This window comes from Mesorhizobium sp. M0058 (assembly GCF_040323095.1).
In the GTDB taxonomy this organism is placed as follows: Bacteria; Pseudomonadota; Alphaproteobacteria; order Rhizobiales; family Rhizobiaceae; genus Mesorhizobium.
In genome coordinates this window covers 1-57,671 of sequence record NZ_JAMYUQ010000004.1, presented here as the reverse complement: position 1 = coordinate 57,671, position 57,671 = coordinate 1, and the positions used below count along the sequence as shown (strand labels likewise).

Sequence of the window (57,671 nt, the reverse complement as noted above, 5' to 3'; positions counted from 1 at the left end):
GGTCGCGCCATTGTCGGCGCGCTTCACGCCCTTGAGCGGCAGCATGTTGATCTCGCCCAGGAACTCGGCGACGAAGCGGTTGGCCGGCCGGTCATACACCTCGTCCGGCGCTCCGACCTGCAGCAATTTGCCATGGTTGAAGATGGCGACGCGCGACGACAGCGCCAGCGCCTCGCTCTGGTCGTGGGTGACGAAGACGAAGGTGGTGCCGGTCTCCTGATGCAGCCGCTTCATCTCGGCCTGCATCTGGCCGCGCAGGCTCTTGTCGAGCGCCGAGAACGGCTCGTCGAGGAGCAGCACGCCGGGTTCGAACACCAGCGCGCGCGCCAGTGCCACGCGCTGCTGCTGGCCGCCGGAAAGCTGCGCCGGCAGTTTCGTCTCATGGCCCTTGAGGCCGACGCGCTCGATCATCTCGGCAACGCGGCGCTTGATCTCGGAAGCCGATTTCTTGCGTACCTTGAGCGGGAAGGCGATGTTGGCCTCGACCGACATGTGCGGGAACAGCGCATAGCCCTGGAAGACCATGCCGGCGGCACGCTGTTCGGCCGGCCGCTCGGTGATGTCGATGCCGTCGCTGAAAAGCTTGCCGGCGGTCGGTTGCACGAAGCCGGCGAGGATCATCAGGAATGTGGTCTTGCCCGAGCCGGAGGGACCGAGCAGCGTCAAAAACTCGCCGCGGCCGATATTGAGCGTCAGATCGTCCAGCGCCTGGAACGAGCCGAAGCTCTTGCCGATCCCGATTGCCTTGATCTCTGCGGCCCGGCCGGGTTGCTGCATCCTGCCTCTTCCTTGATCGTGGCTTGAGCGTAGGGCAGTGCGCCGGCTCACCGCAACCGAATAGTTTTCGCCAGACCGGCAAATTTGATTCACGGATGGGAGGCTAGTACGGGCTGATCCGGTTCTCCGACAGCTTCGACCTCAACCACCCATTGAATGCTTCCAGCACCGGGTGGCTGGCCTTGGCATGTTCCGACACCAGGAAATACGAGCGCGGCGAGGGGATCGCGATGTCGAAGGGGCGCACCAGACGGCCTTCGCTCAGCGCCCGGCGGCTGGTCAGCTCGTCGCCCATGGCGATGCCCTGGCCGGCGATCGCCGCGGAAAAAACGAGGTTCATGTCCGAGAAGAAGATGCCGCCGTCGGTGTCGGGGTTTTCCACCTTGGACAGCGCCAGCCAGCGCGCCCAGTCCTCGGTGTCGCCGAGATGCAGGAGATTGGCGCGCAGCACGTCGGCCGGTTTTGAAAAGCCGCCGACCTTGTTGAGCAGTGTCGGGCTGCAAAGTGGCGTGAACGAGATTTCGCACAGCAACTCCACCGAGCGGTTCGGCCAGTTGCCGACGCCAAAGGCAATGAAGGCATCGGCGTCCGGATTGCTGACATCGTCCAGCCGTCTGGGCGTCAGGATCGACAGCGCCACGTCCGGATACATCTGCCGGAACTCGCCGATGTGGGTGCATAAAAACAGAGAGGCGAAGCCCGGCGTGCAGGAAACGGCGAACGAACCGCCGACGCCGGTGCCGGCCTGGCGCGTTACCGCATCGCCAAGCACGGTCAGCGCCTTCCTCACATCGGCGGCATAGCGCTGGCCGCGCGGTGTCAGCGCCACGCCCTTGCCGATGCGCTCCAGCAGGTCGAAGCCGAGGTCGCGTTCGAGGAGCCGCAACTGATGGCTGACGGCGCTGCGGGTGAGGTGCAGTTCGTCGGCGGCGCGCCAGACGCTGCCGTGACGGGCAAAACTGTCGAGGGCGCGCAGCGCCTGTGTGGAAGGTATTCGCAAGAGGCCTCAGGTGAACCGAATTTGCATGAACCGGAAAAACATATCACTTTTTGCAATGCCGCTTCACTGCTTTCTTGGGCCGCATGGAGAAACCGGTGACGACCTCGGCGCAAGCCACCGCGCTTGCCTGTCTCGATGGCATCCAGCCCTCGCTGTCGGCGTGGACGCGCACCATTTTCGATTTCGGCGAAACAGCCTGGCGCGAATACCAGTCGGCGGCCTGGTATGTCGCGCGGCTGAAGCATGAGGGCTTTTCGGTCGAGGAAGGGTCGGCCGGCATGCCGACCGCCTTCTGTGCCCACTGGACGAATGGCCCAGGTCCGACCATCGGCATGTACAGCGAATATGACGCTGTGCCCGGTAATTGCCAGGATGCGGCAACGGTGAAGAGGCCCCGCCCGGGCCTCGGCGTCGAGGCCGGCGGCCACACCGATCCGCATTCCGGACTAGGCATTGCCAGCCTCGGCGGACTTCTGGTCACCAAGGCGGCAATGCAACGCCACGGCATCAAGGGGACGCTGCGCTTCACCGGCGAGCCGGCCGAGAAGGTCAGGGGCTCGAAGCCGATCCATGCAGCCAAAGGCTATTATGACGGCCTTGCCGGCATGATCTCGTTCCATCCCTTCTATATGCTGCCGCTCTGCAACACGGCGCGTTGGGACACGCATTGCGGCGCGGCCTACGCGATGATCTACCGATTTGTCTGCGACGAACCCGAAAACTGGGTTCGCGCAAGCGATGGCGCGCCGATCCCGCAGGCGCATTCGGCGGTGCGGGCGCCCGGCGCCAATGACGCGCTGATGACGATGTACATGACCTCCAAGGCGCTGCGCGATTCCATGCTGCCTCACCAGGGCGGCTGGTCGATCAGCGAGGCGATCCTCACCGCCGGGCAGGCGACCGCCGACAATCTGCCGGCGGGGCTGGCCGAGATCCAGTACATGATCCGCGTGCCGACCATTGCCATGGCAGAGCAGGTCACCGCGGTGCTCGACCGTAATGCGGCCGCGGCCGCGGCGGTCAGCGGTTGTCGCTATGAGCGCCATTGGGTGTCGAAGTCGAGGCCGGGCCTCGCCAATCACGCCATGGCGGGGATTGCCTATGAGGCGCTGTCCACCGTTGGCGCTCCGAGCTGGGACGAGGCGGCGAAAGCGATCGGTCGCGAGGTCCAGGTCAATGCCGGCGGCACCGCGACCGACAACCCTTTCATCGACGAGATGGAGCGGCTGGTTGCGCCGCAAGAGGCCGAGGCAATCCTGCGCCGCGATTTGCCTCCGTCGCAGATCAACTCGACCTCCGACGACTACACCGACATGTCGTGGCACACGCCGACCGCACGCTTCTATGTCGCTCGCCCGGCGCTGCGCTCGGCGAATGGCCATGCCTATCCATCCTGGGCGATGAACGCGCTGGGCGGTATCTCGGCCACCATCGACCCGATGGTCATTTGCGCCGCCAAGACGGTTGCGCTTGCAGCCCTCCGCCTGCTCGAGGACAAGGCCGCGCGCGATGCGGCCATGGACGAATTCGTCACCCGCAGCGGCGGCGGCATTGGTGGCTCCAACTGGATCGCGCCGCTTTGCGACTATGACCCGCCGATCAATTTCCGCTGGCCGGAATATGTCACCACCGCGCGGGGGCGCGATTGGTGGATTCCGAGCAGCCAATCCAATCAAGCTGCATAGTCAAATCGAGGAGAACCTTATGACCGTCCATGATCGCATCATCGCCGAACCGTTCTCGCTGCAGCGCCGCAATCCCGCCGGCGGCACCAAGCCGCTGACGTCATGGGGCTTTGCCAACGAGACCGACGTGCTGACAGACGTGTTGCTCGGCTCGCCAAACTTCCTGCGCCACCTCTCGACCAGCTCGCTGTCGCGCAAGCATTTGCGCGAAGCGCCCTGCAACGTCCAGATCGCGCAGGCGCAGCACAAGGACCTCGTCGCCGCCTACGAGCATTTCGGCGTCAACATCCACTGGCACGAGCCGACGCCGGAACTGCCGATGCAGGTCTATTCCAGAGACTCCAGCGTCATGACGCCCTACGGCGCCTTCATCACCGCCATGGCCAATTGGTGGCGGCGCGGCGAGAACTATGCCGCCATCCGCACCTATGAAAAGCTCGGCATCCCCATCTACGACATGGTCACGGCTGGCACCTTCGAAGGCGGCGACTTCAACGTCATCGAGGAGGGCGTGGTGCTGATCGGCTGCGGCGGCGCCCGCACGCAGGAAGAGGGCGCCCGCCAGGTGCAGGACTGGTTCGAAAAGGAAGGCTGGGAAACGCGCCTCGCCTTCATCGACGAATATTACGTCCATATCGACCTGATGGTGGTGCCGATCGCCGAGAAGCTCACCGCGGTGTGCCTCGCCTGCACCGAGCCCGGCATCGTCGACTGGCTGAAGGGCAAGGGCCACGAGATCATCGACGTGCCCTTCCAGGACACGATGGCGCTCGGCTGCAACTTCATGTCGCTCGGCAAGGACAGGGTGATCGCGCCGACGTCGAGCCAGTCGCTGATCGGCCAACTCAAAGCGCGCGGCTTCGAGGTTGCTGCCGTCGACATGAGCGAGATTTCCAAGACCGGCGGCGGCATTCACTGCATGGCGCAGGCGCTGAAGCGCGAGCCGGCGTAACGGCACGAATTGCCGCCGGGACCTGTGACGGACTGCTGCCAGATTTGACAAAACGGGCCCGGCAGACGAAATTGATGCTATTAAGGAGGGATTCTGTGAAAAAAACCTACGAAAGGCCGAGTCTGGCCAAAGCCGGCAAACTGGGATCGCTGGTCGCTTCGAACCCGTCGAAGCCCGCCCCCTGAGCGCAACCAGCCGCTGAAGGCCGAAATTCGGTCGTCCTGGTTATCGGCGACCGGATCGCGCTGTATGATTGAAGGGAGCCCGCCGGCTTTGAACGGCGGGCTTTTTGCTTTGCGCCAGAGCGCTGCCGCGTCTGCCGGCTAGTCCAATCTGCCCGAACCTGAATTGAACTTGCGCCGGGCGTTTTCCAGATGCGCCCGCATCGCTTGGCCGGCCGCTTCCGGGTCGCGGCGCTCGATCGCCTCGAACACCGCCTGGTGGCCGGCAAAACTCGTGCGGTTTTCGATCTCCGTATTGGCTACGTGGATGCGCTGATTGATCAGCCATTCGACCTAGCCGTTGATTTTGAAACCAAGCCAGCTTCCCCAAAAGATCATGCCCAAACAAAGCCATAGCGCGAAGACCACATGCGCGCCGTTCCCGCCCGCCCGGCGATCAGGGAGTGGCTGGCGTGAGATGGCCGCGCTGACGACGGAACGAGATCGCCTCGTCTGGCCGGCCGGACTCGCGACGGCGTGGTCCGGCCGGAATTCCATCTGCTATGCGGGTATCAATACGGCGATGCGATGCACGCCGACCTCCTTGCTTGTATTCGTCGCTTCATCGGTCTTGCCCTTGGAGCAGGTGTACATATCACCCGTCTTGAGCTTGAATTCCTTGTCCGCTTTCTTGATCGTGAATGCACCTGAGGTAATGGTGCACACCATGTCGTTGTCCATCACGGTTTGAGGAGCATGTGCTCCGGGCTGAAACACAACGTCGATAATTGCGATGCTCTTGTAGGCGGGAATGTCTGCATTGCCGGTGCCGACCTCCACCACCCTGACACCGGGCGCAATCTCCTTGCCCTCTTTCGGGCCGTATTTCTTGATTTTTGCCGATGCCGCCAAGGTGAACAAAGGCGCTACCGCGGCGGTCGTCAGACCGAGGGCAATTGCAGACCTGCGATTCATGGTTTTCATTGCATCCTCCCGATGCTCGTCATGCATGGATATGCACGACCGGCGATATATTAGCACAAACGAATTTACTTGTATGCAAAGTGACTGTGGCGCAGGCCAGCAAGAAAATGCTCCGCCGGATAATGTCGCTTCACTGTACCTTTTGCCGGAATTTCGAATGACAGGTCGAGCAATCCTGCAGGATGAGATGCAGGATATGCTCCGCCGGCAGTTTGGTCGGATCGGCTTCCTCTGGAATCGAGCGCTTGCCGAGCAGGCTGCCGCCGCCCATCGCCAGGCCGGTGCCCATGCGCATGTCATCGGTGATGACGGCCGGCGCGCTTTCGGCCTTGGCGGCCAGAGCGTCGGCCAGCGTTCCGATCTGATTTGCCAGGGCCTCGAATTCCGCCCGTGACTGATCGATCTCCAGCCTGGCCTGCGAAGGCGGTCCAAGCGAGCCGCTCGGAAATTCGGCAATCAGGGCAGGGCCGGTGCGCGCGCGCAGCGTGTCCGCTGCCGCCTTGAAGGCTGCCGCGTCATAGGCTTGCCTGCGGTCGAACATGCCGGCAATGGTTTTCGCAGCCGCCGCCATCTCCTTCATCGACGCCTGGCGGGCCGCGACGATCGGTCCGCTGCCGACGGAGGCGCCCATCGTAAGGGCACAGACCAGCCACAGCGGCGCCGCTTTCACAGTCCATCTCACGGCGCCATGTCCTTGCCCCATCCATCCGTGCTCAGCCAGCCGCAGCAGGGGTTCGACCTGCAGTCGGATTCTTCAGTCGTGATGCCGGTTCTCATCGGTAAATTTCCGTCGCCGGAGGTCTCCGTCTCTGAGCAGATAGACCTTCCAGCCACCGGAAGGTCAACTGATTGAGAAGGCCGATCAGCGGGCAATCAGCACAGGCTTGCAGCAAGCTGACGCAGCGTTTCCTTGACTTGGATCGCAAAAACGGGCAGCAAGGCGGGGGTGAGGGAGAGCATTCTACCGTGGCGCAGACCATGGAGTGCTCTTTTTTTCGTATCAGGCGCCGCATAATCGGTGGCTGATGGAGGGATTGGTTAACCAACTTTGTCCATCTTTTGATTCAATCGGCAACAGACGCGAAAGGTGCAGGGGGCACCAGCGAACTGTGGATGTCACGGATGCGAGGGTCGCAAGCCTGCATGCCGATTGAGAGTGGTTGTATGGCGTTTTTGCGTTTGAAAGACCGGGGCGATACTCCTGAACGGGGTTTGACTTCGAAGAGATCCGGCCAGCGCTGGGTGGTGGTGCCGGTTGTCGGCGCGGCCTTGGCGCTGTGGTCGGTGGCAACCATGGCCGGCCTCTATTCGCTCGGTACCTCGCTCACCGCAGCCTCCAACAGCCTTCCGCACAGTCTGCTTCTGCCGAACGCAGCACTTGCCGATTCGCGCCGCAGCCTCGCCAATTCGTGGGCGCCTCGGCTTTCGGCGCAAAAATCACAGGCCTCGCTGCTCAGCCAATGCGACGCCGGCTGCGCGCATGCCGCCGCGAACTTCGCGCATGACGGCAAGATGGCGCGGCTGAAGCCGGCCACGCACGCTGTGGCCCCGAGCAGTGTCGCCTCAAACATTGCACCAAACACCAGCGTCGCTCTCGCCACTTCGCGCGGCATGCGCTTCGACGGCGTGGTGGCCAAGGCAGAGCTGTCGCCGCAAAAGCTGGCTGCCGCCTTCGCCAAGGCCTCGAATGCGCCCTTCATGCTTGCCAGCCTTCCGGTCGCTGCCCGTTTCGCCGAAGTCCGGCTGCCCGATCAGCATGGCCCGGCCTCGGAACGCTTTGGGCCGGAAGTGGCTGAGATCGAACGCTCATCGCGCCTGGCGCTGGCGCTGGCCAACAGCTTGCCGGAAGACGCTGACATGCTGGCCCCGCCGCCGGCCGTTGAAGCAATCGCCGGAGGGCAGGATCCTGAGCAGGCCGAGGTTCAGGTCGCTTCGCTGCCGCCGCAGGACGATCTGCCCGACAACATTGCGTTGCCCGGTTGGCGTCCACGCGCCGAAACCGCTCAGCCTGCCGAGGCTCGGCAAGCCAGCAAGCCCAGGGCAGCCAAGCCACAGACCGACAGGACGCCCGAGAGCCCCGCACCCCAGTCGCCGGGCAATTCGTCGCCGCGCTCGCCACGCAGTACTTCGGAGGTCGCCGCACTGCCTGGCGTGCCAGACAGCCAGAGCATCCAATCAAGCCGGATCAAGCCTGGCAAACGGTCGAAGACACAGGCCGGCGAGATGCTGGCCTATGCCAAGCCGGACGTCCCGGCGGGCGGTGTCGGTCGCGCCTTCAAGGATCTGTTCGCCACGCCCGGAATGGGCGGCGGCGTCGCCGTGTACGATATCTCGGCCAAGACCGTCTATATGCCGGACGGCTCGCGGCTGGAGGCCCATTCGGGGCTGGGTTCGATGGTCGACCAGCCGCGCTTCGTGCACAAGAAGAATGTCGGCCCGACGCCGCCCAACACCTATGATCTGCGACTGCGCGAATCCCGCTTCCATGGCGTCGAGGCGCTCCGTCTCACTCCCGTCAGCGGCGGCAATAAATACGGCCGCGACGGCCTGCTCGCCCACACCTACATGCTGCGCGGCGGCCGTGCGGAATCCAATGGCTGCGTCGTCTTCAAGGACTACGCCCGCTTCCTTGCCGCCTACAAGAAGGGCAAGATCAAGCGCCTCGTCGTCGTGCCGCGCCTGACCAAGCCGCTGACGCGGGTCGCTCAGGAAGGCCGGGGAGCGTAAGGCAGTAGGCAGTAGGCAGTAGGCAGTAGGCAGTAGGCAGTAGGCAGTAGGCAGTAGGCAGTAGGCAGTAGGCAGTAGGCAGTAGGGCCCAGGAGCGTCCATCGTCTGTTCCTTGTTTTTCTGCCCCTATTGCCTATTTCCCACTGCCTATTCCCTTTTCACCCCCAGGCAGACTATGAGTGACCCCTGCGGGTCGGCTTCACCACGAGGACATCCATGACAATACGCGCTGTCGTTTGGGGCGAGAACATCCATGAGCGGACCAATGAGGTGGTCGCAGCCCTCTATCCCGAGGGCATGCACACGACCATCGCCAAGGCGCTGAATGCCGACAAGGCGATCTCCGCCTCGACCGCCACGCTCGAGCAGCCGGAGCACGGCCTGCCGGCCGACCGTCTGGCCGAGACCGACGTGCTGGTCTGGTGGGGCCACAAGGATCATGGCGCGGTGGCCGACGAGATCGTCGAGCGCGTCGCCCGCCGCGTTTGGGAGGGGATGGGGCTGATCGTTCTCCATTCCGGCCATTTCTCGAAAATCTTCAAGCGGCTGATGGGCACGCCCTGCACGCTGAAATGGCGCGAGGCGGGCGAGCGCGAGCGGCTTTGGGTGACCAGTCCCAGCCATCCGATCGCCGAAGGCGTCGGCGAATATTTCGAGCTCGAGAATGAAGAAATGTATGGCGAGCAGTTCGCCGTGCCCGAACCGCTGGAGACCGTCTTCATCTCCTGGTTCCAGGGCGGCGAGGTGTTCCGTTCTGGGCTGACCTATCGCCGCGGCGCCGGCAATGTCTTCTACTTCCGCCCGGGCCACGAGACCTATCCGACCTATCACGACGCCAATGTGCACAAGGTGCTGCGCAATGCGGTGAAGTGGGCGCACAATCCGCAGGGCACCAAGTCGGCGATCCTTGAGGCGCCGAACGTACCGGTCGAGAAGGCGCTGGAGCCGATCGTCGAGCGCGGCGGCAAGCTGCACGCTTCGGGCGAGGCCGGCTTCCGCTAAAGCAAAATCCAGGAAAAAAGGCGTAGCGGCTTTCCGCATGGGTTTCCTAAACCGTATCTGCGCCATATGATTGAATCGAACCAATTCGCTCGGAGTGCAGAGAATGCGGCTTTTGATACTGGGTACCGGCTGGATGGCGCAGGAGCATGCCCGCCGCTTCGGCGGTATCGACGGCGTCGAGATCGTCGGTGCTGTCGACGTCGATGAACAGCGCGTTGGCGAATTTGCCGACGGGTTCAAGATACCGAAGCGATTCACATCGCTGGAAGACGCGCTGGCGTGGGGCGAGTTCGATGCGGTCGCCAACGTCACGCCCGACCGCATTCACCACCCGACCACCATGGCGCTGATCGCGGCCGGCAAGCCGGTGCTGTGCGAAAAGCCGCTGGCCGAAGACTTCGGCAAGGCAAGCGAGATGGCCAAAGCGGCTGAGGCCGCCGGCATCGTCAACATGGTCAATCTCACCTATCGCAATGTCGCTGCCTTGCAGAAGGCGCGGCAGATGGTGCTGGCCGGCGAGATCGGCACCGTCCGCCACGTCGAGTCCTCCTATCTGCAGAGCTGGCTGGTGTCGAAATTCTGGGGCGACTGGCGCACCGACCCGAAATGGCTGTGGCGGCTGTCGCGTGACCACGGCTCCAACGGCGTGCTCGGCGATGTCGGCATCCACATCCTCGATTTCGCCAGCTATGGCGCCGCACTCGACATCGACCACGTGTTTTGCCGGCTGCGCACCTTCGACAAGGCGCCAGGCAACCGCATCGGCGAATACGACCTCGACGCCAATGACAGCTTCGCCATGACGCTGGATTTCTCCAACAGCGCCTTTGGCGTCGTTCACGGCAGCCGCTGGGCGACCGGCCACATCAACGAATTGCGCCTGCGCATCTATGGCGACAAGGGCGGCATCGAAGTCGTGCACAATCTCGAGGGTTCGGAACTGAAGGCGTGTGTCGGCGAGGATATCGAGAACGGCAAATGGCAGGTGCTCGACGCCGGCACGGTGCCGACCAATTACCAGCGCTTCGTCGATGCGGTTCGCAGCGGCGTGCAGGCCGAGCCTTCATTCCACCATGCCGCCGAACTGCAGAAGGTGCTGGATCTGGCCATGGTTTCGGAACAGAAGCGGACGGAACTGAGGGCCAGCGCCGATACGCAGTGATGTGAAGGGGAGGAAGAAACTATGGTCTCGCGCCGCGCGCAATGTCTCTGCGGCCAGCTTTCAGCCGTCTGTTCGGGCGAGCCGGTGCGCATCTCGGTCTGCCACTGCCTCGACTGCAAGCGCCGCACCGGCAGCGCCTTCAGCTACAATGTCCGGTTTGCGCAAGCTGATGTATCGATCGAGGGGCGGGCGAAGCAGTTCACGCGCACCGGCGACGAGGGCGGCCGCGTCATCTACAATTTCTGTCCGGAGTGCGGCGCCGCCGTCCACTATCGCATCGACACGCAACCCGGCGTGATCGCCATTCCCGTCGGCGCCTTCGCCGACCCGTCGTTCCCGCCGCCATTTCAGTCTTTTTACCACGAAAGCCGGCGCTGTGAGTGGGTCGAGATCAATGCCGAGCCGCTGGCGACGTTCGACTGAAGGCCGCTTTTTGGATACCCGGAACCGTCCGCACGCTCCGCGCCTTCAAGAGGGCATCGCCCCTGATTGCCATTGCCGGGCCGTTAGGCATCGCGCTCGGCTGCCCCATGAATAGGCATAAGTCAAGACGAATCCGGCTTGCGGCCCGATTGCTGACATGCTTACCTGACGGCATGTGTTCAATGGGGGTATATGGATGGCTAAGGAATCTTCGAATTCCGCTTCTTCAGAAAAGAAGGCGGACGTAAATCTGATAGGTAACACAGAAGGAAACGGGCTGAACTTCATGGGAGTTCAGGCTCGCGAAAACGGAACCGCCGGCGACGCCGTCGGTGTCGACAAGATCCGTGACCTGCTGTTCGGCAACCAGATGCAGGACTATGACCGCCGTTTTTCCAAGCTTGAAGAACGGGTGTTGCAGCGCTTCAAGGATGTCGAGTCCGAGGCCAAGCGCAATCTCGAAATGTACGAGTCGAATGCAAAGAAGCAGATCGATTCGCTTGCAGGGCAATTACGGAGCGAAAAAGATTCACGAGCCGATGCCGACAAAGAGATCGACCGGAATCTTCGCGAGCAAAACCAGGCTCTTGAAAAGCAGGTGCGCACGTTGTCGGATCAGTTGAGCGCGCTCGAGCGCGACGTTTCGGACCGGATAAATCGAAACGATCATTTGCTGCGTGAGGAAATCAAGCAGAAGAATGAAGGCGTTCAGATGCTGATCGAGAAGATGTTTGCCGACCTCAGCAACGTCAAGACCGACCGAAATCTTTTGGCTGGCCTGTTTGTCGAGGTTGCAAAGTGTCTCAATCAGGATCCCGTCGGGAGCAAGAGCAACTCGGACCGTAGCTGGAAAGTGAGTTGATGGGACCTTGACGTCCACCGTCGACCCATTCAACCTTCCGCAAAGAACAGCCTCGAACGATACAGAGATTGATCGCGAGGCTCTGGCTCGTCTTTTGATCGAAATTGCCCGGAACGTTGATCCGGACTACCGTGCGCAGTTCGAGGCGGTTCCAACCGCCGATCCGCGCATGGAAACGCTGCGGCAGTTGCTGGTCAGCCGCGAAATCTCCGAGCTTTCACGCGTCACGCATCTGCTCGACGAACCCGAGCAGCTTGCGGCGGCCGTGGGCGACGTTCTTCCCAGTGCTGCCGGACGAGCGCCTTACGCGCAACTCGGCGAGGCGCTTGCGCCAGCTGTCGAACGGGCTGTGCAACGGTCGATCCAGAAGAGCCCGCGCACGCTGACGGACATATTGTACCCGGTGTTTCTGCCGGCAATTCGCAAGTCGATCGGCGAAAAGATCGACCAGACCTTTCAGTCGCTGAATGAAACTCTAAGGCACATATTCACCTGGCACGGGCTCAAGTGGAGACTTGAAGCCTGGAGAACAGGGGCAAGCTTCTCCGCAGTTGTTCTGAAGCATTCCCTTGTCTACCGTGTGGAACATGCCTTTCTCATTCATCGGAATTCCGGCCTTTTGATAGCGCATGTAACTGCCGACAATGCGACGAGCGAAGATCCTCAGCTCATTTCTTCGATGCTCAGTGCGATTCAGGATTTTGTAAAAGACTCATTTAACGAGAAAGAGCAGAGCGGCCTGGACACAATCCGTTTCGGCGAGCTTCGTCTCTGGTCGGAAGTTGGACCGTTTGCGACACTGGTTTCGGTGATCCGGGGAAATCCGCCGGAGGAATTGCATGAAATCGTTCGCGATGTGTTGCTTCGCATCCATGAGCAATCCTCAGAGGCTTTAGAGCAGTTCGACGGCGACGGTTCGCAGCTGGCCTCCGTAGAGGCGCAGTTGCAGACCTGCGTCGAGCTCAAGCAAGAGGAATCAAACGACGGATTTCCGTGGCTGGTGGCGGCCGTTGCCCTGTTGCTCTTGAGTCTGGCAGGCGTTTGGTACTTTCTTTCCTGGCAATCAGCGCAGCGCTGGCAGGCTTACGTGTCGCGCTGGCAGGCTTACGTGTCGCGAGTGGAGGCCCAGCCGGGCATCATCGTTGCCGAACAGCAGGTACGCGATGGCCAGTTCTATATTGCCGGCCTGAGGGACCCGCTTGCCGTCGACCCGCAGTCGCTGTTGTCAGGCACGGGAGTCGATCCGGCCGGGGTTCATTCGCAATGGCAATTTTATCAGAGCCTTGAGCCGGAGTTCGTGCTGAAGCGGCTGACGGCGTCGCTGGCTCCGCCGGATTCAGTGCGACTTTCGATTGTCGATGGCCGCATCGTCGCCGAGGGTGAGGCTCCCGACACCTGGATCAGCCGGGCGCGCGCGGCGGCCCAGCAGCTTTCGGCAGGCGGGCCGGTCTTCGATATCTCGGGGGTTCGTGACGTAAGTCCCCAAGTGCGCGAGGCGGAGCGCTGGCACGCCTATGTGTCGCGACTGGAGACCCAGCCGGGCATCATCGTTGCAGACCAAAAGATAAGCGACGGCCAATTCTATATTGCCGGCCTGCGAGACCCGCTTGGCGCCGATCCGCAGTCGCTGTTGTCGGGAACAGAGGTCGATCCCGCCCGGGTTCATGCGCAGTGGCAGTTCTATCAGAGCCTTGAGCCGGAGTTCGTGCTGAAGCGGCTGACGGCGTCACTGTATCCGCCGGAAACAGTACGACTTTCGATCGTCGATGATCGCATCGTTGCCGAGGGTGAGGCTCCCGACACCTGGATCGATCGCGCTCGCGCGGCGGCCCGGCAGCTTTCGGCAGGCGGACCCGAATTCGACATCTCCAAGGTTCGTGACGTGAGCCCCGAAGCACGCGCGGCGGAGCACTGGCAGTATTATGTGTCGCGACTTGAGGCCCAACCGGGAATCATCGTCGCCCAACAAACGGCGAGGGGCGGACATTTCTATATTTCCGGCTTGAGAGACCCGCTTGCCGCCGACCCGCAAGCCCTGCTGTCCGGAACGGACGTTGATCCTGCCCGCGTTCATGCACAGTGGCAATTCTATCAGAGCCTTGATCCGAAGTTTGTGGTGAAGCGGCTGACGGCGGCGCTGTCCCCGCCGAAAACCGTTCAGCTCTCGATCATCCAGGGTCGCATTGTGGCCGTGGGTGAGGCTCCTGCCGGCTGGATCAACCGCGCGCGGGCCGCCGCTGAACAACTTTCGGCGGACGGAGTGGTTCTGGATGTCTCGCAGCTGCGTGAGCTGAACCTCGCAGAACTTAATCATTTGAGGCAGGCGATCCAGACGACCGATATTTTCTTCTCTTCCGGCAAGGTTGTGCCGGGACCGGAGCAGACGCCGGTTCTCGACAGGTTGGCGGATCAAATAAAGGAATTCGCCCAGAGTGCCCGCAATTCCGGCGTAACGGCGCGGTTTATGTTGACCGGGCATTCGGACACCACGGGCCGTGAGACGGCCAACGCGTCGATCAGCGCCGCCCGCGCCGAGACAGTTCGTGCGCTTCTCAACAAGCGCGGCGTTGCTCCCGAACTGCTGCTGGTTCGGGGCGCGGGCACTTTTGAGCCGGCTGTACCTGAAAACAGTCTAACCGGTAGCTCCACCAATCGCCGGGTTTCGATTACGGTAAACCTGGACTAGCGGAGCCCAACATGTTGCAAAAAAAGATCTGCATGCTGGGCGGCTTCGCTGTCGGAAAGACGAGTCTGGTCCGCAGGTTTGTGCAGAGCATCTTCTCAGAAACCTATTTGACCACCGTTGGAGTGAAAATCGACAAGAAGAGCGTCGCGCTCCCGGACAAAACCGTGGATCTGATTTTGTGGGATTTGGCCGGCGAAGACGATATCGGCTCATTCCGCGTCAGCTATGTTCGCGGTGCAACCGGGCTCGTGCTTGTCGTCGATGGAACCCGCGCGGCTACTCTTGCCGTGGCACTCACGCTGCGCGAACGGGTCGAGGCCGAATTCGGCGCCATGCCGTTCGTATTGCTGTTCAACAAGTCCGATCTGGCCGATCGGTGGGCGATATCGGATGGTGAGATCAACGAGTTGAGGCAACGTGGATGGCAAATCTATCTAACAAGTGCGCTTTCGGGCGAGCAGGTCGATGACGCCTTTCGTCAACTTGCCTTGATGGTCACCAAATAGACCATGCATGAATTGCCAAAAGAAGTCAGAAATTGGTTTTTCAATTTCTTCTTCGACGGGCACGCTGTCGCTTATCTGAAAATCGACGCCCAGCTTTGCATAGCTGCCAAGGGCGGCAATTTTGAACATTACGGGCTGTCATCGCTTCGCATCGGCAAGCCCGTTGCCGAGCAGCTTGAATTCATGGAAGGTTTGCTGCCTTGCCCGGAGCTTCCGTTTCGCATGGACATGGTCGAACTGCCCGGCGGGCGTGTCGCCGACCTTCATTTTTTTGCTGACAATGCGTGCGTGTGGCTGCTTTTTCTGGACGCCACTGCCGAACGAGACAACAGGCAGCGGCTTCAACAGAAGGCCTATGAAATGACGCTCCTGCAAGAGAGGGAGCGTCAACTCAACGAAAAATTGCAATCGACGAACGAGGCACTGAGGAAGAGCCAGGAGGGATTGGCGCGTGAATACCAGCGCGCCGAAACCCTGCTCCTCAACATTCTTCCGGCGTCGATCGCGGAGCGGTTGAAAGCGCAAAAGAAAATTGCCGACAACCACGCGGAGGTGAGTGTGCTTTTTGCCGACATCGTCGGTTTTACCGAAAGAGCGCGAAGCGTCGGAGCCGTGACGACGCTCGCTATCTTGAATTACTTCTTCAGGGCGGCGGATCGGCTTTCGGAACGATACGGCTGCGAAAAAATCAAGACAATAGGCGATTGTGTGATGGTGGTCTCTGGACTGCCCACGGCGCGATCCGATCATGCAAAAGCCCTCGCGCGCTATGCAGTTGAACTGCGCAAGGCGGTAAGGCGGGAACGCTTCGCAGGAGAGCCGATAAGGCTGAGAATTGGAATTCACTCAGGACCGATCGTCGCCGGCGTCATAGGCAAGAGGCGGTTCGCCTACGACCTGTGGGGTGAGACCGTTAATCTCGCCTCACGTATTCAAACGTCCGCGGAGCCCGATGAAATCCGTATTTCCGATGCAACTTGCCAACTGCTTGGACCGAAATTTGCTTGCGACCCACTCGAGGAAACGGAATTGCGCGGTGCGGGTCGCGTGCGAATGTGGCGGCTCCCGAACTGATCCGCGCCTGCGGTGCGACCGTGGAGCGCCGATAGCGGCGCCCGAAAGCCATTGGCGTGACCTGATCTTGCGATCGCAAAGCACCCTTTGCGCTTGCCCGGAAGGCCTCTATTCTGGAGCACAGTGGCCGCTGGTGGGATAGAATGTCGGTACTGCCTTTTCTGAGAATCTACGCACCGCTAAATGCGGTGCTCGCTGCGCCTGGGCTTCTGGCGGTGGCTGCGCTCACGATGCCGAACATGTCCGGACGAAGCAGACTGGCTCTGGCTGCCGTGCTCGCTGTCATTTGGGCCGCCTATCTTCTGCAGATGGCCGAGACCCTGCTCAAGCGCTGGGCGGGAGACCTCAGGGACAGGACGCCGGCAATCGCGATCGATGTGCTCGCGGTTTTCGTTCCAGTCGCCGCATTTCTGCTCGACGGCACGCCCGACCGGAGCCTCTACTGTGCTGTCTGGCTGCTGAAGCCGCTGCGCGACTCGACCTTCTTCCCGCTGCTTGGCAGGGTTCTGGCCAACGAAGCGCGCAACCTGGTCGGCGTCACCACGGTCTTCGGCCTGGTTCTGTTCGGTGTCGCACTCGCGGCCTATGTCATCGAGCGCGACGTCCAACCGGAAAAGTTCGGCAGCATCCCCGAGACAATGTGGTGGGCGGTGGTCACGCTGTCCACTACCGGCTATGGCGACGACATTCCGCAAAGCTTCGCCGGCCGCGTCCTTGCCGGGGCTGTCATGATGTGTGGCATCGGCATCTTCGGGCTCTGGGCCGGCATTCTTGCCTCCGGCTTTTATCAAGAAGTCCGTCGCGAGGATTTCGTCCGCAATTGGCAATTGATTGCCGGCGTTCCGTTGTTTCAGAAGCTTGGCCCGGCCACGCTGGTCGAGATCGTGCGCGCGTTAAGACCCCGCACGGTGCCGGCGGGCGCCGTGATCTGCCGCAGCGGCGAGACCGGCGATCGGATGTTCTTCGTCGTGGAGGGCCGCGTCAGCGTCGCGACGCCGAACCCGGTGGAGCTTGGCCCTGGCGCCTTCTTCGGCGAGATGGCGCTGATCAGCGGCGAACCGCGTATGGCGACCGTCACTGCCGCAACTTCTGTCTCACTCCTGTCGCTGCACGCGGCGGATTTCCAGATGCTGTGCAGCAGCAGCCCGGAAATCGCGGAAATCATCCGCAGGACCGCGCTCGAGCGGCGCGGCGCGGCGCCGGTGGCTTGACCGTACAGCCGATGGTGGCCCGGCTGGAACTGGATGGTACGGCTCTATCGACCACGCGCGGAGGTTATGGACGGCACGTGGAAGTTCCCAGAGGCGTAGCCGGAGACCTAAACGTAGCCGATCCACTCTACCGGCGGCTCGTTGTTTGGCGCCGTGCGTCGACAGTTCCTGCCCCGCGGCCTTTCGGACGACCGGCTTTGGCTAAACTCTAATGCCTTAGAATCTTGCTTAGAAAAGCCCGGCTGCGGTCGGTCTTCGGGTCGGAGAAAAACGCCTCCGGCGTGCCGCTTTCGACGATGGCGCCGGCGTCCATGAACACCACGCGCTGCGCCACCTTGCGGGCAAAGCCCATTTCGTGCGTCACCACCATCATGGTCATGCCTTCCTCGGCCACCGCGACCATGACGTCGAGCACTTCGGAGATCATCTCGGGATCGAGCGCGGAGGTCGGCTCGTCGAACAGCATGATCTTGGGCCGCATGCCGAGGCAGCGCGCGATGGCCACACGCTGCTGCTGGCCGCCGGACAACTGTGACGGGTATGCATTGACCTTGTCAGCGAGGCCGACCTTGGCCAGCAAGTCGCGCCCGGCCTGCTCGGCCTCGGCGCGGGGGATCTTGCGCACATGGATCGGCGCCAGCGTGACGTTTTCCAGCGCCGTCTTGTGCGGGTAGAGGTTGAACGACTGGAAGACGAAGCCGATCTCGGTGCGCAACTGCGTCATGTTGGTGGCGGGGTCGCCGAGGCGCTGGCCGTCGACGACGAGGTCGCCATCCTTGATCGCTTCCAGGCCGTTGATGCAGCGGATCAGCGTCGACTTGCCCGAACCACTTGGGCCGCAGACGACGACCACTTCGCGCGGCTCGACGCTGAGCGTGATGTCCTTCAGCACATTGAGCGAGCCGAACCATTTGTTGACGCCGCGAAAGTCGATCATGCCCGTTTTGGTCAGGTTTGGTTTGGTCGGGCTCGGATTGGTCATGGCGGTCAGCCCTTTGGGGTTCGATGTCACAGCTGCACCTCGCCATGCGCCGCGCCCATGCGTCGCTCCAACCGGCGGGCGAGCATGATCAGCGGATAGCAGACGACGAAATAGCCGACGCCGACCAGGAAGAAGACCAGCAGGCCGTTGGGCACACGCTGCACCACAAGCCAGCCGACGCGGGTGAGGTCGGTCAGCCCGATCGCCGAGACGACGGAGGAATCCTTGATCAAGAGTACATATTGCCCGACCAGCGGCGGCAGCACGATGCGCATCGCCTGCGGCAGCACCACCTGGCGCATGCGTTGCCAGCGCGACAGGCCAGACGCCAGAGCTGCCTCAACCTGGCCGGTCGGCACCGAGCGGATGCCGGCGGCGACGATCTCGCAGATGAAGCACGCGGCGAGGTTGGTGAGCGCGATGATGCCGGCGGTGAAGGCATCGAGCTCGATGCCGAATTCCGGCAGGATGAAGAAGATCAGGAAGATCTGCACCAGGAACGGCGTGCCGCGGATCAGGTCGACCCAGGCCCCGATCACGCTCGAGATCAGCCGGTTGCCGCCGGTGCGCAATATGCCGAGGCCGAAGCCAAGCAGCGTGCCCAGCACCAGGCTGATCGCCGACAGCATCACGGTCATGCCAAGGCCGCGCAAGGCGAGGGGGTAGCTGCCGGCCAGGCTTTGCAGCTGTTGCCAGATCATGTGCTGCTCCTTGCCGGCTGCAGACCGAGCCACCGACTGGACAGCCCCGCCAGTCCTTTGAGGCAGTAATAGAGCAGCAGATAGAAAGCGGCGATGGTGAGAAAGCCTTCCGCCGGCATGAAGCGGTCGGACGCCAGCAACTGGCCGGCGCGCGTCAGTTCGGAAACCGAGATCAGCGACAAAAGCGCGGAATCCTTGACCAGCACGATCGCCTGGCCGAGCAGCGGCGGGATCGTCACCTTGAAGGCTTGCGGCAGGATGACCAGGCGCATGCGCTGGACATAGGTCATTCCCGAGGCAACCCCGGCCTCGACCTGGCCGCGCGGGATCGACAGGATGCCGGCGCGGATGATTTCCGCGACATAGGCGCCGCTGTTCAGCGACAAAGCGATGATGCCGACGACGAGCTCGGGCAGGACGAAGCCGAGACGCGGCAGGCCGAAATAGAGGAAGTAGAGCTGCGCCAGCAACGGCGTGGCGCGCACGGCATCGATATAGCCCTTGGCCAGCACGCGAAACAGCTGGCCGCGCTGCAGGTTCATGGCGGCGAGCACGATGCCGACGGCCAGCGCGCCCGCAAAAGACAGCGCCGACAGCCACACGGTCGTGATCAGACCCTGCCCGAACAGCGGCAGATATTCGACGATGGTGCGGAAGCTGAAATTTTCGAGCATGGCGGTGAATTGTGAATGGTGAATGGGCAGTAGTGAGTAGTGAGTGGTGAGCAGTGAAGGGCGTCCGGAATGGCCATTCACCATTCACCATTCACTACTTCCTACTCACTACTCCCTGCTTACCTCTGCTTAGTGATCCTTCTTCCAGGCGTCGGAATTGACCCAGTAGTCGAGGTTCTTCTGCAAGCGGCCGTCGATGCTGACCTGATTGAGGAACAGGTTCATCCAGATCAACAGGTCCGGCTCGTCGTAGCGGGTGGCGAAGGCAAGCGGCTCCTTCGACAACAGGTCCGGCATGATGGTGAAGGTGCCGGCGGGATAGGCTGTCGACTGACCCTTGACCGCCGAGACGTCGTTGACGCCGCAATCGGCTTGGCCGTTGTTGACCGCGTCGAGCAGCAGCGGGCCGCCGCCCTTGTAGCTCTTGATGTCGGCATCCGGGAAGGCGTTCTTGGCTTCCTTTTCGCCGGTGGCGCCCAACAGCACGGCGATCTTGGTGCCCTTGGCCTTGCAGTCCTCGGTTGTCTTGAACTTGCTGTCGGCCTTGGTGAAGACGGTGCTGCCCGTATACATGTAAGGTGTGGTGAAGGCGACCTTCATGCCGCGCGCCAGCGTCGGCGTCATGTCGGCGACGAGCAGGTCGGCCTTGCCCGAAAGCAGCGCCGGGATCAGCCCGTCCCAGTCATAGTCGAGGAAGGTGATCTTGACGCCCATTTCCTTGGCCATCAACTCGGCGAGTTCGACCGAACTGCCGGTGCGCTCGCCGGCCGCGCCGACCAGCGAGAAGGGAGGTCCTTGCGTCTGTACCGCGACGCGCAGTTCGCCGCGCTTGGTGATCTCGTCGAGCGTTCCGGCACTGGCCGCCGTGGCGAGCCCCGCAAGCGCAAGTCCGGCGATAAAAAGTCTGGCAATCTTCATTTTGGCATTCCTCCTGTTATCGTTGTTGTTCCACTTTGTTATTCCACCCTTTTGGGTGTTTTTTGAGCGGCGGCACCGTTTGCCGGCGGCAGCCACCGTTCGAAAATCGTCAGTCCCAGGCCACCGTTTCGGTCACCTTGATGCCACGCCTCGCCAGCTCGTCAAAGAAGGGTTCGTCCGGCACATGCAGCAGCGGGTTGAGCAGGCCAGGTGTGGCGATCTCGCGCCGCGCCAGCATCTGCGCCACGATGCTGGCGGGATAGCCGACGCCGAGGCTCATGCCGAACAGGCCGGATGCCAGGTCGCGTTCGATGATCAGGTCCGATGTCACCGTTTTGGCGCGACCGCCCTCGAGACCGGAAAAGACATTGCGCATCACGCAAAGGTCCTTCTCGTCAGCGCCATACTGCAATTGCGGGCCGAGCAGCCGGCCGAGAAATTCGCGGGGGCTGGCGCCGGTGCCGGGCACCTTGTCTTCGGAGAGGAAGCCGAGTTCCTTCAGCGGCGCCCAGAACGCCGACCATCCCGGCCAGCGCAGTGTATAGCGGCCCGAGCGTTGCAATCCCTTGGCGGCCGCCAGCATCTCGACATAGTGCAGCGCGTCGCCATTGGGGAAAGCTTCCAGCCGGCCGAGGCCCGCGACCTCGATCTCGTGGATGAAGGCATTGTCGTGCTGCCGCCCGGCCGGCACTTCGACGCGCTTGCCATGCTCGATCATCACGCTGTCGCGGTTCTGGCTGACCAGAACCATGTCGAAATTCCAGCTCACCTTGTAGCAGAGCGGCTTCGCCATCGCCTTCGGTTCGGGGATGCCGCCGCAATAGGAATCGATCGAGGAGATCCTAGAGAACTGCTTTGCGGCGCGCGCGTAGAGCACGAGGTCGATGCCGGGATCGAGCCCGCATTCGGTCATGATCGAAACGCCGGCCTGTTCAGCCTCCGCCGCCAGATCGGCAATCGCGTTGCCGTAATTGGTGGTGACCAGCGGCGTGCGCGTTGCGATCGCGGCCTGCACCGCCTCGCGCATCAATGGCTGTGGCAACAGATCGATGGCGGCGTCGACATCCGCCAGCACGGTGGCAAGTGCCGGGCCGATGGGGCCCTCGGGCACGACGAAACGCACGCGGGAAAGGTCGGTCAGCCCGGCAAGCCGGGCAGGGCCGTCGGCCGACGTATCGACGCAGACGACTTCCTCGACACCGGCGCTGGCGACGAGATCGGCGATGGCCGCCCGTCCCTGCAGGCCGAGGCCGCCGAGAACAGCTATTCTCATGCCGGCTCCTTGCGCGACGGTGTTTCTTCCGACCAGCAGCCTTCGGGAAGGCTGACCCATTTGTTGCATGAAGCCATGACGACGAAGGTTTCGCTGCGCACGACTTCCCCGGGAATGCCGGCGCCCGGAATCAGCTCGCTGGTGATGCGGTAGAGGTCGGCGACATCGCCGGCGACGGTCACGTCGACGATGATGTCGAAGCGCCCGGTAACCACCGAGGCCGAGTTGACGAAAGGCAGTTCGGCAATGCGCTGCGCCAGTTCCCGGGCGCGGCCACGTCCCTGAGCGTTGATGCCGACAATGGCCGAGATCAGCTCGGGGCGTTCGGTCAGATTGAGCAGCCCGACGATCTTCAAGAGGTTGCGGTCGAGCAGATTGCGCAACCTTGAGCGCACCGTCGGCACCGAGATCGCCATCGTCTCGGCGAGCCGGTTGATGCCGGGCTGGGCATCCTGCGACAACAGCTTTACCAGCCGTCGATCGGTTTGATCGAGATGCTCACGCAAAGGCAAGGCTTTCATAAAGGGAAAGAAACGATCGGATTTTCTTTCGGATATGAAAAATACCTTATGGGGAATTTTTAACAGCAGCAAGAGCTATGTCATCCCTCTGTGCCAGTTCCCGTGTGCGTTCAGGCAAGACAGGATGCATGTCGTCCCAAAACCGCTGTGCATTTTGGGGCGACAGGCAGTCGAGGATGTGCGCGACAGCACTAGGCGACGGAGTTCGAAGACGATCTTGCCGCCGCCGTGGTCGCTTGAACGCGACGCGAGGTCGTAGTGAGCAACGCACCCGCATAGCAGGCCGACCGAGTTGCGGCGTAGCCGCAACTCACGCCTTCACCTGATAAGCGGAGAGGCTCATTCGCGACATGGCCAAAAGCGGCCTTTCGATAAAACTATAACTCGCCAGGGACACGGCGATGCAGGCGGTGACAATAGCTATGCCTGCAAGCCATGGTGACACATTGGCGGTTGCAACGACAGGAGCGATCGCGAGCAGCACGATAGGATGGGTCAGATAGAGAGAGTAGGAAGCATCTCCCAGCCTTGCCAGCACGCGAGGAGCAAAAAGTCGGAAGTAGCTCTCCAGGCTGATGCAACCCGCGACAAGGATCAGCGCCGGGATACCTTGAGCAAGGGTTCGCGGCAAGTTGAAGCCAAGTACCATCACCAGTGTGGACACAATAGCGAACCCGACAGCCGAGGCACCCAGGAAAGCGGGCAAACGCACCAGTCTGCCGACCAGATGGCCGACAGCCATGCCGGCAAGGAACTCAAACAGGATTGGCGTGGTATAGAAAAACAGCACAGTGTCGGCGGCGGGTTTGAAGATAATGCGTGCGGCTACGGCGATTGCAAAGACAACGCCAATCGTGGCCATTTGCGTCAGCGCACCAAAACCCATAGTCGCCGCGAACAGAATGTAAAACAGGATTTCCAGATTGAGCGTCCAACCCACGCCAAGCACTGGCTGGACATAGCCTGTGGCCGTATCGAGATAGGGCACGAAAAGCAGGCTATTGGTAATCTGCTCAAAGGACACTCCACGACCGGCAAACAGCCAAAGTGCGGCGACCATGAGGAAGGTCATGACCCAATAGAACGGAACGACGCGCGTGAACCGCTGCATCAAAAAAGCACGGTGGTCGCGATGTCTGTTCTCCGTCGAGAGAACCATGACAAAACCGCTGATGACGAAAAACAGGTCGACGCCGCTGTTTAGAATGGGAATAGGCAAATCGAGCACGCCTAGTGCGGCCGGAAGATGATAGATAACAACCATTAGGGCTGCTAGCCCCCGCAGGGTCTGTATCGATGTATATTGTTGAATCCGACGCGGCGCAGCGTGATCATTATCCGGAATGACGTTCATTAAAAAATGTCCCCGATGCCGGAGAATATTAACACAGATGAGATCGTTGATGCGACGATTAACTGCCGGTTTAATTAATACATAAAATTTGAATAGCTTCCACCGACTTTCGCGGCCCGGGCCTTGCGATCGCCATCGTCTCGGCGATGCCTTGGCGCGCTGCTTGTATGCGCTATCGCCCGGCCTGGAAGATCGCCACCGCTGCCGCCGTCAGCGCGGCATTGCCGGCCGCAACCGTGCCATCCGGCAGATGCTTCCCATCCTCCAGCCCGACGCGCGTCGACCAGTTGCGATCCGCCGCACGGCGCACGAACGGCCACACCGTCGCGTTCTCGCCATGCAGCAGGATGGCACGGCGAATGCCGGCGCGCTCCAGGACCTGTTCGATGCCGTCGGCGACCGCAAAAGCCTCGTCTAGCGTCTGCTCGGAAATCTCGATCAGGACGCGCAGCACGCGCCCGCCATGGTCGAGGCTGACGAGGCGCTCGGCGTCGGCGACCGACGCCAGACCCGCCTCGATGCCGATGCCGCGCTGGCGCAGGCTCTCCATGACGATCGGTGCCGCCGCCTCGCTGAGATTGACCGAGGCATAGTCCGGCAATTCGCGCCAGCCGGCGATGGCGACCAGCGTGCTTGTATCGTCATTCTCGATCCAGGCGCCGGTGGAGACGCCGATCAGCGTACCAGGGCAGGCACGGCGCAGCCCTGCGATCGTCAGGTCCATCGCTGCCGGCGCAAGGCTCTCGCGGCGGTCCGCTCCGCGGGCATGGACATGCAGCTCAGCTGCGCCGGTGGCGACAGAGGCCGCGCCGTCGCGCGCCATGGCCTCGGCGTCGAGCGGCAGCGTGGGGTGAAAATCGGCGGCGCGCGCGCCGTTGATGCAGGTCTGGACGATCATGGCTCTCGCGATCCTGTTGCCGATGGCGAGCCTAGCAAAGGGCAGGGTGGAGAGGAAACGGGCGCGGTGAAGACTGCTGACAGTGTGTTGCGCCAAACCTGGGCAATGCCGAGTTCCTTCGCACCCCCCTCTGGCCTGCCGGCCATCTCCCCCTCAAGGGGAGAGATCAGCTGCGTCTACGGCGTCGCAACGTTGGAGACTGGCGAAGGCAGAGGTGAGGTCCAATCTCCCCCCTTGAGGGGGAGATGCCCGGTAGGGCAGAGGGGGGTGTCTCGCGGAAACCTCAGGTGGTGTTCGGCGTCGCCGCGCCCATCATCGCTACGATCAGCACCGAAGCACCCCGGCTCCCTTTCAATCGCTGTCCTCGCTCCAGATCAGCCGTAACAGCCGCAGCAGTGTTGCCCGATCTTTTTTCGTCAGCCGTTGCAGGAACCGGTCCTGGTGGTTGCGCACTTTGAGCCGCCATGCCGGCATGGCGGCTTTGGCTGCCTTGGTCAGAGCGAGCACCTGCACGCGCCTGTCCTGCGCATGGTCGTCGCGCTCGACCAGCCCGCGCTCCTCGAGTTCGGCCAGCAGCGGCGCCATGTTGGCGCTTTTCATGCCCAGCCGGCGGCAAAGCTCGGCGGCGCTGATGCCGGGCCGTTCGTCGATCAGCGCCAGCATCCCGTAGGTGACCGGGCGCAGTGAGGCATCGGCCATCTCGGCGGTGAAATCATTGAGCGCCAGTGTCGAAGCCCGCCGCAGATTGTAGCCGATCTGTGCGTCGAGCCTGTCTTCAGGCGCCACCCTAGCCACCTTGCCGCTGCGGTCCGATGTCTCGTCCATGCTGCAACCGATCGCTGCGACCAAGGTTCTTGTCAAGCAAAAAAGACTATGCAACATAGCAATTCTAAAAGCTATGTCACATAGCGATTGATCAGGGGAAGAGCACAACTCTTCTCCCCGCCACACAGGAACGCAAGCCGGAGGAGAGTTGCCATGACCGAAGAGACCGTTGCCTTCGACATCGAGGACGGCATCGCCTGGGTGCGCTTCAACCGGCCTGAAAAACGAAATTGCATGAACCCGGCGCTCAACCGGCGCATGATGGAGGTGCTCGACCAGCTGGAATACTGCGATGATGTCGGCGTGCTGGTGCTGTCGGGCGAGGGCAGTGCGTGGTCGGCGGGCATGGACCTCAAGGAGTATTTTCGCGAGACCGAGGCCAAGGGGCTGGGCGCCGTCCGCAAGGCGCAAGGCGAGGCCTATGGCTGGTGGCGGCGGCTGCGCTGGTATCGCAAGCCGACCATTGCCATGGTCAATGGCTGGTGCTTTGGCGGCGGCTACGGCCCGCTGTTTGCCTGCGACCTCGCTTTCGCCGCCGACGAGGCGCAATTCGCTCTGTCGGAGATCAACTGGGGTATCCTGCCCGGCGGCGGCGCCACCAAGGTGGTGGTCGATCTCCTGTCGATGCGCGACGCCATGTACCACGCGCTGACCGGTGAGTTGATCGACGGCAGGAAGGCGGCGGCCTGGAAGCTGGTCAATGAAAGCCTGCCGCTGGCGGAGCTGAAGCCACGAGTCACCGAGGTGGCGAACATCCTGCTCAAGAAAAACCCGGTCGCGCTGAAGGCGACCAAGGATGCTATCCGCCGCGTCGGCGAGATGACCTATGACAATGCCGAGGACTATCTGGTGCGCGCGCAGGAAGCGGCCAATTCCTACGACAATGACGGCCGCAAGGAAGGCATCCGCCAGTTCATCGACGAAAAGAGCTACAAGCCCGGGCTCGGCGCCTATGACAAGGCGAGGTGATCAGCCAATATCCAATCGGGGAGGAGAAGCGAGATGCCGGCCTGGACGACGCCCGATCCCGTGGCCTTGCATGCCGCGACGCAGCCCGAGCGCCTCGCTTGCGTCGACCTGGCTTCCGGGCGGCGTTGGACGTATCGCGGGCTCGACGAGGCTATCCAGCGCGCCGTCGGCGTGCTCGGGAGCGGCTACGGCATCGAACCTGGGCAGCGCATCGCCACCGTCGTCCGCAACAGCGCCGACCTGCTGATCCTGCAGCAGGCGGCCATGCGGATCGGCGCCATCTTCGTGCCGGTCAACTGGCGCCTCGCTGGGGCAGAGCAACAAGCAATCCTTGCCGATTGCGATCCAGCACTGCTGCTGCACGATGCCGCGTTTGAATTGGCGCGGCCCGAGGGCTGCGTGTCGGCCGAGGTCGCTGACTTTGCGGCGGCGGTGGACGTACAGGCGCCGGCGCCGCGCCGGCCTTTGCCGCCGGCCGACCAGCCGTCGATCATCCTCTACACCTCCGGCACATCGGGCCGGCCCAAGGGTGTCATCCTGACCGAGGCCAATGCGTTCGCCACCGCGGTCAATTTCGGCGTGCTCGGCCGCGTCGGCAATTCCAGCATCTTCCTCTGCGACGCGCCGATGTTCCATGTCATCGGCCTTATCACCAGCCTGCGTCCGCCCTTGCTGCAGGGCGGCACGGTGCTGATCTCGTCCGGCTTCGAGGCCGGTCTCACCAACCGCCGTCTGGCAGACCCGGACCTCGGCGTCACCCATTATTTCTGCGTCCCGCAAATGGCACGGATGCTGCGCGACGGCACCGCGTTCGCGCCGGCGAACTGGACCACGCTGACGGCCATCTTTACCGGTGGCGCGCCCAATCCCGCCGCCGACATCCTTTGGTGGCTGGAGCAGGGCGTGCGCATGGTCGACGGCTTCGGCCTGACCGAAGCCGGCACCGTGCTCGGCATGCCGGTCGAGGCACACCAGATCGCCCGCAAGGCCGGCTCCGCCGGCCTGCCGGCGCCGTCTTTGTCGCTGCGCATCGTGGACGAAGATGGCCACGACGCCGCAGCCGGCGAGCCGGGTGAGATATGGCTGTCAGGCCCCAATGTCACGCCGGGCTACTGGAACCGGCCCGATGAGACGGCGCAGGCCTTTACACCGGATGGCTGGTTCCGCACCGGCGACATTGCGCGCCGCGACGAAGATGGTTTCGTCACCCTCGTCGACCGCCGCAAGGACATGTTCATTTCGGGCGGGGAGAACGTCTATCCAGCCGAGGTCGAGATGGCGCTGCTCGATCATCCCGACATTTCGGACGTCGCCGTCATCGGCATCGCCGACGGGCGCTGGGGCGAGGTCGGCCGCGCCTTCGTCGTGCTGAAGGCTGGCTGCGTCCTCGATCCGACGGCGCTCGCGGCGCACTGTGCGGCTCGCATCGCCCGCTACAAGGTGCCGAAGGAATTCCTGCTCACCGACGCGTTGCCCCGCACCGCCTCCGGCAAGATTCAGAAACACATCTTGCGCGGGCGGTGAGATCGGGCTTCACCGCCGTTCTTCACTGCGCCCGCGCCTTGGCGACGTCGGCCGGCGTGATGGCGGATTGCTTGCCGCCGAAATGCGCCAGCACATAGTTGCCGAGCGCCGCGATCTCGACATTCGAATAGGCATTGGCGAAAGCCGGCATCGCCTGCTTGCCGAGCGGCGTCGTCATATGCGCGCCCTTCAGGATGACCTGGATGAGGTTCGTGCCATCGGGGTCATTGACCGTGCGGCTGCCGCGCAGCGCCGCATAAGGTGTCTGCAGCCCTTCGCCGTTCCATCCGTGACAGCTGGCACAGGCGCCCTGGAACAGCTTCAGGCCGAGCCCGCCTTGCGCCACTGAATCGGCAGACGAAGCGTAGGCGATGGACGTCGTCAGTGTTGCCGGCGGCTCCGCTTCGACGATCGCCTTGTCGCTGCTGACTTGCGGCGGCACGGTTTTTACGTAAGTGACGATCGCCTTGATGTCTTCCGGCGTCAAATGGCGCAGGCTGTAGTCGACGGCTTCGCCCATGCTGCCGGTGGCCGCACCACGCCCTTCCGCATGACCCTTGGACAGATAGTTGGACAACTGCTCATCGCTCCAGCTGCCGATGCCGGTCGTCTTGTCCGAACTGATGTTGTAGGCCTCCCAGCCCTGCAGTTCGGCGCCGGCGAATTTCTTGCTGTTGTCGAGCCCATAGAGCAGGTTGCGGGGCGTGTGGCATTCGCCGCAATGCGCCATCGCTTCGGTGAGATAGGCGCCGCGGTTCCATTCCGCGCTCTGCTTTTCGTCCTGCTGCAATGGACCGTCGGGAACGAACAACAGGTTCCAGAACCGCAGGACATAACGCTGGTTGAACGGAAAACTCAGATCGTTCTTGGGCGCCTCGGCGTGCACCGGCGGCAGGCTGAACAGATAGGCCTTGATCGCCAGCGCATCTTCGGTGGTCATCCTGGCGTAGGCCGCATAGGAAAAGGCCGGATAGAGATTGCGGCCTTGCTTGTCGATGCCTTGATGCAGCGCGCGCACGAACTCCGCGTCGCTCCAGTCGCCGATGCCGGTTTCCTTGTCGGCGGTGATGTTGGGGGAATAGACGGTGCCGAATGGCAGCTTGAAGGCAAGGCCGCCGGCATAGGGCGTGCCGCCTCCGGTTGTGTGGCAGGCGACGCAATCGGCCGCGCGCGTCAGATATTCACCGCGGTCGATCAGCGCCTGGCCGGCCGGCAGCTTTGCCTCCGCCGCGGAGACGTCCGGCAGCGGCGCCGGCTTGAACAGGAAGATCGCAACGCCGACAGCGATGACGACCACGACAGCGAGGAGGATGCGGACCAATCTTTTCATGGCTCGGCCTTCACTACACTTCGACTTCGGTTTCGATGCCGGGCTCGGAGCGCTCCTCGCTGTTCGCCAGCACCGCCAGCAAGGGCGCTGCCAACGGCGGCACCATCGACACGCTGGTCTTGTCGGCGCCGTCGCTCTTCAGCTGGTTGCGGTCCATGGGCAGGCTGCGCAGGCGTTTTCCCGTCGCGGCAAAGATCGCGTTGGCAAGGGCGGGACCGGCCGAAACCGTTGCCGTCTCGCCGATGCCGCCGGGCGATTCCAGGCTCTTGACGTGATAGACCTCGATCTTCGGCGCCTCATTGTTGCGGAGGATGCGGTAGTCGTGAAAATTACTCTGGTCGACGCGGCCATTGCTGAAAGTGATGCCGCTGTAGAGCGCCGCCGACAGGCCGAAGATCAACCCGCCTTCGATCTGGGCTTCGACCGTGTTTGGGTTGATGGCGATGCCGCAATCGACGGCCACCACCGCGCGCTGCAGCGTAATCTCGCCGGCCGCTGACACCGAGATTTCCAGCACCGCGGCCATGAAGCTGCCGAAGGCATCGTGCAGGGAAATGCCGCGGCCGCTGCCGGCCGGAAGCGGCGAGCCCCAGCCCGACTTTTCGGCCGCCAGCTCGAGCACGCCTGCGGCCCGCGGCTGGTTCTTCGTCAGCGCCCGGCGATACTCTACCGGATCCCTGCCCACCGCATTGGCGAGTTCGTCCATGAAACTTTCGACCACGAAGACATTGTGCGTCGGTCCGACGCCGCGCCACCAGGTGATCGGCACCGGCGGGTCCTCGCGCACCCAGTCGACCTGGATGACCGGCAGATCATAGGGCGGTTTGGCGGCGCCCTCGACGGCATCGTCGTCAAGCTTGTCCTGAGGCCAGCCGCCGGGGATGTAATTACCCAACACCGAACCGCCGGCGACATGGTCGATCCACACGGTTGGCAAGCCGTCGGCGCCGAGACCGGCTGATATCCGGTCGTAGTAGGTCGGCCGGTAGAGATCGTGCTGGATGTCTTCTTCACGCGTCCAGATAACTTTGACCGGGTAGCTCACCTGTTTGGCGATCGCCACCGCCTGGCCGACATATTCGGCGACCAGCCGGCGGCCGAAACCGCCGCCGATCAGGTGATTGTGCACGATGATCTTGTCGAGCGGAAAGCCCGTGACCTGTGCCGCCCAGCCTTGCGCCTGGGTGGGCACCTGGGTGCCGAGCCAGATCTCGCATTCATCGGCGCGCACATGCACTACGCAGTTGACCGGCTCCATCGGCGCATGGGCGAGGAACGGCAGCTCATAGCTCGCCTCGACCGTCTTGACGGCGGCTTTCAGCGCGCCGGCGACGTCGCCTTCCTGGCGCGCCATGATCGGTGTCTTGTTTTTGGACGCAGCCTTCAATGTGTTCATCATATCGTCGCTTGAAAGCCTGGCGTTGGCGCCTTCGTCCCAGGTGATGGTGAGGGCCTCGAGGCCTTTCTTGGCCGCCCAGAAATGATCGCCGATCACGGCGACCGCATTGTCCAGCCTGACGATATCGCGCACGCCTGGAACGGCGCGTGCCGCCGTCTCGTCCACATCGCCGAGCTTGCCGCCGATCACCGGACAGGCGGCGACCGTCGCCACCTTCATGCCGGGCACGCGCACATCGATGCCGTAGACCACCGCGCCATTGACCTTGCCCGCCGTGTCGACCCGGCGCAGCGACTTGCCGATTAGCTGGAAATCCTTGGGGTCCTTGAGCTTGACGTCGCTCGGCACCGGTTGCTTGCCGGCCGCGTCGGCGAGCGCGCCATAGGCCAGCTGCCGGCCTGTCGGCAGATGCGTGACCACGCCAAGCTTGGCGCTGCATTCCGAAATCGGAACCGCCCATTGCGCGGCTGCTGCCGCAACCAGCATCGTGCGGGCAACGGCGCCTGCCTTGCGCAGCGATTCCCAGGTTGCCCGCATCGAGGTCGAGCCGCCCGTTGCCTGGCCGCCAAGCGCAGCGGTGGCGTACAGCTTGTCGTTGGGCGGCGCGTCGACGACCTTCACCTGGCCCAGGCCGACTTCCAGTTCCTCGGCAATCAACGTCGCTTCGCCGGTGTGCGTGCCTTGGCCCATTTCGATGTTGGGCAGGATGAAAGTGATCTTGCCGTCGCTGTCGACGCGGATAAAAGCATCGGGTGAAAAGGCGGCGGTGACGTCGCCCTCGACGGGTTCGGCGGCGGCAAAACCGGGCCTGGTGCCGGCGCCCAGCATGGTGAAGCCGAGCAGAAGGCCGCTGCCCTGCAGGAAGGCACGGCGCGAGGTGAGTTTTTGGGTGGGGGAGGAGGACGGCTTGCTCATGGCTGGCTGTCTCCCTCAGGCCTTCGCGGCCTGTTTTATGGCCGCTCTTATTCGCGTGTAGGTGCCGCACCTGCAGATATTGCCGGACATGGCGGCATCGATATCGCTGTCGCTCGGGTCGGGGTTGCGCTCCAGCAGCGCCGAGGCCGACATGATCTGGCCGGACTGGCAATAGCCGCACTGGATCACTTCAAGGTCGAGCCATGCCTGTTGCACTTTTTTGCCCGCCGACGTCGCACCGATCGCCTCGACGGTGGTGACATGGCGCGACCCAACCGACGCGACCGGCAACACGCAGGATCGCACCGGTTGCCCGTCAAGCTGCACCGTGCAGGCGCCGCACTGGGCGATGCCGCAACCGAACTTCGTGCCGGTCAGGCCGATGACATCGCGCAGCACCCACAGCAATGGCATATCGTCCGGCACGTCGACACTGCGATCCTCGCCGTTTACATTGAGCGCAATCATGGGCCTCTCCTCGGTTATCCGCATCCCCGTGGACAATGCAGTAGGCACCTGTTTGCCGGTCGTGTCTAATCACATGCATGTTGTTCGGCACCGCAACGCGTGTGCAAATCGCACTCGTGTGCGCGCCACAGTGCCCCTGATCTTTGCCGGGCTGCCGGCTGAAAGGTTTTTGCGATGGGTGAGTTGAAGGTCAGGACCCGCGTCACCGGCGCGACGGCGACGCTGCAGCCCGGCGGCTTGCCTTCCATCACCACTCCGACCGGCGGTGCAGTCGATGTCGTCACCGGCGTCAGCGCGCCGGGCTTCAATCCGCTCGACCTGCTCTACGCCTCGCTCGCCGCCTGCATGGTGCTGAGCGCGCGCATCGCCGCCTCCCGCCTCGGCGTCGCCGCCGCGCTTGGCGAAGTACGCGCCGAGGTCAGCGGCGAGAAGGCGAAGGACGAACCGTCGCGCGTCGAAAGGGTCAACATCAGGCTCGACATCTCAGGCGATCTCGACGCTGCGACCAAGCAGCGGATCGTCGAGGACGCCGAAGCGATCTGCACGGTGTCCAACACGCTGCGCGCCGCGCCGCAATTGCATACGACGCTTGGGTGAGGGTGTCGCAGAATGCCTCGCTACCACCAACCAAGGACCGTCCCATGGCCATGATCCCGCCGATCGACTACGCCTCGGCATCGCAAGACATCCGCGCCGAGCACGACAGGGAACTTGGCCTGCGCGGGCGCATGACCAACATGAAGCGCATCCTGCTGCATTCACCGGCAGCCCACCGCATCTATGCCGAATGGTTCACCCTGCGCGATCTGCTCAAGCCCGCACTCGACGACCGCGCTGTCTGGCTGTTGTCGCTGGCGATCTCCGAGAGATGCCGCAGATACCGCTTACCTTCTTCCGCCGCGCGCTGATCGATGGTGGCCTTGATCCCGAGGCAATCCAGCCAACCTCCGACGAGGCGTTGCTGATCGAATTTGGCAAGGCAGTCGCCGCCGATGCCAATGTCATTCCGAACGACATCTGGGCAGCGCTGAAGGCTCGCTATGACGACACGCTGCTGGTCAACCTCGTCGCCTTCGCCGGCATCATGGTGGCGACCTGCCTGTTCACAAACGCGGTGAGGGTCGATCTGGACCCTGAGTTGGAGGCGTATCGCCGCAAGGGTGCCGATCCGATCTGATGCGATCGATACGCAGTCGATCTGCAGTGGATATCGCCCGGAAGGATCAGCCGTAGTAGCCGGCTCCAAACAGCAAAAGTGTTTCCACCTGGGAGTCCGCTTCTTTTCCTATGGCTGTCCAGATGCTGATGCCGAGAGCATTCGAAATCGCGCTATCGATCTCGACCTTCACATGGGGGTCGGTTTGTCTCAAGAACCTCAGCGCAACCTCCATGGAAATCGGAAACAGCGACGCGCCACCCAGTTCCAAGATCGCAGGCGAGGTGAATTCTAGCGCTTCGAGTGCGCCATCGGCCTTGTAATAGGCGAATACTCCAAGGTCCGGCCAATAGTCGGCCGGAACGCTGGTTGGGCTCCGCCGGAAGACCTTGAGCTCTCCTGAAAAGAAGGATCTGACAGTCGCCTTAGACGATCCGAGAGGAAGCCCTTTGACGCCATTTAGCGGTTCGATCGAAAGATGCATGTACACAGTTAATCGCTGCCGGCAGCAGATGACAATGTTCATCGCAGGAATCGGGTGGCCCAGGCGCCTCGTTCGCCCCACTTTGACCGCAAGCAAAGGAGGCATCCATGACCATCCATTCGATAAGCACCAAACGCGCAGCCCATTCGGCCGAAGCGCGCATCGCAGCGCAGGACTGGAGTGCTCTGATCGGCGAACTGAACAGCCACGGCAGCACCGTCATGCCGGCGCTGCTTTCACCCGAGGAGTGCACTGAGATCGCCGGTCTCTATCCGCATGAGGACCATTTCCGCAGCCATGTGGTGATGGCCCGCCATGGCTTCGGCAAGGGCGAGTACCGCTATTTCCGCTATCCGCTGCCGGATCTGGTCGGTGGCCTGCGCACCGCGCTCTATCCGAGGCTGGCCGGCGTCGCCAACGACTGGAACGAACGCATGGGCGTGGCACAGCGCTATCCCGATGACCACGCCGCCTTCCTCCAGCTTTGCCACGAAAGCGGCCAAACGCGGCCGACGCCGCTTCTCCTCCAGTATGGCCCCGGCGACTTTAACTGCCTCCATCAGGACCTCTATGGCGACCTCGCTTTTCCGCTGCAGGTCGCAATCCTGTTGTCGCAGCCGGGTGAGGATTTCGCCGGCGGCGAATTCGTGCTGACCGAGCAGCGCCCGCGCATGCAAAGCCGTGCCGAAGTGGTGCCGCTGACCCGGGGCGATGCGGTGATCTTTGCTGTCCACAACCGCCCGGTGCAAGGCACGAAAGGCCATTACCGGGTCAACCTCAGGCACGGCGTCAGCCGCCTGCGCTCGGGACGGCGGCATACGGTGGGAATCATTTTCCACGACGCGAAGTGACAATTCGTCGGACACTGCCAAAGCACTTCACTACCGGCTGCTTATTGACATGGCGAGTTCGGCGGAACAGTCTCCGCTTGTGTAAGAGAGGGGAATTTATGAAACGATCCTATGAGAAGCCGACACTCGTCAGACGGGGCAAGCTCGCCTCGCTCGCCGCCCAGCAGGTGCCGTCGATAGAAGCGGAAGTGCCCGCACCGAACTGAGTACAGAAGCTGGTTCAAAAACAGCCCGTTGCGCAAAATCGCGCGGCGGGCTGTTTTGCATTCTGGAGGTGCGGACCGCAGCGGCTTTTGCGCGCGGCGTCAAATGGGCGCTTCCTCTGGCGCGGCCGATCGCGTAAGGGCCGGGGAAAATCCTCCAAGGTTCTTCCAGTCGCATGATCCGTCTTGAAAGCATCAGCAAACAGAACGGCCGCCAGCTTGTCTTCATCGAGGCCTCGGCCTCGCTACAGAAGGGCGAGAAGGTCGGCCTTGTCGGCCCGAACGGCGCCGGCAAGACGACGCTGTTTCGCATGATTACTGGCCAGGAGCAGCCCGACGAGGGCCAGGTGCAGGTCGATCGCGGCGTCACCATCGGCTATTTCAGCCAGGATGTCGGCGACATGGCGGGCCATAGTGCTGTGGCCGAAGTGATGAACGGCGCCGGGCCGGTCAGCGACGTGGCGGCCGAATTGGCCGAACTCGAGGCGGCCATGGCCGATCCCGAGCAGGCCGACCGGACGGACGAGATCATCGAGAAGTACGGCGAGGCGCAGCATCGTTTCGAGGAGCTCGACGGCTATGCGCTCGATGGCCGCGCCCGCGAAGTGCTCGACGGCCTCGGCTTTTCCCAGGAGATGATGGATGGCGATGTCGGCAAACTGTCCGGCGGCTGGAAGATGCGCGTGGCGCTGGCCCGCATCCTGTTGATGCGGCCCGACGTCATGCTGCTCGACGAGCCGTCCAACCATCTCGATCTCGAAAGCCTGATCTGGCTGGAGCAGTTCCTGAAGGGTTATGAGGGCGCGCTGCTGATGACCTCGCACGACCGCGAGTTCATGAACCGCATCGTCAACAAGGTGGTCGAGATCGACGCCGGTTCGCTCACCGCCTATTCCGGCAATTACGAATTCTACCAGCAGCAGCGGGCGATCGCCGACAAGCAGCAGCAGGCGCAGTTCGAGCGCCAGCAGGCCATGCTGGCCAAGGAGATCGCTTTCATCGAGCGCTTCAAGGCGCGGGCGTCACACGCCGCCCAGGTGCAGAGCCGGGTGAAGAAGCTCGACAAGATCGATCGTGTCGAGCCGCCCAAGCGCCGTCAGATCGTGAATTTCGATTTTCAGCCGGCGCCGCGCTGCGGCGAGGATGTCGTGACGCTGAAGAACGTCCATAAGGGCTATGGCAGCCGCTCGATCTATGAGGGGCTGGACTTCCAGGTCCGCCGCCGCGAGCGCTGGTGCATCATGGGCGTCAACGGCGCCGGCAAGTCGACGCTGCTGAAGCTGGTGGCCGGCGCGTCTGACCCGGATGCCGGCACAGTTGCTCGGGGGCCGAGTGTGAAAATGGGCTATTTCGCCCAGCACGCCATGGAGGTGCTGGAGGGCGAACGCACCGTGTTCCAGACGCTGGAGGACGCGTTTCCGCAAGCCGGCCAGGCGCCGCTCAGGGCACTCGCCGGCTGCTTCGGCTTTTCCGGCGACGAGATCGAGAAGAAATGCCGGGTGCTGTCGGGCGGCGAAAAGGCGCGCCTGGTAATGGCGCTGATGCTGTTCGACCCGCCCAACCTGCTGGTGCTGGACGAGCCGACCAACCATTTGGACATCGCCACAAAGGAGATGCTGATCACGGCGCTGTCGCAATACGAAGGCACGATGCTGTTCGTCTCGCACGACCGCCATTTCCTGGCCGCACTCTCCAACCGCGTGCTGGAATTGACACCCGAAGGCATCCACACCTATGGCGGTGGCTACACCGAATATGTCGAGCGCACCGGGCAGGAAGCGCCGGGCCTGCGCAGCTGACGCAGTTCCTGCGTCCGCATTTGCGTCCAGCAAAGCCAGGATTTGTCAGCTCGCCGCCAGCCATTTGCGCGACTGCGCGAAGGCCTTGAAGGCTTTGGCATCCATCGGGTAGCCGAACAGGAAGCCTTGCAGGATGTCGCAGCCAAGCTCTTTCAGGATGCGCGCGTGCTCCATCGTCTCGACGCCCTCGGCGATCACTTCGATCCCGAGCGACTTGCCGATGTCGATGATGGACGACACCAGCTGCCGCTGTGCGGTTGAGCTGGTGATGGGGGTAACCAGCTGGCGGTCGACCTTGAGGCGACGGGGCCGCAACTTCAACAGCGAGACGATCGAGGCATGCCCGGTGCCGAAATCGTCGATCTCGACGTCGATGCCGAGCCCCTTGATGTGTTCGATGTTCCAGCTGACAAGCTCGTCGTTTTCGTCGAGGAAAATCGACTCCACCAGTTCGAACGACACGGTCCCTTCCTTGATGGGAAGCTTGCGCAAACCCTTGATCAGGTCCCTGTCTTCCAGGCGCCGTGCGGAAACGTTGACCGAGACGCGCGGGATGTTGAGGTGGCTGCGCGACCAACGCTCGAAATTATCGAGCGCCTGCTCCAGGACGGTGCGGTCGATAAGCGCCACGACATTGAGTTCTTCAGCCACCTTGATGTAGGCGTCGGGGGTCAGCATGCCGCGTTGCGGGTGATCCCAACGCGACAGCGCCTCGACGCCGACGATCTCCAGCGTCTTGGCGTCGAACTGCGGCTGATAGTAGACGATGAATTCGTTCCGCTCGAGCCCGCCCAGAATCTCGTCGGCGGTCTGCTTGGTCCGCACGATCTCGCTCTGCAGCTCTTCGTTGAAAAACTCGTAGCGGTTGCGGCCGCGGCCTTTCGCCCGGTACAGCGCCAGATCGGCATTGACAAGCAACTGCTTGGCATCGACGCCGCTATTGGCCGCAATGCCGATGCTGACGCCGAACCGGCACTGGTGACCCAGATAGTCGACCGGCTGGCGCATCGCATCGATAATGTGGTCGGCCAGCGCGGCGAGTTCCTTGTCGTCGCGTCCATGGCTCAGCACGACAAACTCGTCGCCGCCGATGCGCGCAACGAAATCGGCACTGCCGACGCTGGCCTTGATGACTTTCGAAGCATGCACCAGCAATGCATCGCCCGCCGCATGGCCGAGCGTGTCGTTGATCTGCTTGAACCGGTCAAGGTCGAGATGCAGCAACGCCGCACGGCCGTCGGCTTCGCGGTTTTCGGCAAGCATCTCGTCCAGATACCGACGGTTGGGCAGACCGGTCAGCGAATCATGCATCGCGACATGCTCGATGCGGGCTTTGGCCAGGTTCAGTTCGGCATTTTTCGATTCTGAAAGGCGACGTTCACGCATGAGATTCTCGTTGAGCAGCACGTCGCCTGTCACATCCCATTCGGCGCCGATCATTTTTGGCGTGCCGTCGATGTCCCGGAAGAAACTGGCGCGGGTGCGCACATGGCGAATGGTGCCGTCCGGCCGCAGGAGCCGATACTGCGAAGAGTAGGGGCCTTGTGTTGCAACAGCCGAATCGAAATCTGCTTTAGCCCGTTCGAAGTCTTGGGGATGGATCGCCAGCGCCCAGTCGTCATAGCTACGGGTCTTGCCGCCGCCGGGTTTGCCATAGATTTCGTTGATGCGGTCGTCCCATACGAGTTCGTTGCTGACGGTATCGTGCTCCCACACGCCTATAGCAGAGGCTTCCAACGCCAGCTCCAGCCGCCGGGACAGGCGCCTCAACTCGGCGTCACTTTTCTGCCGCTCACCGAAAAGACGTCCTGCCACGAGGATCGGCAGCACCACCAGCGCGCCGGCAAGCGCCATGAGCAGACGCAACAGCCACTCATTTTTCGGAGCGGTCGGCCAGCCGCCCTTCGGTATGGCTGAAATTTGCCAGGAGCCTGAAGGCAATTGCACCTCTGCCATCACCGGATTGCCGGACACGACATTATCGCCGCCGAAGAACAGTTCCCCGCCGCCGCCGAGCGCATCCTTGCCGATAAGCGCCACATCGATATCCAGATCAGGGTCGGTCAGTCCGCTGGCAGCGTAGAGCCGATCGACATCGATCACGGCCGAGACGATACCCCAAAAACGGTCGCCGCCACCCGCCGTCGGCACGAAGACCGGGATACGGCCGATGAAGCCACGTCCGCCTTGCGCCAGTTTGACCGGCCCGGCGAGCACAAGCGCGCGCTGGTCACGGGCGCGAAGCGCGGCCATGCGTTGCGTATCGCTCTTGCGGTAGTCCAGCCCGATGGCTTTTTCATTGCCTTCCAGCGGATATATCAGCGCGATGACGAGGTCGGGGGCGCCGGCAATATCGCGTAACTGCGATTTTTGCTCGAACAGATTGCGGGCGAGCGCCGCAAATCTTTGCTGGCCCATATAGGGCTCGGTAACGATTGTCGAAACGAGACCCTGAACCAGCTGGAGATTGCCGCCTATGTTGCCTTCGAGCTTGGCGCGTATGATGTTGACCTTGGCCAGGACGTCGGCGCGCGCCAGCTGATCGGAGACCTCTCTGTTCCTCTGGTCGGCAACCAGGGCGCAGATGAGAAGCACGACAAAGGCAATCGCCGCCGGCAAGTTGGCGGAAGAAAAAACGGCCCGTTTCAACCGGCCGGAATTGAGCATTGCGCCTGCCAACTCGATCCGAAGACCTTTCCAGGACAGTAGTCCTTCGGTCGACCATAGTAGCTAAAGCTTAAATTTGAGCTTCGAGACGAATCCGAGAACAAACGGTAAGCTTTTGGCTGCCAGGGTCCAGCCGAAATCTGAATGAGTGTCCGAAAGTAGGACGCCAGGTTGCAGAGTTCTGCAACCCAGCAGCGAAGTCATATTCGCCTCAGATTGCAACAAGCCGCCTGATCTTGCTGCGCGGGCCCTTGCGGGAGGCTTACTTCCCAGCCATTTGATCGGCCAGCGCCTGCGCCTGGGCGAGCAGCGCCGGGAAAGCCGGGTCAGCCGGCAGGCGCTGCGCCATGCAGGCCCGGTAGTCGCTGTCGCCCTTGTCCCAGGCGGCGTTGGAGGAATCGAACGCTTTTTCGTCCTTCAGGTCCGATGCCTGGTAGGCCTCCTGGAATTTCTGCGCGGCGGCGTCCGCAGCAGCCCACACGGCGTCGCAGGCGGCGATCTTCGGAACTGCAGGGGCTGCCGGCGCTGCGATAATTCTCACGCTGTTGCCTTTGACGAGCGTAACGACGACTTCCTGCTCGTAGATCGGCCCGACGTCCTGCGTCCAGCCGCCGAGCCGTGCGAAGGCGATGTTGGCGCCCTCGGGCTTCTTCAATGGAAAGTCGAGCGTTCCCTCGAAGGCGGCGTCGCTGTTGATCGCCTGGGTGTAGAAGGCATCGAGCTTAAGCGCCTCATCGATGCCGGCGGGCAGTTTGAAACTTTCGTCGGTCTCGGCGGTTCTGGACTGGAGCCAGCGCTCCAGCAGCCCTCGCGTCGTTGCCACCAGGCTGGGCCCGTCGTCGTCCTTGGTGTATCGCAGTCCATCGAGCATGCCATAGCCGATATCGGAGTCGCTGAGGCTTTCGATATTGATTGTGCCGGTTGGGGGAAAGTCCTTGACCGCCAGCGGACCGATGATGCCGGCAAGACGCTGCTGGAGGTCGGCCAGCGCCTTCTCGTTCTCAGCGTCGATGGTCTCGATTGCCGCGTTCGCGCTGTTCAGCGCCGCGATATCAGCCATCGCCTTGTCACGCGCGGCGACATAGTCGTCCTCCGGCGAGGCCGCGAAAGCCACGCTGCTCACCAGCGCAAACAGAAACGTCCAGACCCACCGCATGATATAAACCCTGCTCTACGTTCGATTCCAAGGATACATGACAACATTGGGCTGAAAAAAGACGGCGTTGGAGCTGCAGATCTCTCCCCTTGATGAGGGGGAGATGGCCGGCAGGCCAGAGGGGGGTCGCCGCGCGTGAAGCGCTGACTCCTTTTGCAGCGCGAGACGACGTTAGCGCGTAAAGCGCCACGACCCCCTCTGTCGCCTTCGGCGACATCTCCCCCTCGAGGGGGGAGATTGGCGCCTAATCACGCGTTGCGCTTCTCCACCTCCGCCTTCCTCAGCAGGAAGCGCTGGATCTTGCCGCTTGGGGTCTTCGGCAGTTCCGTGATGAACTCGACCTCGCGCGGGTAGGCGTGCGCCGACAGCCGTTTCTTGACGTGCTGGGCCAGCTCTTCGGCGAGCTCCGAATTGCCCTTGTAAGCCGGCGCCAGAACGACGAAGGCCTTGACGATCTCGGTGCGCTGCGGATCGGGCACGCCGACGACAGCCGCCTCGTTGACCGCCGGATGCTCGATCAGCGCGCTTTCGACGTCGAACGGGCCGATGCGATAGCCGGCCGAAGTGATGACATCGTCGGCGCGGCCGATGAAGGAGACCGAACCGTCCGGCTCGTACTCCACCGTGTCGCCGGTGCGGTAGTAGCCGCCCGTGATCGCTGGCGTCTCGGCTTGGTGATAGCCGTCGAACCAGCGCAGCGGCGACTTCGCGATGTCGACGGCGAGGATGCCGGGCTGGTTGGGGCCGAGCTCGTTGCCGGCCTCGTCCAATACCACCATGCGATATCCGGGCATTGCGAAGCCGGCCGAGCCCGCGCGCACGACATGCGAGAGCCCATGATGGTTGTTGACCATCATGCCGTTCTCGGTCTGGCCGTAATGGTCGTGAATGGGCGCGGCGAGATTTGCGTCGAACCAGCGGATGACTTCCGGGTTGAGCGGCTCGCCGGCGCTGCTCACCACGCGCAGTCTGCCTTTGACACGGGCCGCAGCTTCCGCGCCTTCCGCCATCAGCAGGCGATAGGCGGTCGGCGAGCCGGCAAGGCTGGTGACGCCGAGCCGCTCGATGATGTCGTAAGTGCTCTTGGCGTTGAAGGCGCCTTCATAGAAGGTCGTGGCGATGCCGAGCTGCAACGGGCCGGTGATGGCGTAATAGAGGCCGTAGGCCCAGCCGGGATCGGCGATATTCCAGAAGATGTCGTCGGGCAGCAAGCCGATCGCGTCGCGCATATAGGCGCCGAAGGCGAGCAGGGCGCGAAGCGGCACCGGCACGCCCTTGGGCAGGCCGGTCGTTCCCGACGTCGACATCATCATGAACAAATCGTCGCCCTTGCGCATCACCGGCTGGCAGTCGGGCGAGGCGGTGCCAAGCGCGGCGCGGAAATCGATGTCGCCTGCAGGCAGCACATCGCCATTGCCAAGGATGGTGGCGATTTGCGCTGATGTCTCGACCTCGTCGAGCTTGCCGCGATTGGCCGGGTTGGTCACCACGATCTTGGCGCCGCTATAGCCGAGGCGGTGCTCGATGGCTTTCGGACCGAAGGCGGTGAACAGCGGCTGGTAGACCGCGCCGATGCGCCACGTCCCGAGGATCAGCGCCACCAGTTCGGGGACGCGCGGCAGCATGCCGGCGACGACATCGCCGGCACCGACGCCGGCGGCCTTGAGCACATTGGCGGCGCGCCCCGACATGTCGGCGAGATCGTCGAAGCTGAATTCGCGAAGCTCGCCGCCGGCCGAGATCGCGCGCAGCGCCAGCCGGTCTTCTCCGGTGTAGCGGCCGCAGCATTCGACATAGGCATTGATGCCGGTTCCAGGGTTGCCATACAACCGCGCGATCTCATCTTCGATGCGAAAGCGCTGAACGGCATCCTCATAGCGCGGCATTTTGCTCATGGCGATCCTCCCTAGGCGGCGCCCATCTCCCCTTGGAGCGCCTTATCGGTGAGATTGCCTGAAATTGCTGCGCTGGTCGACTACGGCGATAGTCGGGGGATGCGAAGGACCGCAGCGCAGCGACAATCCGCGCTGAGCCACTGGAGTTGACCGAACCGTCCATCCGGCCGATAGCACCGCCAGAATTGCCCCGAGGCCCCAATGACCCCAGACTCAACTTTCGATGACGCGGCCATCGCCGACGAAGGACGCGATGCCGACACCGCCTGGCAAAACGACATCCGCGCGGGCGTGCGCCACGTCCGCGATCTCGCCTCCCTGCCGCTGTCACCCGCCGAGCGCGCGGCGGCGCAGGAGGCGGCCGTACGCCACAAGGTGCGTGCCCCCAAAACCTATCTCGACCTGATCGACTGGAACGATCCCGCCGATCCGATCCGCGCCCAGGTCATTCCATCGCCGGATGAGCTGACGGAAACGGAAGGCGAGCTCGACGATCCGATCGCCGACCATGCCTTCAGTCCGGTGCCGCGACTGACGCACCGCCACGCCGACCGGGTGCTGTTGTTTGCGACCTACCAATGCGCGGTCTATTGCCGTTTCTGCTTCCGCAAGGAATCCCTGACCTCGATCGGCCGCGGCTATACGCGAGAAGCGCTCGAAGAGGCTTTTGCCTATATCGAAGGCCATACCGAAATCCGCGAAGTGATCCTGACCGGCGGCGATCCGCTTTCGCTGCCGGACAAGGCGCTGGCCGAAATCCGCGCCCGTATCGAGACGATCGCGCATGTGAGGCTGCTGCGTATCCACACACGCGTGCCTGTCGTGCTGCCCGCGCGCATCACGCCGGGGCTGGTTGGCGCCTTGCAGGGCCGGCTGATGGTCACCGTCGTCACCCATTTCAACCATGCGCGGGAGATCACGCCGGCCACCGAATTGGCCTGCCGCGTCATGCGCCAGGCAGGCTTCGTGCTGCTCAACCAGAGTGTCCTGCTCAAGGGCGTCAACGACACGGTCGAGGTGCTGGAGGAACTCTGCCGCGAACTGATGTACCGGCTCGGCGTCAAACCCTATTACCTGCACCATGGCGACCTCGCGCGCGGCATGGCGCACAGGCGCACCACGATTGCGCAGGGACAGGCGCTGGCCGGCGCGCTGCGCGCCCGCCTGTCGGGCATCTGCAATCCCGTCTATGTGCTGGACCTGCCGGAAGGCGGCGGCAAGGTGCCGCTCGGGCCGTGTCATATCGAAGGACGGGACGGGCAGGATTGGCGCATCCGCGGCCAGGACGGCGAGGTGAGGCTGTATCGGGACGTCGTGGTGTAGGCAGGGCGCAGCGGCGACGATGACCGCCGCCGTCACATTGTCGATCGGGATGACCATCGCACCAAACTCTCGCCACGACGCGTTCGCCTGCATTCCGTATGTTGACATAAAGATATCCTTATGTGATGGTTGTCGCCTCAAGGATAAAAAATGTCGCAGAATTCTGCATCGCTGGACGCATTGTTCGGCCCCGTCGCGGCAAAGCCCGATGGGTCCGAAGTGCTTGCGGCGCTGACGGCAGCGGCACGCGAGCGCATCCTCATCCTCGACGGCGCCATGGGCACGCAGATCCAGGGTCTCGGTTTCGACGAGGAGCATTTTCGCGGCGAGGCATTCGCCGGCTGCGCCTGCCACCAGCAGGGCAACAACGACCTCTTGATCCTGACGCAGCCGAAGGCGATCGAGGAGATCCATTATCAATACGCCATCGCTGGCGCCGATATCCTCGAGACCAACACCTTCTCCTCGACCTCGATCGCCCAGGCGGATTACGGCATGGAGGATGCCGTCTACGCGCTGAACCGCGACGGCGCGCGGCTGGTGCGTCGGGCAGCGGCGAGGGCACAGCAGGAGGACGGCAAGCGGCGCTTCGTCGCCGGCGCGCTCGGGCCGACCAACCGCACCGCCTCGATGTCGCCCGACGTCAACAATCCCGGCTATCGCGCCGTGACCTTCGACGATCTGCGCCTGGCCTATGGCGAGCAGTTGCGCGGACTGGTCGACGGTGGCGCCGACATCATCCTGATCGAAACTATCTTCGACACGTTGAACGCCAAGGCGGCGATCTTCGCCTGCAATGAGATTTTCCTCGAAAAGGGCGTACGGCTGCCGGTGATGATTTCCGGCACCATCACCGATCTCTCCGGCCGCACCCTGTCGGGCCAGACGCCGACCGCCTTCTGGCATTCGGTGCGCCATGCGAGCCCCTTCACCATCGGCCTCAACTGCGCGCTCGGCGCCAACGCCATGCGCGCGCATCTGGCTGAAATATCGGGCGTCGCCGACACCTTCGTCTGCGCCTATCCGAATGCCGGCCTGCCCAATGAATTCGGCCGCTATGACGAGAGCCCGGACTTCATGGCCGCGCAGATCGAGGATTTTGCGCGGGAAGGGCTCGTCAACGTCGTCGGCGGCTGCTGTGGCTCGACGCCGGACCACATCCGCGCCATCGCCGAGGCTGTCAAGAAATATCCGCCACGCGCCATCCCCGAGATCGAGCGCAAGATGCGCCTGTCCGGGCTGGAGCCGTTCACGCTGACTGATGAGATTCCCTTCGTCAATGTCGGCGAGCGCACCAACGTCACCGGCTCGGCCAAGTTCCGAAAGCTGATCACGGCGGGCGACTATGTCCCGGCGCTCGACGTGGCGCGCGACCAGGTCGCCAATGGCGCACAGATCATCGACATCAACATGGATGAAGGCCTGATCGATTCGAAAAAGGCGATGGTCGAGTTCCTCAATTTGATCGCCGCCGAACCCGACATCGCCCGTGTTCCGGTGATGGTCGACTCCTCGAAATGGGAGATCATCGAGGCCGGGCTGAAATGCGTGCAGGGCAAGCCACTGGTCAACTCCATCTCGATGAAGGAAGGCGAGGAAGCCTTTCTGCATCATGCGAAGCTGGTGCGCGCCTACGGCGCGGCGGTGGTCGTCATGGCCTTCGACGAGGCCGGTCAGGCCGACACCAAGGCGCGCAAGGTCGAGATCTGCACCCGCGCCTACAATCTGCTCACCGAACAGGCCGGTTTCCCGCCCGAAGACATCGTCTTCGACCCCAATGTCTTCGCGGTCGCCACCGGCATAGAGGAGCACGACAATTACGGCGTCGACTTCATCGAGGCCGCCGGCGAGATCACCGCCACGCTGCCGCATGTGCATATCTCGGGCGGCGTCTCGAACCTGTCCTTCTCCTTCCGCGGCAACGAGCCGGTGCGCGAGGCGATGCACGCGGTGTTCCTCTACCATGCCATCCAGCGCGGCATGGATATGGGCATCGTCAATGCCGGCCAGCTTGCCGTCTACGACACGATCGAACCGGGACTGCGCGAGGCTTGCGAGGACGTCGTGCTCAACCGCGCGCCCAGGGCCGGCGGCACCGCCACCGAACGCATGCTGGAGATCGCCGAGCGTTTCAAGGGCACGGCCGGCAAGGAAGCCAGGGAGCGCGATCTCGCCTGGCGCGACTGGACAGTCGAGCAGCGGATTTCGCATGCGCTGGTCAACGGCATCACCGAATTCATCGACGCCGACACCGAAGAGGCGCGGCTTGCGGCCGAGCGGCCTCTGCATGTCATCGAAGGCCCGCTGATGGCCGGCATGAATGTCGTCGGCGATCTGTTCGGCGCTGGAAAGATGTTTCTGCCGCAAGTGGTGAAGTCGGCGCGCGTGATGAAGCAGGCGGTGGCCGGATTGCTGCCGCACATGGAGGCGGAAAAACTGGCGAATGCCGCCAATGGGATCGACAATGGCGAGCGCCAGACGGCCGGCAAAATCCTGATGGCGACGGTGAAGGGCGATGTCCACGACATCGGCAAGAACATCGTCGGCGTCGTTCTGGCGTGCAACAATTACGAGATCATCGATCTCGGCGTCATGGTGCCGGCGGCGAAGATCCTGCAGACGGCTCGCGAGCAAAATGTCGACATCATCGGCCTGTCCGGCCTGATCACCCCGTCGCTGGACGAGATGGTGCACATGGCCGCCGAGATGGAGCGCGAAGGCTTCGACATTCCGCTTTTGATCGGCGGCGCGACAACCAGCCGCGTGCACACGGCGGTGAAGATCCATCCCCGCTACTCCAGGGGACAGACGGTCTATGTCAATGACGCCAGCCGGGCGGTCGGCGTCGTCTCGTCCTTGCTGTCGAAGGAGACCAAGGGCGGCTACGTCGACACAGTGCGGGCCGAGTACAAAAAGGTCGCTGACGCGCATGCCCGCTCCGAGGCCGACAAGCAGCGGCTGCCGCTGGCCAAGGCCAGGGCCAATGCGCACAGGGTGGACTGGTCCGCCTATGAACCGCCGAAGCCGTCCTTCACCGGCGTGAAAGTGTTCGAGAACTGGGACCTGACTGAGCTCTCGCGCTACATCGACTGGACGCCGTTCTTCCAGACCTGGGAGTTGAAAGGGCGTTACCCCAAGATCCTCGACGACGAGAAGCAGGGACCGGCGGCACGCCAGCTTTTCGAGGATGCGCAGGCGATGCTGACAAAAATCATCGCGGAAAAATGGTTCGCGCCGCGCGGCGTCATCGGCTTCTGGCCGGCGAACGCCGTCGGCGACGACATCAGGCTGTTCACGGATGAGGCGCGCTCGCAGGAGCTTGCCACTTTCTTCACGCTGCGCCAGCAGCTGATCAAGCGCGACAGCAAGGCCAATGTCGCGCTGTCGGATTTCGTCGCACCGGCCGACAGCGGCAAGCCGGACTATATCGGCGGCTTCATCGTCACCGCGGGGATCGAGGAGGTGGCGATCGCCGAGCGCTTCGAGCGCGCCAATGACGATTATTCCTCGATCATGGTCAAGGCGCTGGCCGATCGTTTCGCCGAAGCTTTTGCCGAGCGCATGCACGAGAAGGTGCGCAAGGAATTCTGGGGCTATGCATCAGACGAGAAGCTGGCGCCCGACGAACTGATCGGCGAGCCTTATCGCGGCATCCGCCCCGCGCCCGGCTATCCCGCGCAGCCCGATCATACCGAGAAGGCGACCTTGTTCCGGCTGCTCGACGGCGAGCGCAATGCCGGCGTCGGCCTGACCGAGAGCTATGCGATGTGGCCGGGCTCGTCTGTGTCCGGCATCTATCTCGCCCATCCCGAAAGCTATTATTTCGGCGTCGCCAAAGTCGAGCGCGACCAGGTCGAGGACTATGCCCGCCGCAAAGCCATGCCGCTGGCCGATGCCGAGCGCTGGCTTGGGCCGATCCTCAACTATGTGCCCGTGGATTATGCCGAGGCGGCGGAATAGCCGGGACGTGATCTGGCCCAATGGCTCGACCGCTCCCTTGATTTTCACCGTCGAAAGAAATCGCGCCGCACCCGGTTCTCGGCGAGCTGCCGGTTGTGGGTCGGTCAGACTTAGGTCCCTCGCGCCTGCTTTTCTGGAACAAGCCGTGATGTCCCGCATTTTATTGGCAGGGACACAAGGAGTGTCGAGTGAAAGCGATTTTGGGACTGGTCGGCGGCTTCGTGCTGACCCTTGCGGTGTTCGGCAGCGGGCTGGTTTTCGCAGCCTGGCTGCTTGCCGCCAAGCCTGTGCGGGAGGCAAGGCCCACCGTCAGCGTGGCGGAACTGTGGACCCGGAAAGCGCGGCCCGTGGACAAGACGGCGCAGGACTTCGAACGTGTGCCCGAGCAGTCCGCGCCTGCCGACATCGCCGCCAAGGAGCCAGCCCAGGACCCGGCCAGGCAGCAGCCCGATCCCACAGTCACCGGCGCCATCGCGCGGACCGAACTGCCGCCGCCGCATCTCGCCTGGTGCGCCAGCCGCTACCGCTCCTACGATCCCTACGACAACAGCTACATGTCCTATAGCGGACAGCAGCGCACCTGCGTCTCGCCCTATCTCGCCGCCGACCGCGCCGCGCCGCGAGAGGCAAGCTATGTCGAGGGCGCGGGCGCCTACGCGGCCGCCGGCGGCGAACCGGACCATGTCGCCTCCTGCTTCAGCCGCTATCGCTCCTACCGTCCGGAAGACAACAGCTACCAGCCATATTCCGGCGGGCCGAGACGGCAATGCGAATAGCCAGCGCGAAGGGCGCCGCGAACGATTGCGACCGCGCGATTTCTGGGGTCGTTCGGATCGTCCTCAAAGCCCAGGGAGAACCACCATGGAAGACGACCGGCATCACAAGATACAGCAGCGCGCCTACCAGATCTGGGAGCGCGAAGGCACTGGCGACCCCGAGCATCATTGGCACCGGGCCGAGGCCGAAATCGACCGCGAAGCAGCCCTGCCGCTAACCGCCGACGACGCCCTGCCGCGCGAGATCGCCAGCACCGACATCCTGGCGGTCGAGGAACTCGCCGTGCGCACCGGCATATCGGGTGATGAGGCGCAGGAGCTGATCGACAGGCTGGGCACGGATCGGGCGGCGGTTGAGCAGGCGGCGAGGGGGAGCGAGGGGAGGCGGAAGTCCTGATTGCGAGCTATGTGCAGGCCGAAAGCGGTGTCGAGCGTCGAGGCTTTGGTGCACCATTTCGGCATGCGCGCCGGGCGAAGGCATGGATGGCGCGCTGTCGATCACAAGGCCGGATCTACTGCGGCGCCCGGGCACTCTGCCAAAACCAGATTGCGAGCGAGCCGGATCGTCCACGGATATGTGTCTCCACAGGTCCTCTTAAAGCACCGGATTTGAACAACGCGCAGTCGCGACCGGCGACTTCGAGCATTTCGTAACTCACCGCCACTTCGGCATTCTGGTCGGCAGCGATTTCCATCAAGCGACTTGCAACGTTGACGGTGTCGCCGATGGCCGCGATGTGCTGACGCCCTTCGCCGCCGAGTCGAGAGGCCACGATTGTTCCATGATGCGCCCCAATCTTGAAGCCGATCCGGGATGCGGTCGACGCAGGCAACGAGGCGAGCCAATCGTTGGTGCGGCTGGAGAGCCCGACACAACAGCGGGCGCCATTGAAGGCGTCGTCTGTCGCCGGTTCCGGCAGGCCGAACAGGATCATGGCTCCGTCACCCATGAAACTCGTGACGACGCCACCGCAGCTTGTCACTTCTTCGTCCACCAATGCGTGAAAATTGTTCAGGAGTTCGCGTGTGGCGCTCGGTCCCAATGTTTCACTCAGTCCGGTGAAGCCGGACAGGTCGATGAACAGGATGGCGGCTTCTGTCCGGACGGGTTCCGAGAGGAAGTCGCCATGCTTGGCGAGCCATGCCCCCAGTCCTAGGGCTTCAACGCGTTGAAGCAATTGGCTCTGCGTGGCGAAATATTGGGCCCGGCTCCTGCCCAGCCAAAGCTGCGCGGCCCCAAACAGGATTGCCGGCGGAATGGCAGCGGTCATCGGCAGCGCGGCGCTCAGCCAGATATGGTGCAGGAAAGCGGTCATGTTGACCACGACCCAGATCAGGACCACGCCGGCGATCGCCGCCAGGCCGATGGCGTTTCGGCGCCACGCCAACAGGCCGACAAGAAGCATGGGCAGCGCCACTGCAAAGCCCGCGTCTGCAACGCGAACGTTCTGGTCGCGCACTACGCCGTCGCCGGTCATCAGATGGGCAATCGCCGTCGACATGACCTCGACGCCCGGCAGTATGGGATCGAACGGTGTCGGAAAGACATCGCCGGTGCCGGTTGCGGTCGCTCCTATCAAGACAATCCGACCCCGGATAGTGCCGGGATCGAATCGGCCCTCCAGCACCGTCGCGGCGCTTATCGTGCGGATCGTGCCGCGCGGGCCATAGAATGTCAGGGGCAGGATGTGACCAACGTCCGTTCGGATCGACCGTCCGTCCAGCGATAGATCATCCGGCGCAATTCCAGCGTCCTCTCCCGCCGCCATGGCGGCGACACCCAAGGAGAAGGACGCTTGCAACTGGTCTCCGGCCCGAAACAGCAACGGCGCGAACCGGGGCGTTCCAGTCCTGTCGGTCACAACGTTCACGACGCCCACAGCGGCGGCGTCCGAAAAGGTTTTCAGGGGCCACAGAAACCGCTCGGCGTTCGGCACGCGGGCCAGCGGTCCTTCGCCCAGCGTCCATTGTTTGCTTCCGGGGTAGATCGCCGCTGCAGCGATTACGCTTCTGCTCCTGCTCAGCGAACGCGCGAGCGCCTCGTCAGTATCTTTTGTCCCGGGGTCGACCAGCAGCAGGTCGAGCGCAATGGCTTTCGGCCCAAGCGGCGCTATCGTATCGATGATTCGGGCAAGCGTGGCGCGGCTGAGGGGATAGCTGCCCTCGCGCCGCACCGCTTCATCGTCTATTGCGACAATGGTGATCAGCTCCGGCGGCTTTGCCGTTCCTCGAACAAGCGTTCGAAGATCGGTCATCGTTGCCTCGACGCGATCGAGAAACCACAAATTGCCGCGCCAGTGCGCGAAGCCCAGGCCGGCGCCCCAAAGCCCCGCCAGAATGAGCGCGATCAGCGTCGGAAGCCCTCGTCGGCTCATTGCAAGCTCACTGGGCCAGCTCACTGGGCAAGCTCACTGGCCGAAACGGGCCAGCAATGCGGAAACGCGCTTGGCGGGCCAGCGCTTGACGATGAGTTTGCCTGTCCCGGCCTCGACGTCCACGCCATCGCCCGGTGCGAGGACCACGACGGCGGTGGATGCCGGTCTTTGCACGGCGACGCGACCTCTCAGGACAAAAACAGACGTCTTGCCGTTGCCGACGTCGACTGCCCATTTTGTGCCTCGCACCGCGGCGATCGCCTGCGGGGTGATCACCGCGAAGCCACCCTGGACCGCGCCGGCCGGAGCATCGAGCAGCAGCGCCTTGCGCCGCAACCTGACCGCGTCGGGACTGCCGTTTCGATCGCGATCCTGCAGCGTAAAGCGAGCGCCACCTTCCACAATGACGGCAAGGCCTTCTCGACATCTCAGAATCTGTCGGGACGTACCGGCCACCGGCTCGAACGTACACCCTGCATCCTGCGCATGGGCGGCATCCACCCAGAAGACACCGGCAAACAGGACAGCCACCAGGCTACGGCAAATTCGGCCCCTTGCGCTCATCATCGTCTCCTTGCTTTGCGAAGCGGCAGGAAAATCTTCTGCCGTCATGTTTGGCAGTATATTCACGAGCCGGCACTTGCAGCCGCGTTAGGGCAGCAGGCTGCCGACGGGCAATCGTAACACGACAAGCTGCTCCGGCGTTAGGCACGTTGCGGTGGGTCGCGTTCGCCGGGCAGGTGAGGTGAGGGAGGCCTTGAACCAGATCCTGGAGGCTGCTCGGCCGCGTTGGAGATTGGCGAAAGCGGAGATGACGGCCAATCTCCCTCGTCACAGGACCTATCCGCGCCCTAGCAAAATCGACGCTTCAGTAGCCCTCAGAAATAGTAAAGTTATTTAGCCCACGAAGCGTTTCGAACATCTTGGCAACGGCGAAGGCATTGCGCACGCTTGCGCCGCGGACTGCTTTGACTATCTTCTCTGACTTTTGAACGTTCTTTTTTGGATCATAGAAGACTACGTTTCTCGATGCCATCGGCTTGAAAAATGATTTAGCCATAAGGCCCTTTTTATCATTGAGCCAACCATGCCGAAAACCCTCATACGCCAACAACCAGATCCAGTCGGAGCGCACTCTGTCATCAGTAATGGAATTTTCCCATTCAGCCTTTGGCAGCGATCTAATGCACAAGCCCTTGCTCTGCATGTCGAGTAGCACGAGCCCTAGTGAACTCGAGGCAGTGGTTTCTGCCGCGTCTGAAATTACCTTCGACGAAAGGGGACATTTGAGTCCTCGTAAAGTGTATAATAGCCAAATTACTTCGAACGAGTGGCCCCTTTCCATGTAACGTTCTGCGAGCGTTGTGAATCGGGACGTAACTCTCTGCTTCGATAAAGCCTTGGTCCGATGCTGGAGGTTCAAAAATATTCTGCAGACACGATCCATTGACATCGGGGAGATTGCCGCAGCCTTGAGGAGGAACGACTCCAATATCTCCACCTCTGACCGTGCGCTAAGTGAACTCTCAATTACTGAAAGAGCGTAGCTGACGACAGGCTCGCTCCGGAACTCGGTCTGAAGACGAAGGCATAATTGCAAGAACTCTCGGAGGCGCACGGAATTGAGCTGACCGGGCCGGTGAGACAGGAAGGCGCCGATTTCAGCGATCCAGCTTGTAGTTTTTGATGCAACTAAGCTTTCGATGGAAGTTTTACTACCATTAATCTCCAATCCATAATCGCGATAAACTGAACTTATTATCGAGAGTACTTTCTCTGCCTTTTCGAGGCTGTCTACGCCAACGAACCAGTCGTCCTGGAGGCGATCAATGCATTCTCTCGGTATATGCCTACACCTACTATGGAATTCAGTGTCTATCCTAGAGGATATGACTTCCGCTATTATTCGTGAGCTTTCCGGGCCGATTGGAATCCCTATTGTTTGATTGCGGTTGCAAGATCTAACCAGCAAATCGATACGATCAGCGAGAGATCCTTTATACTTGTTAATTTCTTGCTTTACGCGTGTTTTCCCATATGCCGCCCAAGAAATGGAATGAGTATATATGGTGGGATAGAAGCGAGATATGTCTGTCTTGACCACCCAGTCTGAAGTTGCCTCTAGGTACGCCTTCTTCGCTCCGTGAATAGGAAAATTTATACCTTTGATAGATCGTTCGTACTGACTCGAAACACGTATCTCGTCCTCGGAGAACGTTTGTCGGCAAAGCCATTTCTGGACGGCTTTCCAGTTGTTTGATAATTCGTGAATCAAAAGAGCCTGAGGAATTGGATGCGTAATGTGGATATTCCGTCTCTCGTAGCCCTTCTTGGGTTTTGAGATAATCTCGGCTTCTGCGTCCCAAATTTTATATGTATATGCGTTACGGCGTATCTTCTTTTCGGACGTCTTTCCCAGAGATTTCGTGTCCGTTGAGAATACAGCGCCTACTTTCCATTCGGACAGTATCTCCGCGGAATGAGTTCCGAAGTCGCTCGTCGTGAAGACCGCAGGAAGCTCCTTTGGAAAATACCCTTTGGCAAGCAGTGCAATCCGAATTTGATTATGTCCCAATGACTACGTACTTTCCAGCTAAGTGAAGTCGGAGTTTCTCATTATCTGTTGGTGAAAGCTACGTCCATTGGGCGAACGCTTTTTAAGCTGTACACTTAACCTGCCTCGCGCCGACGTGTTGGTATCGTTCGGTATTTTTTCCTCTCAACCGCCGATGATTCCATCCGGCAGCCTTGGATAGGCTTGGCGGGTGGGCGCCAGACTGGTGTCATCACCCCCCTTCCCGTTAACCTTTCATTAACCATACCACCGCTAGCGTTTACCTCTCAGTAAGGAATCGCCCGCCGTGACCTTTGCCGCTCCCCTCGAGGCCAAATCCATTCGCTTTCGCGCCCGCTCCTTCGTCGCGTTCACGCTGACGCCGGAGGCGCCTTTGGATGTTTGGCTGGAGAGCCTCGATCGCTGGGTCGGCAATTCGCCGGGCTATTTTGCCGGGCGCCCGGTGGTGCTCGACCTGAACGTGCTCAAGCCCGATGTCGTCGCCATCGAAGCGCTGGTCGATCTGCTCGGCCAGCGCGGCATCCGCATTTATGCCATGGAGCTCGATGGCGGCGCCGAGCTTGGCGCGCATCTGCCGCCGGTGCTGGTCGGCGCCAAGGAGGCGACCACCGACGGTCTGCTGCTGCAGCCGAGCCGCAAGGCGGGCAGGGCGGAGGACGCCACTGCCGTAAGCGACATGAAGGCGACCGGTGGCATCAAGGCTGAGGCCGGCGATTTGAAGGCAGGGGAGTTGAAACCGGCGGGCGATGCAAAGCCGTCGCATGACGCCAAAATTGCCGCACCCGACGCTGGCACGTTGATGATCCGCTCGCCGATCCGTTCGGGCCAGCTGATCTTCCATCCGCATGGCGATGTCATCGTGCTGGGCTCCGTCGCGTCCGGCTCCGAGATCGTCGCCACCGGCTCGATCCATGTCTATGGCACGCTGCGCGGCCGCGCTTCGGCAGGCGCTCAAGGGAACACGGCGGCGCGTGTCTTCTGCCGCAGGAACGAGGCCGAGCTTCTCTCGGTCGATGGCTGGTATTGCACGGCCGAGGAGATGGACCCGTCAGTCCGGGGCAAGCCTGTGCAGGCATTTCTCGACAACGGCATGCTGCGCATCGCCCCTTTCAGCTAATGCGTCGCCCGACAACGACATAACGAACAACAACGGAGGCTTTATTGATGGGCAAGGTAGTGGTGGTCACCTCGGGCAAGGGGGGCGTCGGCAAGACGACCTCTACCGCGGCTCTGGGGGCGGCGGTCGCCAAGACCGGCAAGAAGGTGGCGCTGGTCGATTTCGATGTCGGCCTGCGCAACCTCGATTTGATCATGGGCGCCGAACGGCGCGTGGTGTTCGATCTCGTCAACGTCATCCAGGGCTCGGCAAAGCTGTCGCAGGCGCTGATCCGCGACAAGCGGGTCGAGACGCTGTTCCTGCTGCCGGCCTCGCAGACGCGCGACAAGGATGCGTTGACCGAGGAGGGCGTGGCCGAGGTCATCGGCAAGCTGCGCTCGGTGTTCGATTATGTCTTCTGCGACAGCCCGGCCGGCATCGAGCGCGGCGCGCAGCTCGCGATGCGCTTTGCCGACGAGGCGGTCATCGTCACCAATCCGGAAGTGTCGTCGGTGCGCGATTCCGACCGCATCATCGGCCTGCTCGATTCCCGCACCTTGCGCGCCGAGGAGGGCGAGCAGATCGCCAAGCATGTGCTGGTCACGCGCTATGATGCGGGACGCGCCGCGCGGGGCGAAATGCTGTCGATCGACGACGTGCTGGAGATACTGTCGGTGCCGCTGCTCGGCATTATCCCCGAGAGCCAGGATGTGCTGCGCGCCTCCAACCTCGGTTCGCCGGTGACGCTGTCGGAGCCGCTCAATGCCGCCGCCAAGGCTTACATCGACGCGGCCAAGCGGCTCGAGGGCGAACAGCTGCCGGTCATCGTGCCCTTCGAACGCAAGGGCTTCCTCGATCGTCTTTTGGGAAGGAGGGCGGCATGAACCTGCTCGACATCTTCAAGCGGCGCACCAGCGCGCCGGTGGCGCGCGAACGGCTGCAAGTGCTTCTCGCCTATGAGCGCCGCAACCGCAGCCAGCCCGATCTCGTCTCGATCCTCCGCGAAGAGATCATGGCGGTGATCGCCAAGCACGTGCAGATCGACCAGGATTATCTGCAAGTTTCGATGGACCGCGGCGAGACCATGTCGACGCTGGAGATCGACATCCAGATCCCCAACAAGAGCGCGGTGCCGCTGGCCATGGCTGGGTGAGGTTACCCTCCCCCTTGTGGGGAGGGTCGATCCGCAAAGCGGATCGGGGTGGGGGTCTGCGCGGACCTCCGCCATCTTGGGTTCCTCTCCCAGACTTTCGTGAGGGAAGAGGAAATCCACATCCCCCACGGTCAGCGCTAGTACCCCCGCCGGACCTACGGTCCGACCTCCCCACAAGGGGGAGGTAGGGGGCCAGCGCCTCTCCCCAAAAAACATTCAACCAACTAGTTGACTATCTAAAATCTCGCCTCTATATTCAACTACATGGTTGAATTAGAGACGCCCCAGATGGACCAGGTTTTTCACGCCCTTGGCGACGCCACGCGCCGGAACATGCTTAACCACCTCGCCGGCGGCGAGCGCACGGTGAGCGAGCTGGCTCAACCCTTCGCCATGTCGCTGGCCGCCGCCTCCAAGCACATCAAGGCGCTGGAGCATGCCGGGCTGATCCGGCGCGAAGTGCGCGGGCGCACCCATGTCTGCCGCCTCGAGGCCCGCCCGCTGGCCACCGCCTATCAGTGGCTCGGCCAATACGCGCGTTTCTGGAACAGCCGCCTCGATGTCCTCGAACAGCTTATGCGCGAGGAGGCGGGGCGCAAAACGTCGACAACGCCGTCAACGCCGGCACCGGCAAATCCAGAACCATCCAAGCCGGAATCACCCAAGCCAGACACATCCAGGCCAACATCATCCGAGGGAGACGACCGATGAACCAGATGAACAGCTTCGACGGCTACGCCCAGCTGATCCAGCCGGCCACTTTGAGGATCGAACGGCTTTTGCCCGGAACCAGGGAGCGCGTCTGGGAATATTTGACGCAGAGCGATCTGCGCCGCCAATGGCTGGCGGCCGGCGACATGGAGATGGAGGAAGGCTCTTCCTTCGAGCTGGTCTGGCGCAACGACGAACTGACCGACCCGCCCGGCGACAGGCCGGCCAGCTTCAGTGGCGGCGAGCAGCGGATGCACAACCAGATCGTCGAGTGCGATCCGCCGCGCAAGCTCACCATCACCTGGAACGGCAGCGGCAATGTCACCTTCGAATTGGCGCAGCGCGGCGACGACGTTCTGCTCACCCTGGTCCACCGCCGCCTGCCGGACCGCTCGAGCCTGATGATGCATGCCGCAGGCTGGCACGTGCATCTCGACCTCCTGGTTGCCCGCGTGGCGGCCGAGAAGCCCGAACCGTTCTGGGACAGCTTTAGCCGTCTCGTGGCGGACTACGACCGGCGCCTGCCGGCCTGACCTGACCTGACGCATCGCCCGGTCCAACCGGGCACCATCGATCCCTTGCGCCGGATGCCGGCGCAAGGGCCGGCGAAACACGCGCCTTCGCCAGACACCGCGGCGCGTCATCGGAAGTGAAACCAGGCAAGGTGCTTGCATCCCGCAAGCCCGAAGGAGGAAGTCATGCGTAAATTGATCACCGGAATGAAGATCTCCATCGACGGCAAGATGGAAGGCCCCGAAGGCTTCGCCGACTGGGTCGACAACTGGTCGGAGGAATACGGCCTGATGCCCGAGATCGACGCCTGCCTGCTCGGCGGCGTCATGTATGCCGGTTATGAGCGCTACTGGAGCGCGATCCAACAGAACGAGCCGGACCAGCCATTGCCGATGACCGGCAGACTGGTCGACCCGGCCGAACTCGAATGGGCGCGCTTTGCCGCGAAAACCCCGCACTATGTGCTGTCGAACACCATGACGACGTCAGCCTGGGCCTCGACGCGCTTCCTGCGCCGCCTCGACGACGTCGCGGCGCTGAAGCGCGAGCCCGGCAAGAACATCTACCTCATGGGCGGCGCGAGCATCACCGCCAGCCTGATCGACGCGGGGCTAGTGGATGAAATGCGGCTCATCATCTACCCGCTGCTCGCCGGCGACGGCAAGGCGCTGTTCGGCACGGTGCACGCCCGGCACAGACTGGAACTGCGCAAGGCCGAGGCGCTTTCGGATGGACGTGTGAGCCTGGTGTATGGGATGGCGAACTAGCTTCTTTTCCTCTCCCTCCGGAGGGGGGAGAGGTGGCGCCGCGAAGCGGCGACGGAGTGGGGGAAGGCGGCCATGAAACCCACGGTCGCCGTAAACAGGAGCGACGGAAGCGAGCGCGAAACGCCTGCAAGCAGGCAATCAGGCGGATGAACGGTCGAGCCCCCCCACCGCCCCGTGAGCTCCCCACCCCAACCCCCCCCGCCCCGGGGGCGGGGGGGTGTGATAAACAAAATAACGAGGCGCCCCGC

At 62.6% G+C, this 57,671-nt stretch carries 50 protein-coding genes and 1 pseudogene (1 of these 51 running past the window's edge); 27 read left to right on the top strand and 24 right to left on the bottom strand.

The features are described from left to right. On the bottom strand, window positions 1-777 hold the 5' portion of the coding sequence (locus NKJ75_RS07690; protein ID WP_352499528.1) for an ABC transporter ATP-binding protein. Its footprint begins 315 nt before the window's first position; the window shows 777 of its 1,092 coding nt (coding positions 1-777); its start codon is at window positions 775-777; its stop codon lies off the left edge, out of view. A gap of 103 nt (window positions 778-880) precedes the next feature. Beyond that, entirely contained in the window at window positions 881-1,777 is an 897-nt protein-coding gene (locus NKJ75_RS07685) for a LysR substrate-binding domain-containing protein (protein WP_352499527.1), read from the bottom strand. An 83-nt stretch (window positions 1,778-1,860) separates the two neighbouring features. Between NKJ75_RS07685 and NKJ75_RS07680 the strand changes: the two genes are divergently transcribed. Together NKJ75_RS07680 and NKJ75_RS07675 are read left to right on the top strand one after the other, a co-directional pair. Beyond that, window positions 1,861-3,462 (top strand): zinc-binding metallopeptidase family protein, encoded by a 1,602-nt coding sequence (locus NKJ75_RS07680; protein WP_031246879.1) that lies wholly within the window; start codon window positions 1,861-1,863, stop codon window positions 3,460-3,462. Between the two features lie 19 nt (window positions 3,463-3,481). Next, the gene (locus NKJ75_RS07675) at window positions 3,482-4,414 is read left to right on the top strand and encodes a dimethylarginine dimethylaminohydrolase family protein (RefSeq protein WP_023711883.1); all 933 of its coding nucleotides are present in this window, start codon (window positions 3,482-3,484) and stop codon (window positions 4,412-4,414) included. Between the two features lie 323 nt (window positions 4,415-4,737). Here NKJ75_RS07675 and NKJ75_RS07670 read toward each other — a convergent pair whose 3' ends face one another. From NKJ75_RS07670 to NKJ75_RS07660, 3 genes are all read right to left on the bottom strand, one after another. Continuing rightward, window positions 4,738-4,848, bottom strand: a complete 111-nt coding sequence (locus tag NKJ75_RS07670; protein WP_348524571.1) for an FCD domain-containing protein — start codon at window positions 4,846-4,848, stop codon at window positions 4,738-4,740. Window positions 4,849-5,136: 288 nt separating this feature from the next. After that, window positions 5,137-5,559 (bottom strand): hypothetical protein, encoded by a 423-nt coding sequence (locus NKJ75_RS07665; RefSeq protein WP_023684778.1) that lies wholly within the window; start codon window positions 5,557-5,559, stop codon window positions 5,137-5,139. 130 nt (window positions 5,560-5,689) lie between these two features. After that, window positions 5,690-6,241, bottom strand: coding sequence for a cytochrome c (locus NKJ75_RS07660; protein WP_352499526.1), 552 nt, complete (start codon window positions 6,239-6,241; stop codon window positions 5,690-5,692). A 482-nt stretch (window positions 6,242-6,723) separates the two neighbouring features. Between NKJ75_RS07660 and NKJ75_RS07655 the strand changes: the two genes are divergently transcribed. The 9 genes from NKJ75_RS07655 (at window position 6,724) to NKJ75_RS07615 (ending at window position 17,212) form a co-directional block, all read left to right on the top strand. After that, window positions 6,724-8,286, top strand: a complete 1,563-nt coding sequence (locus NKJ75_RS07655) for a tlde1 domain-containing protein (RefSeq protein ID WP_084558234.1) — start codon at window positions 6,724-6,726, stop codon at window positions 8,284-8,286. A gap of 216 nt (window positions 8,287-8,502) precedes the next feature. After that, on the top strand, window positions 8,503-9,288 hold the full coding sequence (locus tag NKJ75_RS07650) for a ThuA domain-containing protein (protein ID WP_023701869.1): 786 nt from the start codon (window positions 8,503-8,505) through the stop codon (window positions 9,286-9,288). Between the two features lie 103 nt (window positions 9,289-9,391). Then, window positions 9,392-10,450, top strand: a complete 1,059-nt coding sequence (locus tag NKJ75_RS07645) for a Gfo/Idh/MocA family protein (protein ID WP_023711879.1) — start codon at window positions 9,392-9,394, stop codon at window positions 10,448-10,450. 21 nt (window positions 10,451-10,471) lie between these two features. Next, window positions 10,472-10,873 carry a GFA family protein gene (locus tag NKJ75_RS07640; RefSeq protein ID WP_023689042.1) on the top strand — a complete coding sequence of 134 codons (402 nt, stop codon included), beginning with the start codon at window positions 10,472-10,474 and terminating at the stop codon, window positions 10,871-10,873. A gap of 196 nt (window positions 10,874-11,069) precedes the next feature. Beyond that, window positions 11,070-11,735 carry a hypothetical protein gene (locus tag NKJ75_RS07635; RefSeq protein ID WP_023670314.1) on the top strand — a complete coding sequence of 222 codons (666 nt, stop codon included), beginning with the start codon at window positions 11,070-11,072 and terminating at the stop codon, window positions 11,733-11,735. A 7-nt stretch (window positions 11,736-11,742) separates the two neighbouring features. After that, window positions 11,743-14,421, top strand: coding sequence for an OmpA family protein (locus tag NKJ75_RS07630; protein WP_352499525.1), 2,679 nt, complete (start codon window positions 11,743-11,745; stop codon window positions 14,419-14,421). Between the two features lie 11 nt (window positions 14,422-14,432). Continuing rightward, the gene (locus NKJ75_RS07625) at window positions 14,433-14,927 is read left to right on the top strand and encodes a Rab family GTPase (RefSeq protein WP_023670316.1); all 495 of its coding nucleotides are present in this window, start codon (window positions 14,433-14,435) and stop codon (window positions 14,925-14,927) included. A gap of 3 nt (window positions 14,928-14,930) precedes the next feature. Then, complete coding sequence (locus NKJ75_RS07620; protein ID WP_352499524.1) at window positions 14,931-16,001, top strand: adenylate/guanylate cyclase domain-containing protein; 1,071 nt, start codon at window positions 14,931-14,933, stop codon at window positions 15,999-16,001. A gap of 143 nt (window positions 16,002-16,144) precedes the next feature. Next, entirely contained in the window at window positions 16,145-17,212 is a 1,068-nt protein-coding gene (locus NKJ75_RS07615) for a cyclic nucleotide-gated potassium channel (protein WP_352499523.1), read from the top strand. A gap of 208 nt (window positions 17,213-17,420) precedes the next feature. On the opposite strand, the gene NKJ75_RS07610 is transcribed toward NKJ75_RS07615, so the two are convergent. The 9 genes from NKJ75_RS07610 to NKJ75_RS07570 form a co-directional block, all read right to left on the bottom strand. Continuing rightward, window positions 17,421-18,149, bottom strand: coding sequence for an amino acid ABC transporter ATP-binding protein (locus NKJ75_RS07610; RefSeq protein ID WP_023670319.1), 729 nt, complete (start codon window positions 18,147-18,149; stop codon window positions 17,421-17,423). A gap of 71 nt (window positions 18,150-18,220) precedes the next feature. Then, complete coding sequence (locus NKJ75_RS07605; RefSeq protein WP_023684787.1) at window positions 18,221-18,895, bottom strand: amino acid ABC transporter permease; 675 nt, start codon at window positions 18,893-18,895, stop codon at window positions 18,221-18,223. Continuing rightward, window positions 18,892-19,569 (bottom strand): amino acid ABC transporter permease, encoded by a 678-nt coding sequence (locus NKJ75_RS07600; RefSeq protein WP_023695534.1) that lies wholly within the window; start codon window positions 19,567-19,569, stop codon window positions 18,892-18,894. The genes NKJ75_RS07605 and NKJ75_RS07600 overlap by 4 nt, the downstream gene beginning before the upstream one ends. 129 nt (window positions 19,570-19,698) lie before the next feature. Continuing rightward, entirely contained in the window at window positions 19,699-20,487 is a 789-nt protein-coding gene (locus NKJ75_RS07595; protein ID WP_023670322.1) for an ABC transporter substrate-binding protein, read from the bottom strand. Between the two features lie 109 nt (window positions 20,488-20,596). Continuing rightward, window positions 20,597-21,760, bottom strand: coding sequence for a saccharopine dehydrogenase family protein (locus NKJ75_RS07590; RefSeq protein ID WP_023695533.1), 1,164 nt, complete (start codon window positions 21,758-21,760; stop codon window positions 20,597-20,599). After that, a complete protein-coding gene (locus NKJ75_RS07585; RefSeq protein ID WP_023670324.1) occupies window positions 21,757-22,266 on the bottom strand; it encodes an Lrp/AsnC family transcriptional regulator in 510 nt (169 codons plus the stop codon). The genes NKJ75_RS07590 and NKJ75_RS07585 overlap by 4 nt, the downstream gene beginning before the upstream one ends. Before the next feature lie 325 nt (window positions 22,267-22,591). Continuing rightward, the gene (locus NKJ75_RS07580; RefSeq protein ID WP_081839738.1) at window positions 22,592-23,635 is read right to left on the bottom strand and encodes an acyltransferase family protein; all 1,044 of its coding nucleotides are present in this window, start codon (window positions 23,633-23,635) and stop codon (window positions 22,592-22,594) included. 172 nt (window positions 23,636-23,807) lie between these two features. After that, window positions 23,808-24,533: a 3-keto-5-aminohexanoate cleavage protein gene (locus tag NKJ75_RS07575; RefSeq protein ID WP_352499522.1), complete on the bottom strand. Its 726-nt coding sequence runs from the start codon at window positions 24,531-24,533 to the stop codon at window positions 23,808-23,810. 351 nt (window positions 24,534-24,884) lie between these two features. Then, window positions 24,885-25,358 (bottom strand): MarR family winged helix-turn-helix transcriptional regulator, encoded by a 474-nt coding sequence (locus NKJ75_RS07570; RefSeq protein WP_352499521.1) that lies wholly within the window; start codon window positions 25,356-25,358, stop codon window positions 24,885-24,887. Between the two features lie 153 nt (window positions 25,359-25,511). Between NKJ75_RS07570 and NKJ75_RS07565 the strand changes: the two genes are divergently transcribed. After that, window positions 25,512-26,327 (top strand): p-hydroxycinnamoyl CoA hydratase/lyase, encoded by an 816-nt coding sequence (locus tag NKJ75_RS07565; RefSeq protein ID WP_352499520.1) that lies wholly within the window; start codon window positions 25,512-25,514, stop codon window positions 26,325-26,327. Between the two features lie 33 nt (window positions 26,328-26,360). After that, window positions 26,361-27,851: an AMP-binding protein gene (locus NKJ75_RS07560; protein WP_352499519.1), complete on the top strand. Its 1,491-nt coding sequence runs from the start codon at window positions 26,361-26,363 to the stop codon at window positions 27,849-27,851. A 22-nt stretch (window positions 27,852-27,873) separates the two neighbouring features. Here the strand turns inward: NKJ75_RS07560 and NKJ75_RS07555 are convergent, their stop codons facing one another. Genes NKJ75_RS07555 through NKJ75_RS07545 form a run of 3 tightly spaced genes read right to left on the bottom strand, consistent with a single transcriptional unit; the run spans window position 27,874 to window position 31,963 of the window. Continuing rightward, window positions 27,874-29,181, bottom strand: a complete 1,308-nt coding sequence (locus NKJ75_RS07555) for a c-type cytochrome (RefSeq protein WP_352499518.1) — start codon at window positions 29,179-29,181, stop codon at window positions 27,874-27,876. Window positions 29,182-29,194: 13 nt separating this feature from the next. Beyond that, the gene (locus NKJ75_RS07550; protein ID WP_352499517.1) at window positions 29,195-31,495 is read right to left on the bottom strand and encodes a xanthine dehydrogenase family protein molybdopterin-binding subunit; all 2,301 of its coding nucleotides are present in this window, start codon (window positions 31,493-31,495) and stop codon (window positions 29,195-29,197) included. Between the two features lie 15 nt (window positions 31,496-31,510). Beyond that, entirely contained in the window at window positions 31,511-31,963 is a 453-nt protein-coding gene (locus tag NKJ75_RS07545) for a (2Fe-2S)-binding protein (protein WP_352499516.1), read from the bottom strand. A gap of 174 nt (window positions 31,964-32,137) precedes the next feature. Between NKJ75_RS07545 and NKJ75_RS07540 the strand changes: the two genes are divergently transcribed. Continuing rightward, on the top strand, window positions 32,138-32,560 hold the full coding sequence (locus tag NKJ75_RS07540) for an OsmC family protein (RefSeq protein WP_352499515.1): 423 nt from the start codon (window positions 32,138-32,140) through the stop codon (window positions 32,558-32,560). 44 nt (window positions 32,561-32,604) lie between these two features. Next, window positions 32,605-33,140, top strand: a pseudogene (locus tag NKJ75_RS07535) (carboxymuconolactone decarboxylase family protein). A 46-nt stretch (window positions 33,141-33,186) separates the two neighbouring features. On the opposite strand, the gene NKJ75_RS07530 reads toward NKJ75_RS07535, so the two are convergent. Further along, the gene (locus tag NKJ75_RS07530; protein ID WP_156940649.1) at window positions 33,187-33,645 is read right to left on the bottom strand and encodes a hypothetical protein; all 459 of its coding nucleotides are present in this window, start codon (window positions 33,643-33,645) and stop codon (window positions 33,187-33,189) included. Between the two features lie 65 nt (window positions 33,646-33,710). Between NKJ75_RS07530 and NKJ75_RS07525 the strand changes: the two genes are divergently transcribed. Together NKJ75_RS07525 and NKJ75_RS07520 are read left to right on the top strand one after the other, a co-directional pair. Further along, window positions 33,711-34,454, top strand: a complete 744-nt coding sequence (locus NKJ75_RS07525; RefSeq protein ID WP_352499514.1) for a 2OG-Fe(II) oxygenase — start codon at window positions 33,711-33,713, stop codon at window positions 34,452-34,454. A gap of 379 nt (window positions 34,455-34,833) precedes the next feature. After that, window positions 34,834-36,456 (top strand): ABC-F family ATP-binding cassette domain-containing protein, encoded by a 1,623-nt coding sequence (locus NKJ75_RS07520; protein ID WP_352499513.1) that lies wholly within the window; start codon window positions 34,834-34,836, stop codon window positions 36,454-36,456. 45 nt (window positions 36,457-36,501) lie between these two features. On the opposite strand, the gene NKJ75_RS07515 is transcribed toward NKJ75_RS07520, so the two are convergent. The 3 genes from NKJ75_RS07515 to NKJ75_RS07505 all read right to left on the bottom strand — a co-directional run bounded on the left by NKJ75_RS07515 (window position 36,502) and on the right by NKJ75_RS07505 (window position 42,174). Beyond that, complete coding sequence (locus NKJ75_RS07515; protein ID WP_352499512.1) at window positions 36,502-39,123, bottom strand: bifunctional diguanylate cyclase/phosphodiesterase; 2,622 nt, start codon at window positions 39,121-39,123, stop codon at window positions 36,502-36,504. A 262-nt stretch (window positions 39,124-39,385) separates the two neighbouring features. Then, window positions 39,386-40,279, bottom strand: a complete 894-nt coding sequence (locus NKJ75_RS07510) for a hypothetical protein (protein WP_352499511.1) — start codon at window positions 40,277-40,279, stop codon at window positions 39,386-39,388. A gap of 248 nt (window positions 40,280-40,527) precedes the next feature. Further along, window positions 40,528-42,174, bottom strand: a complete 1,647-nt coding sequence (locus NKJ75_RS07505) for an acyl-CoA synthetase (RefSeq protein WP_023834736.1) — start codon at window positions 42,172-42,174, stop codon at window positions 40,528-40,530. Between the two features lie 201 nt (window positions 42,175-42,375). On the opposite strand from NKJ75_RS07505, the gene NKJ75_RS07500 reads away from it, so the two are divergent. The 4 genes from NKJ75_RS07500 (at window position 42,376) to NKJ75_RS07485 (ending at window position 48,630) form a co-directional block, all read left to right on the top strand. Continuing rightward, on the top strand, window positions 42,376-43,497 hold the full coding sequence (locus tag NKJ75_RS07500; protein ID WP_031204497.1) for a KamA family radical SAM protein: 1,122 nt from the start codon (window positions 42,376-42,378) through the stop codon (window positions 43,495-43,497). Between the two features lie 150 nt (window positions 43,498-43,647). Continuing rightward, window positions 43,648-47,457, top strand: a complete 3,810-nt coding sequence (metH, locus tag NKJ75_RS07495; RefSeq protein ID WP_023743853.1) for a methionine synthase — start codon at window positions 43,648-43,650, stop codon at window positions 47,455-47,457. Between the two features lie 188 nt (window positions 47,458-47,645). Beyond that, window positions 47,646-48,233: a BA14K family protein gene (locus tag NKJ75_RS07490; RefSeq protein ID WP_023743854.1), complete on the top strand. Its 588-nt coding sequence runs from the start codon at window positions 47,646-47,648 to the stop codon at window positions 48,231-48,233. 85 nt (window positions 48,234-48,318) lie between these two features. Next, entirely contained in the window at window positions 48,319-48,630 is a 312-nt protein-coding gene (locus NKJ75_RS07485; protein ID WP_023743855.1) for a DUF2934 domain-containing protein, read from the top strand. Between the two features lie 115 nt (window positions 48,631-48,745). Here the strand turns inward: NKJ75_RS07485 and NKJ75_RS07480 are convergent, their stop codons facing one another. From NKJ75_RS07480 to NKJ75_RS07470, 3 genes are all read right to left on the bottom strand, one after another. After that, a complete protein-coding gene (locus NKJ75_RS07480) occupies window positions 48,746-50,608 on the bottom strand; it encodes a CHASE2 domain-containing protein (RefSeq protein ID WP_023743856.1) in 1,863 nt (620 codons plus the stop codon). A gap of 33 nt (window positions 50,609-50,641) precedes the next feature. Next, on the bottom strand, window positions 50,642-51,172 hold the full coding sequence (locus tag NKJ75_RS07475; protein ID WP_023834734.1) for a FecR domain-containing protein: 531 nt from the start codon (window positions 51,170-51,172) through the stop codon (window positions 50,642-50,644). Between the two features lie 304 nt (window positions 51,173-51,476). After that, entirely contained in the window at window positions 51,477-53,183 is a 1,707-nt protein-coding gene (locus NKJ75_RS07470) for an RNA-directed DNA polymerase (RefSeq protein WP_196815011.1), read from the bottom strand. 286 nt (window positions 53,184-53,469) lie between these two features. Here NKJ75_RS07470 and minC point away from each other — a divergent pair, with 286 nt between their 5' ends. The 6 genes from minC (at window position 53,470) to NKJ75_RS07440 (ending at window position 57,423) form a co-directional block, all read left to right on the top strand. After that, window positions 53,470-54,300 (top strand): septum site-determining protein MinC, encoded by an 831-nt coding sequence (gene minC / locus NKJ75_RS07465; protein ID WP_023743858.1) that lies wholly within the window; start codon window positions 53,470-53,472, stop codon window positions 54,298-54,300. Between the two features lie 47 nt (window positions 54,301-54,347). Beyond that, entirely contained in the window at window positions 54,348-55,163 is an 816-nt protein-coding gene (gene minD / locus NKJ75_RS07460) for a septum site-determining protein MinD (protein ID WP_023670342.1), read from the top strand. Continuing rightward, window positions 55,160-55,432 (top strand): cell division topological specificity factor MinE, encoded by a 273-nt coding sequence (minE, locus tag NKJ75_RS07455; protein ID WP_023684809.1) that lies wholly within the window; start codon window positions 55,160-55,162, stop codon window positions 55,430-55,432. Before minD ends, minE begins: the two co-directional genes overlap by 4 nt. A gap of 264 nt (window positions 55,433-55,696) precedes the next feature. Beyond that, window positions 55,697-56,143, top strand: a complete 447-nt coding sequence (locus NKJ75_RS07450) for an ArsR/SmtB family transcription factor (RefSeq protein ID WP_023834732.1) — start codon at window positions 55,697-55,699, stop codon at window positions 56,141-56,143. Beyond that, window positions 56,140-56,676 (top strand): SRPBCC family protein, encoded by a 537-nt coding sequence (locus NKJ75_RS07445; RefSeq protein ID WP_023711862.1) that lies wholly within the window; start codon window positions 56,140-56,142, stop codon window positions 56,674-56,676. The genes NKJ75_RS07450 and NKJ75_RS07445 overlap by 4 nt, the downstream gene beginning before the upstream one ends. Window positions 56,677-56,841: 165 nt before the next feature. Further along, complete coding sequence (locus tag NKJ75_RS07440; RefSeq protein WP_023834731.1) at window positions 56,842-57,423, top strand: dihydrofolate reductase family protein; 582 nt, start codon at window positions 56,842-56,844, stop codon at window positions 57,421-57,423. Window positions 57,424-57,671 lie beyond the last annotated feature (248 nt).

Bases quoted from the DNA above. Each gene is read 5' to 3' on its own strand.
- NKJ75_RS07680 (WP_031246879.1), top strand. From the start codon at position 1,861: ATGGAGAAACCGGTGACGACCTCGGCGCAAGCCACCGCGCTTGCCTGT.
- NKJ75_RS07675 (WP_023711883.1), top strand. From the start codon at position 3,482: ATGACCGTCCATGATCGCATCATCGCCGAACCGTTCTCGCTGCAGCGC.
- NKJ75_RS07665 (WP_023684778.1), bottom strand. From the start codon at position 5,559: ATGAAAACCATGAATCGCAGGTCTGCAATTGCCCTCGGTCTGACGACC.
- NKJ75_RS07655 (WP_084558234.1), top strand. From the start codon at position 6,724: ATGGCGTTTTTGCGTTTGAAAGACCGGGGCGATACTCCTGAACGGGGT.
- NKJ75_RS07650 (WP_023701869.1), top strand. From the start codon at position 8,503: ATGACAATACGCGCTGTCGTTTGGGGCGAGAACATCCATGAGCGGACC.
- NKJ75_RS07645 (WP_023711879.1), top strand. From the start codon at position 9,392: ATGCGGCTTTTGATACTGGGTACCGGCTGGATGGCGCAGGAGCATGCC.
- NKJ75_RS07640 (WP_023689042.1), top strand. From the start codon at position 10,472: ATGGTCTCGCGCCGCGCGCAATGTCTCTGCGGCCAGCTTTCAGCCGTC.
- NKJ75_RS07635 (WP_023670314.1), top strand. From the start codon at position 11,070: ATGGCTAAGGAATCTTCGAATTCCGCTTCTTCAGAAAAGAAGGCGGAC.
- NKJ75_RS07625 (WP_023670316.1), top strand. From the start codon at position 14,433: ATGTTGCAAAAAAAGATCTGCATGCTGGGCGGCTTCGCTGTCGGAAAG.
- NKJ75_RS07620 (WP_352499524.1), top strand. From the start codon at position 14,931: ATGCATGAATTGCCAAAAGAAGTCAGAAATTGGTTTTTCAATTTCTTC.
- NKJ75_RS07615 (WP_352499523.1), top strand. From the start codon at position 16,145: ATGTCGGTACTGCCTTTTCTGAGAATCTACGCACCGCTAAATGCGGTG.
- NKJ75_RS07610 (WP_023670319.1), bottom strand. From the start codon at position 18,149: ATGATCGACTTTCGCGGCGTCAACAAATGGTTCGGCTCGCTCAATGTG.
- NKJ75_RS07605 (WP_023684787.1), bottom strand. From the start codon at position 18,895: ATGATCTGGCAACAGCTGCAAAGCCTGGCCGGCAGCTACCCCCTCGCC.
- NKJ75_RS07600 (WP_023695534.1), bottom strand. From the start codon at position 19,569: ATGCTCGAAAATTTCAGCTTCCGCACCATCGTCGAATATCTGCCGCTG.
- NKJ75_RS07595 (WP_023670322.1), bottom strand. From the start codon at position 20,487: ATGAAGATTGCCAGACTTTTTATCGCCGGACTTGCGCTTGCGGGGCTC.
- NKJ75_RS07590 (WP_023695533.1), bottom strand. From the start codon at position 21,760: ATGAGAATAGCTGTTCTCGGCGGCCTCGGCCTGCAGGGACGGGCGGCC.
- NKJ75_RS07580 (WP_081839738.1), bottom strand. From the start codon at position 23,635: ATGAACGTCATTCCGGATAATGATCACGCTGCGCCGCGTCGGATTCAA.
- NKJ75_RS07575 (WP_352499522.1), bottom strand. From the start codon at position 24,533: ATGATCGTCCAGACCTGCATCAACGGCGCGCGCGCCGCCGATTTTCAC.
- NKJ75_RS07570 (WP_352499521.1), bottom strand. From the start codon at position 25,358: ATGGACGAGACATCGGACCGCAGCGGCAAGGTGGCTAGGGTGGCGCCT.
- NKJ75_RS07565 (WP_352499520.1), top strand. From the start codon at position 25,512: ATGACCGAAGAGACCGTTGCCTTCGACATCGAGGACGGCATCGCCTGG.
- NKJ75_RS07560 (WP_352499519.1), top strand. From the start codon at position 26,361: ATGCCGGCCTGGACGACGCCCGATCCCGTGGCCTTGCATGCCGCGACG.
- NKJ75_RS07555 (WP_352499518.1), bottom strand. From the start codon at position 29,181: ATGAAAAGATTGGTCCGCATCCTCCTCGCTGTCGTGGTCGTCATCGCT.
- NKJ75_RS07550 (WP_352499517.1), bottom strand. From the start codon at position 31,495: ATGAGCAAGCCGTCCTCCTCCCCCACCCAAAAACTCACCTCGCGCCGT.
- NKJ75_RS07545 (WP_352499516.1), bottom strand. From the start codon at position 31,963: ATGATTGCGCTCAATGTAAACGGCGAGGATCGCAGTGTCGACGTGCCG.
- NKJ75_RS07540 (WP_352499515.1), top strand. From the start codon at position 32,138: ATGGGTGAGTTGAAGGTCAGGACCCGCGTCACCGGCGCGACGGCGACG.
- NKJ75_RS07530 (WP_156940649.1), bottom strand. From the start codon at position 33,645: ATGAACATTGTCATCTGCTGCCGGCAGCGATTAACTGTGTACATGCAT.
- NKJ75_RS07525 (WP_352499514.1), top strand. From the start codon at position 33,711: ATGACCATCCATTCGATAAGCACCAAACGCGCAGCCCATTCGGCCGAA.
- NKJ75_RS07520 (WP_352499513.1), top strand. From the start codon at position 34,834: ATGATCCGTCTTGAAAGCATCAGCAAACAGAACGGCCGCCAGCTTGTC.
- NKJ75_RS07515 (WP_352499512.1), bottom strand. From the start codon at position 39,123: ATGCTCAATTCCGGCCGGTTGAAACGGGCCGTTTTTTCTTCCGCCAAC.
- NKJ75_RS07510 (WP_352499511.1), bottom strand. From the start codon at position 40,279: ATGCGGTGGGTCTGGACGTTTCTGTTTGCGCTGGTGAGCAGCGTGGCT.
- NKJ75_RS07505 (WP_023834736.1), bottom strand. From the start codon at position 42,174: ATGAGCAAAATGCCGCGCTATGAGGATGCCGTTCAGCGCTTTCGCATC.
- NKJ75_RS07500 (WP_031204497.1), top strand. From the start codon at position 42,376: ATGACCCCAGACTCAACTTTCGATGACGCGGCCATCGCCGACGAAGGA.
- metH (WP_023743853.1), top strand. From the start codon at position 43,648: ATGTCGCAGAATTCTGCATCGCTGGACGCATTGTTCGGCCCCGTCGCG.
- NKJ75_RS07485 (WP_023743855.1), top strand. From the start codon at position 48,319: ATGGAAGACGACCGGCATCACAAGATACAGCAGCGCGCCTACCAGATC.
- NKJ75_RS07480 (WP_023743856.1), bottom strand. From the start codon at position 50,608: ATGAGCCGACGAGGGCTTCCGACGCTGATCGCGCTCATTCTGGCGGGG.
- NKJ75_RS07475 (WP_023834734.1), bottom strand. From the start codon at position 51,172: ATGAGCGCAAGGGGCCGAATTTGCCGTAGCCTGGTGGCTGTCCTGTTT.
- minD (WP_023670342.1), top strand. From the start codon at position 54,348: ATGGGCAAGGTAGTGGTGGTCACCTCGGGCAAGGGGGGCGTCGGCAAG.
- minE (WP_023684809.1), top strand. From the start codon at position 55,160: ATGAACCTGCTCGACATCTTCAAGCGGCGCACCAGCGCGCCGGTGGCG.
- NKJ75_RS07450 (WP_023834732.1), top strand. From the start codon at position 55,697: ATGGTTGAATTAGAGACGCCCCAGATGGACCAGGTTTTTCACGCCCTT.
- NKJ75_RS07445 (WP_023711862.1), top strand. From the start codon at position 56,140: ATGAACCAGATGAACAGCTTCGACGGCTACGCCCAGCTGATCCAGCCG.
- NKJ75_RS07440 (WP_023834731.1), top strand. From the start codon at position 56,842: ATGCGTAAATTGATCACCGGAATGAAGATCTCCATCGACGGCAAGATG.